The sequence below is a fragment of the Mycobacterium sp. GA-1841 genome, from assembly GCF_001954135.1.
Lineage (GTDB): Bacteria > Actinomycetota > Actinomycetes > Mycobacteriales > Mycobacteriaceae > Mycobacterium.
The window spans coordinates 57,672-114,593 of sequence record NZ_MBEQ01000070.1; the positions used below are offsets into that span (position 1 = coordinate 57,672).

Here is a 56,922-nt window from a genome sequence, read left to right on the forward strand (position 1 = left end):
TCCAGTTCCTTGGCGATGAACGCGGTGTTCACGTCGGCGCCCGAATCGAACTTCGTCCACTTGATGTTGTAATCCGGCAATGCCTCTTCGAGCCACTTGTTGTTCTTGACGATCAGATCGCCGCTCGGAAAGGATTGGTAGCCAATGCGAATGGTGGGTTTCGCAGGATCGTTGCCGGTCCCCCCGTCCTGGCCCACCGCGCAGCCGGCCAGCGCGACCATCGATATCGCGGCGGCGGCCAGCAACGACTTGAATTTCATATCCGTCCTCTCCACGGAACCGCGCGCCGCTCCACGGCACGCAAACCTCCATCGATCACCAGGCCGGAGATCCCGATGGCGAAGATCCCGACCAGCACGACCGGGGTGTTGTTGTAATTGCTTGCGTCCTTGACCAATCCGCCGATGCCGGGGATGCCGTTGAACAGTTCGGCGGCCACCACCGACGAATACGCCATGCCCACCGCCAACCGGATACCGGTGAAGGTCTCCGGCAATGCCGAGGGCACCACGACGTCGCGGATCACCTGTGCCCGGGTGGCGCCCAACGCCCGGGCCGCCTCCTGCAATCCGACCGGCGCGGCGACCACGGCCGCGGTGGTGGCGACCGCCGCCGGCGGCAGCGCCGCCAGCGCCAGCAGCGTGATCTTGGGCGCCTCGTCGATGCCCAGCCAGATCACCAGCAGAAAGAAGTAGGCCAGCGGGGGCAGAGCCCGTAGGAACGTCAGCCATGGTTCGAGCACACTGCGCAACCAGCCAACCGAACCCATCAGCAGCCCCAGCAGGACGCCGAGCGTCACACCGACGATCACACCGGCCAACACCCGGCGCAGCGTCATGTACAGGTGTTCGGACAACAGGTACCCGGCGTAACCGCGGACGCCGTCATGGGTGGTCGAGATGTCGATGAACGCGCGCCAGACCGCGGACGGGTACGGCACGAAAGTCTGGTTCCAGATGCCGGCCCACGCCACCAGTTGCCACACCGCGAAGAACACCACGACCGACAGCACCGGCAGGGCGAGGTGGACCAGCCGGAAATGGCCGCGGGAGGCCGGCGCGATCCGGCGCGGCTCGGCTTCGGACTCGCCGGCGGTGATATCGACGAACACAGACACTGTGGACGGCTTTCTGTTGCTGAAGCAGGGGTGTGGCGCAGGGCTTCAGCGACGACAGCAACCCGGCAGTGTTCCGTTCATCCGGATATTGGTACCGGCCGGCGTCGCCACGATGAAGGGCTCAAATCGTGGTGAGTTTTATCCGCAGGTCAGGAGGTCAGACGTGGCAGCGCACGGATGGCGTAGCGCGCACTGAGCAGGACCAGCGTGGTGGTGACGACGAACAGCGGCCAACCCATCACCAGGCGCGCCACAGCGAGCAGACCGTCCTGGCCCGTGTCGTAGAGGTAGTTCTGCACCAGGAACCGCGACCAGGACACCGCCGCCAGGACCGCGGTGACGACATTGAAGACCAGCCGCACGCCGGGGACCTGACGCCAGGTGCTGTCATGGCCGGTGGCCCAGGCCCAGATCACCCCGACGAGGGGGCGCCGGACGAGGATCGAGCCGGTCATGACCACGGCCGAGGCCAGGGACATCCAGATACCTGGCAGATAGAAGTCCTTGGCCTGGCCGGTGACCAGGGCCAGCAGCGCGCAGGCCGCCACCCCGACGAATCCCCACAGCGCGGGCCGGACGGATTCACGACGCAGCAGCTGCCAGCCGAACACGACGGCCGCTGTCGCCAGCGCGGCGATGATCGCGGGCACCCGGCCCGAGAGCGCGGAGACCGTGGCGTACACGGTCACCGGCAGCGCCGAGTAGACCATGCCGCTGACACCGCCGACGCGCGCCATCAGTCCGTCGAGTGGGGAATCCGCCATGGGGGTGTGGGCCTCGCGTTCAAGATCGGGCAGGTCCCCATCGAGAGTACCGAGCACGCGCGTGGCTACCGCTGCAACGATCCGGCGGTGCTTGACTGATGGACGTGAGACAGGTGCAGGGACGAATCTGGCGATCTGGAGAGCCGGTCGACGGCTTCACGTTCTCGGCCATCTCCGATTGTCTGGCCGACGAGGACACCCTCGTCTGGGCCGACATCTACAACCCCGATCACGCAGCGCTTCGTGAACTCGCCGAGGAACTCGGGCTCAATACGTGGGCCGTCGAAGATGCCGTCGCCCCCAAGGAACGCACGAAAGCGTCTGTGTACCACACACATACGTTCTTCACGGTGTACGCGGTCGACGTCCGGGAGCCCGATGGGAACGCCGAGCCGTTCACGTCGCTGTTGGTCAAGCACCGCATCTCGGCGTTCGTGCTGCCGCGCGGTCTGATCACCGTCCGGTTGCCCAGCGTCAACGGCGCGGCCACCGAGTTCGACGTCAGCGAGGTCTCGCGCCGCTTCGACGACCTCGGCGGCCAGCGCTACGGGGTCGGCGCCCTGGTACACGGCCTGCTCGACGTCGTCGTCGACGGGCACTTCGAGGCCGTCGAGGCACTCGACGACGCCATCGAATCCCTTGAGGACGAGCTGTTCGACGAACGCGGCCCCCGCCGCGGTCTGCAGCGGCGCACCTTCACGCTCCGCAAGGATCTGGTCGAACTGCGCCGAGTCGTGCTGCCCATGCGTGAGGTGGTCAGCACCATTCAGCACCGGCGGCTGGATTCACCCACCGCGGCCGAACTCGATCCGCTGTATGCGGACCTGTACGACCACGTCCTGCGCGCCTCGGAGTGGACCGAATCTCTGCGGGACATGGTCACCACGGTGTTCGAGACCAACTTGTCGCTACAGGACGCCCGGCTCAACACGGTGATGAAGAAACTCACCGGGTGGGCCGCGATCATCGCGGTGCCCACCGCCATCACCGGCTTCTACGGACAGAACGTGACGTACCCAGGCATCGACACCGTGGCCGGGTTCGTCGTCAGCAGCGCCTTGATCGTGCTCCTTGTCGTATTGCTGTACGTGATGTTCAAACGCCGTGACTGGTTGTAACGATTCAGTAGGAACTTCGCGGGAGGCGTCGCGCACCCACCCTCGAGGGGGGAGCGCAACAGCGGTTACGCAGATGGGAGACTCTTCTCCAGTCCAACCAACAGATCGGACCGGAGTCGATGATCATCGGGATACCGCGCGAGTCCCTGCCTGGGGAAACGCGCGTCGCTGCCACACCGCAAACCGTCGGGCAGATTGTCAAGCTCGGCTACACAGTAGTCGTGGAGTCGGGCGCAGGTGCCGCCTCGAGTTTTGCCGACGCGGCCTACGTAGACGCGGGTGCGCAGATCGGCCAGGCGTGGGATGCCGATGTCGTGCTGAAGGTCAACGCACCAGACGATGCCGAGATCGGCAAGCTGCGCGACGGTGCAACGCTGGTCAGCCTCATCTCCCCCGCACTCAAGCCCGAGCTCGTCGAGAAGCTCTCGAGCCGGCCGATCACGGTGCTGGCCATGGACGCGGTGCCGCGGATCTCGCGCGCCCAGTCGCTGGACGTGCTGTCCTCGATGGCCAACATCGCCGGCTACCGCGCGGTGATCGAGGCTGCCCATGAGTTCGGCCGGTTCTTCACCGGTCAGGTGACCGCGGCAGGCAAGGTGCCCCCGGCCAAGGTGCTCGTCGTGGGGGCCGGTGTGGCCGGTCTGGCCGCCATCGGTGCCGCCGGCAGCCTGGGCGCGATCGTGCGGGCCACCGACCCCCGCCCCGAGGTCGCCGATCAGGTCGCCTCGCTCGGCGGGGAGTACCTCTCGGTGGCCGATGAGGCGGCAGAGGTGTCGGCCACGGGCTACGCCAAGGAGATGGGCGACGATTACAAGGCTCGCGAGGCCGCGTTGTACGCCGAGCAGTGCAAGGACGTCGACATCATCGTCACGACCGCGCTGATCCCGGGCAAGCCCGCGCCGCGCATCATCACCGCCGAGATGGTGGCCTCGATGAAGCCGGGCAGTGTGATCGTCGACATGGCCGCGGCCAACGGCGGCAACGTCGAGGGCACCGTCAAGGACGAAGCCATCGTCACCGACAACGGCGTGACGATCATCGGCTACACCGATCTGGCCGGTCGTCTGCCCGCTCAGGCCTCACAGCTGTACGGCACCAACCTGGTGAACCTGCTCAAGCTGCTGACCCCGGAGAAGGACGGCAAGGTCGTTCTCGACTGGGACGACGTGGTGCAGCGCTCGGTGACCGTGGTGCGCGACGGGGAGATCACCTGGCCACCGCCGCCGGTGCAGGTCTCCGCAGCCCCGGCCGCCGCCCAGCCGGCCGCCGCCCCGGTGGTCAAGGAAGACAAGCCGCCGATGTCCACCGGACGCCGGCTCGGGATCACCTTCGGCGCGGCCGCGGTGATCTTCGCGCTGATCGCGGCCTCGCCGTCGGCGCTGCAGGTGCACCTGACGGTCTTCGCGTTGGCGATCGTGATCGGCTACTACGTGATCGGCAATGTGCACCACGCGCTGCACACCCCGCTGATGTCGGTGACCAACGCGATCTCGGGCATCATCGTCGTCGGCGCACTGCTGCAGATCGGCCACGGCAACCTGCCGATCACCGTCTTGGCCTGCGCGGCGATCCTGCTGGCCAGCATCAACGTATTCGGCGGCTTCGCGGTGACGCGTCGCATGCTCGCGATGTTCTCCCGCAGCTAGAACCTGCGTGCCCACAAGAACTTTGGAACGGATTCCATGCTCACCTTAGAAAACGTTGCCACGGCCGCCTACGTCGTCGCAGCACTGCTCTTCATCCTCGCTCTGGCCGGGCTGTCCAAACACGAGACCTCGCGCGCCGGAAACAGTTTCGGCATCGCCGGTATGGCGATCGCCCTGATCGCGACCATCGCGCTGGCCTTCGACCGCAAGATCGAGCCGCTGGGCCTGGCCCTGTTGATCGGCGCCATGATCGTCGGCGCCGCGATCGGCCTATGGCGCGCCAAGGTCGTCGAGATGACCGGCATGCCCGAGCTCATCGCCCTGCTCCACTCCTTCGTGGGTCTGGCCGCCGTGCTGGTCGGCTGGAACGGTTACCTGCACGTCGAAGGTGATCCCGCCGGCGCCGAAGCCGCCGCCCTGGCCCGCGACGGCATGCTCGGCATCCACTCCGCCGAGGTGTTCATCGGCGTGTTCATCGGTGCGGTCACCTTCACCGGCTCGATCGTGGCCAACCTCAAGCTCTCGGCCCGCATCAAGTCCGCCCCGCTGATGCTGCCCGGCAAGAACTTCCTCAACGTCGGCGCACTGGTGGTTTTCGTGGCCCTGACGGTGTGGTTCGTCATCGATCCGCACCTGTGGCTGCTCGTGGTGGTCACCGTGCTGGCCCTGCTGCTCGGCTGGCACCTGGTCGCCTCGATCGGCGGCGGCGACATGCCCGTCGTGGTCTCGATGCTCAACAGCTACTCGGGCTGGGCCGCAGCCGCTTCCGGCTTCCTGCTTGGCAACGACCTGCTGATCATCACCGGCGCTCTCGTCGGCTCCTCCGGTGCCTACCTGTCCTACATCATGTGCAAGGCGATGAACCGCTCGTTCATCTCCGTCATTGCCGGCGGTTTCGGCATCGAGGCCGGGCCCGCCGAGGACAAGGACTACGGCGAACATCGCGAGATCAATGCCGAAGGCGCGGCTGAGCTGCTCGCCCACGCCGACTCGGTGATCATCACGCCGGGCTACGGCATGGCCGTCGCGCAGGCGCAGTACGGCGTGGCCGATCTGACCCGCAAGCTGCGTGAGCGTGGGGTCAATGTGCGCTTTGGCATCCACCCCGTCGCCGGCCGCCTGCCCGGGCACATGAACGTGCTGCTGGCCGAGGCCAAGGTGCCCTACGACATTGTGCTGGAGATGGACGAGATCAACGACGACTTCGACGGCACCTCCGTCGTACTCGTCATCGGCGCCAACGACACCGTCAACCCGGCCGCCGCCGAAGATCCGGGCAGCCCGATCGCCGGCATGCCGGTGCTCACGGTGTGGAACGCCGACAACGTCATCGTGTTCAAACGCTCCATGGCCTCGGGCTACGCCGGTGTGCAGAACCCGCTGTTCTTCCGGGAAAACACCCAGATGCTGTTCGGCGACGCCCGTGACCGTGTCAACGACATCCTGGCGGCCCTGCCCGCCCCGGAGCGCGTCTAGTTTCACTGCCCAGCAGTCCGTAAAGACCCCCTATTTCATAGGAAATAGGGGGTCTTCGCGACTTTCACGGGGCGAGAATCCACCTATGAAAATTGTTGTTCCGGGGTGGATGCAGCACATGTACGACGCCCACCATTACGCGCCCGCGGTGATCGACGGCGAGCACCTGCGCTGCTCGGGAATGATGGGCATCCGTGCGGACATGTCCCTGCCGGACGCGCCGCGGGACCAATTCATCCTGGCGTTCGAGAACCTCCGCGGATTACTGGCCGAAGCGGCGTTGACGTTCGTCGAGATCATCGAAATCACCAGCTACCACGTCGACCTGCAACAGCACATGCAGACCTTCATCGAGGTCAAGAACGAGTTCGTGGCTGCCCCGTATCCGGCGTGGACCGCGGTCGGCGTCACCGAGCTCGCCGTGCCAGGCGCGCTGGTCGAGATTCAGATCCTCGCTCGGATGCGTTGATCGGGAGACCCGACCACATATCGTCTCGGGACGCTGTGACGAGTGTGCAGGAAAACGTCGCCATTTCGCCGGATTCTCCACCAAAGGGTGCACATTCGTCACAGTGCGGCCAACCGGACATACCGGCCGAGCCCGGCGTACCGATCTGGCCGATACCGCCGGACGTCCCAGATGCGACCCCTCGGTAAGGTCCTACCTAGAAACTAGGAGATGCAACTATGCCGGTGGACCGTCTACTTCCCTCCGACGAGGCACGCGAGCTGATCGCGCTCACCCGTGACATCGCCGACAAGGTGCTCGACCCGATCGTCGACGAGTACGAGCGCGACGAGAAGTACCCCGAGGGTGTCATGGCCCAGCTCGGCGCGGCCGGGCTGCTGAGCCTGCCGCAGCCAGAGGAGTGGGGTGGCGGCGGGCAGCCGTATGAGGTCTACCTCCAGGTGCTCGAGGAGATCGCCGCGCGGTGGGCCGCCATCGGCGTCGCGGTCAGCGTGCACAGCCTCTCCTCGCACGCGCTGCTGGTGTTCGGCACCGACGAGCAGAAGCAGCGCTGGCTGCCCGGCATGCTCTCCGGCGAGCAGATCGGCGCCTACAGCCTGTCCGAGCCGCAGGCCGGCTCCGACGCCGCCGCGCTGAACTGCAAGGCCACCCGGGACGGCGACAGCTACGTGCTCAACGGCTCGAAGGCCTGGATCACCCATGGCGGGAAGGCTGATTTCTACACCCTGTTCGCCCGCACTAGCGAGGGGAGCGGTTCCGGAGGGCAGGAGCGCAGCGACCGGGGAAAGCAAGGGAGCATTTCCTGCTTCCTGGTCCCCGGTGATCTCGACGGCCTGAGCTTCGGCAAACCCGAGGAGAAGATGGGCCTGCACGCGGTGCCGACCACCTCGGCCTTCTACGACAACGCCCGCCTCGATGCCGACCGGTTGATCGGCGCCGACGGCCAGGGGCTGTCGATTGCGTTCTCCGCGTTGGACTCCGGCCGGCTCGGCATCGCCGCGGTGGCGGTCGGCATCGCCCAGGCCGCCCTCGACGAGGCCATCCGCTACGCCCACGAGCGCACCACGTTCGGCCGCAAGATCGTCGATCATCAGGGCCTGGGATTCCTGCTGGCCGACATGGCCGCCGCGGTGGTCAGTGCGCGGGCCACCTACCTGGATGCCGCGCGCCGCCGCGATCTCGGATTGCCGTACTCCACGCAGGCCAGCGTCGCGAAACTGATCGCCACCGACGCCGCCATGAAAGTCACCACCGATGCCGTGCAGGTCTTCGGCGGCGTCGGCTACACCCGCGACTTCCGTGTCGAGCGGTACATGCGCGAAGCCAAGATCACCCAGATCTTCGAGGGCACCAATCAGATTCAGCGACTGGTCATCTCGCGGGGACTGGGCTCCTGACGAAGTCGGTCACCTCGGCCAGGAACTGCTCCGGCTGCTCGACCATCGGGCTGTGGCCCGAATTTTTGATGATCACTGGCGGCAGCCCGGCCGCGGTGTAGCGCGCGACGTTGGGCCCCGTCGGTGTCAGCACATCGTGCTCACCCCACAGCACGAGCACCGGTTTGTGCAGTGCAGCAAGCGTTTCCGCAACCGGTGGGGCTTCGGCTTTCGAATCACACACCCCGGCGTAGGTGAGCCGCTCCAGCGAGCGATGGGCAAACTCCGGCACCGGGTAGTCAGCGGCAAACCCGGTCTGCAAGGAACTTTCGGTGATGGCATCGACACTGCGGAACCGATCCAGCGCAGGCCCGATGACCGGCCAGCACACCATCTTTCCGAGCAACGGCATCGCGACCAGATCGTCGGCGCCGGGGGTGTCGGACACCACGATGCGCTCCACCAGGTCCGGGTGCTGCTGAGCCAATGCGGCGGCCACCTTTCCACCCATCGAATGCCCGACCACCACGGCCTTGCGCACACCCAAGGCGACGAGAGCGTCGTGCACCGCCGCGGCCTGCCCCTCAGCCGTGTAGTCCGCCGCGTCGTCGGGCGCCTCGGAACCGCCGTGGCCCACCAGGTCGAGCGCGATCACCCGCTGATCGTGGGCCAACTGCGGGGCCACGCGATCCCACCACTCGATCGACGCGGAATACCCGTGCAACAACACCACCGCGCGCTCCCCTGGCGGTCCGTACTCACGCACGTTGAGATCCGGTCCGGCCAAGGTCAGCACATGCCCTCCGGCGAACACCTCGGCCTGCCGGTGCGCCCTGGTCACCACCAGCTCGTTCAGCAGCAACGCCAACACCGCCAGCACCAGCACGCTCACCGCGATGCGCAGTTTCATGCTGCGCACGGTAATGCTGTGACGGCTGATTTGACCAGCGCATTTCCCCGGTGCGAGCAGCTTCAGCGAACGGCCTCATAATGGCAGTGCCATGAATGCACCTGCCCACGCCACCACCGCTCCCCGGCACCGGATGCCGCGCCGCGGCGTGCAGGCCGCCCGCCGGGCCGCCATCGGCCTGACCGCGGCGGCTGTGCTGGCCGGAACCGGTATGGGCTGGGTGACCTACCACGGCGCGCTGGACGGCATCACGACGTCCAACGCGCTGGAGGGCGGGCCGGTCTCCACCGGGGATACCGAGAACATTCTGATCATGGGGCTGGACAGCCGGCTGGACCAGCACGGCAACCCGCTGCCCGAGGACATCTATCAGGCACTGCACGCCGGCGACGAGACCGTGGGCGGCTACAACGCCAATGTGCTGATCGTGGTGCACCTGCCCGGCGACGGCAGTCCGGCCACCGCGTTCTCCATCCCCCGCGACGACTACGTCGACCTGGCGGGCTGCGACGTCGACCCCTGTAAGGGCAAGATCAAGCAGGCCTACGGTTGGGCCTATCAGCGCGAAATGGAATCACTGGAGTCCGATTCCGAAGAAGATACGTCCGCACACGAGCAGCAGGCCCGCGAAGCCGGGCGCCGAGCCCAGATCGCCACGGTCCGTAACCTGCTCGGCATCCCGATCGACCATTTCGTCGAGGTCACTCTCGGCGCCTTCTTCCAGATCGCCAAGGCGGTGGCGCCGATCACCGTCTGCCTCAACGCCGATACCGCCGACCCGTACTCCGGAGCCGACTTCCGCAAGGGCGTTCAGCAGATCGATGCCGCACAGGCCATGGCCTTCGTCCGTCAGCGCCGCGACATCAACGACGAGAACTTCACCGACCTCGACCGCACCCGGCGCCAGCAGGCGTTCATCGCGGCGCTGGTATCGGCCCTCGGTAAAAGCGGTGCGTTGTCCAGCCCGAGCAAGCTGCGCGAGCTACTCGACGTCACCAAGCAGAACGTCGCGCTGGACTCGGGATTCGACCTGGCCAGCTTCGCCAGCCGCGCCTCGGCCCTGACCGGTGCGCCGCCCACGCTCTACACCCTGCCGATCAAGGAGTTCGGCCAGAACTCACTCGGTGAGGACATCAACATCGTCGACATCCCCACCATCCGCGCCATCGTGCGTGACCTGGTCACCGAGGCCGGGCACGGGGGCACTGCCCCCACCGCGCCCGCCCATGTCCTCGAAGGCCACGGAGCGGTGCTCGACGTGATCAACGCCTCCACCTATACAGGCCTGGCGGCCCAACTCGAAACCACCTTCGGCACAGAGGGATTCACTCAGGGCCAGATCGGTGACGCCGAATCCCTGGCGGCCGTCAGCACGATCGACTACGGCACCGGCGCCGAGGCCGGCGCCCAGTCGCTGGCCGCGGAACTGGGCCTGATGGCCACTCCGTCATCCGAGATCGCCCCCGGCACCGTGCAATTGACGTTGGGGACCGACTTCCCCGGTGACGAGTACCTCACCGGATCGAGTGACTCCGCGTCGGAGTGGGATTCGAGTACGGATTCGAGCTGGGATTCGACGGCCGCGACGACGACGGAGGAGACCACCTCCAGCACACCGGTGACCACGGTGGCCGCAACGGCCACCGGCACGAAATCCGCGGCCCCCACCGACCTGAGCCAGATGAAGGTTTCCGGTGTGCCGTGTGTGAAGTAGCCGCGGCTACAGCGTGACCCGAACCTGAGTGCCGTAGCCGATCTCGGAACTGATCGCCATCGAGCCGCCCATGGCTTCGATGCGGACCTGCAGCGACGCCAGACCGATGTGCCCCTCGGCGACCGCCTGGGTCACCGTGGACGGGTCGAAGCCGGTACCGTCGTCGGCCACCGTCAGCACGACGCGTCCGCCCGCGGGGTAGAGACCGACCGAGATCGTGTGGGCGCCGGCATGTTTGTTGACGTTGGCCAGCAGTTCGCGTGCGGCGCGGTACAGCAGGGCCTGCCCGTCGGGATGACCCACCTCCTCCAGATCTGCCCGCACCGTCAGATCAGGACGATTCTCGTACTGGCGCAACAGTTCCCGAATCGCGGGGGCGAGGCCCAGCTGGGCCAGGACCTGCGGATGCAGTGCCGTCACCGTGGACCGCAGGCCGGCCGCGGTCTCCTGCAACGCCGCGTGCACCCGGTCCAGCCCGGGATCGGGAATGCGTTCGCGGATCTCGTCGAGGTCCAGGCGCGCGGCCAGCAAGGTCTGCAGCGGTCCGTCGTGCAGATGTTCGGCCAGTTCGGCATTGCGCAGGTCGTCGGCGCGGGTGGACTCCGACACCAGCTGGCGGCGGACTTCCTGCAGCGCCTGCACCCGGGCCGATCGTCGCGCCAGCACGAACGACAACGCGGCCGAGGCGACCGCGAGCCAGGCCAGGAACCCCACGTGCATGTAGACGATGTCGGGCAGGCCGACGTTGTCGTCGCGTTTGGAGTACAGGATCCACACCGCCAGGTATCCCAGCGCGGTACTGGCACCGAGCAGTGCGGTGAGCCATGGACGGTCTTGGAACGCCACGGATATCGGCAACAGGAAGAACACCGGCAGCAGGGCCGCGGTGGCGCCGCCGGAGACGGCGCACAAGGTGACGAGCACCAGCACATCGACTGCGGTGGAAGCCCATTCGGCCCACGGCGGCATGGGACCGCGGAACACCACCACCAACCAGAGCAGCGCCACCGCGGCATAGCCGCCCAGGATCACCGCGTACAGGGCCGGCAACCAGTGGTCGACCTCCCACACCGAGACCAGCACCACGATCAATCCGATCAACGGCAGCCGTAGCAGCGCCGAGACCCGCACGGGCTGGGTGGTGAAGAACTCGACGACGCGCCCGCTGCCCATGTCAGTCCAGCAGCCGCCGGCGCATCGCCTCGGCGACCGCCGCACCGCGATCCCCCACGCCCAGCTTCTCGTAGAGACGCTGCACATGGGTCTTCACCGTGGACGGGGCCAGGTACAACTCCTTGGCCATCGCCGGGATCGACCGGCCCTTGGCGATCAAATCGAGAACCTCGCGTTCACGCGGGCTGAGCACCGGCACGTCGGGCTCGTTGCGGCGACGGATCTCACCGGCCAGCCCGGCGGCCAGGTTCGGATCGAGGACGTCACGCCCTTTGGCGCACGACAGCACCGCGTTCACCAGCTCACTGCGGGTGGATTCCTTGGACAGGAAGCCGGCGGCCCCCTGCTGCAGCGCGGTGTAGACGATCGCCGACTCGTCGTGTGCGGAGACCAGCAACACCCGGGTCGGCAACTCGTCACGGTTGACCGCGGCGGCCACCTGGGCCCCGTCGAGTTGCGGCATCCGGTAGTCCAACAGCGCCACCTGCGGACGGTGGGTACGGATCAATTCCAAAGCGTCGGCACCGTTGTCGGCCTCGGCGACGACGTCGATCTCACCGCTGGAGGCCAAGGCGCGCACCACACCCTCGCGGAACATCGGGTGGTCATCACCGACCACCACGCGCACCTTGCCGGTCATGCGGCTCAGCATCGCACAGCCCGACCGGTGATCAGCGCGTTTAGAGTCAGCCGTATGCATTCCGACGAGCTGCACTGGTTCGTGGTGCTCGCTGAAACCGAGCATGTCACCGACGCCGCAGCCGAACTCGGTATCAGTCAGCCCACGTTGTCGCGTGCCCTGGCCCGGATCGAGGAGCAGGTGGGAGTGCCGCTGTTCGACCGGGTGCACCGGCGGCTGCGCCTCAACGCCTACGGCCACATCCTGTTGGAGCACGCCCGCCGCAGCATCGCCGAAATGCGTTCGGCCACCGAGCGGATCGCCGAGCTCCGTGATCCCGACACCGGGACGGTGCGACTGGCGTTCCTGCATTCACAGGCCGGCTGGTTCGTACCGGATCTCCTGCGCCGGTTTCGGACCGAGGCGCCGTTGGTGCGCTTCGACCTGTTCCAGGGTGCCGCGCACCACATCGTCGACCGCCTGGCCAACGGCGAAGCCGACCTGGCGATCACCTCACCGCGGCCGGACGGCTTCCGCTGGCGTGGGTTGTACGTGGAGCGCCTGTGCCTGGCGGTGCCGCGCGAGCACCGGTTTGCCCGCCGTGCCCGGATCCGGCTGGCCGACGCCGGCGCCGAGCCCTTCATCGCATTGGCTCCGGACTTCGGGCTGCGCCAACTCACCGACGAACTGTTGGCCGAAGCGGGCATCGCCCCGACGGTGGTGTTCGAGGCGATGGAGATCCCGACGATGGAGGGCCTGGTCGCGGCCGGGTTCGGCGTTGCCGTCGTCCCGGTGCCCCGCGCCGAGCGCGCCGAGCCGGGCGCCGCATACGTGCCGCTGACGGAAAGCTCGGCCAAACGCCAGATCGGCCTGACCTGGAATGCCGACCGACAGCTCCCGCCGGCGGCGGCCCGCCTGGCCGAGTTCCTCATGCAGAATGTGCATGAGGTTGACTAACTTCATGCATTGGACACATCTTCGTCGGGGTCTTACCGTCGACTGAGTGACCACCTCGCCCACCTCCGTCGAATGGCAGGGGCACACGCGTGGCTCGAGTGAGTATCGACGTCTGCTGGCCGCCCTGTTCTGCGCCGGAGTCGCCACCTTCGCCCAGCTGTACTCGCCGCAGGCCGTCCTGCCGCTGATCGCCCGCGATCTGGGCACCGGCGCCGCGCATGCCGCCCTGACGATCTCGGCGGCCACCGTCGGTCTCGCGCTGGGGGTGATCCCGTGGTCGGCCCTGGCCGACCGCATCGGCCGGGTCCAGGCCATGACGATATCCATCACCGCGGCAACGGTTCTCGGCCTGATCGTGCCGCTGGCCCCGACCACCGAATTGCTGTTGTCCGGCCGGCTGGCCGAAGGGCTGATGCTGGGCGGGGTGCCGGCTGTCGCGATCGCCTACCTCACCGAGGAGATCGACGCCGGGCACGCCGCCCGCGCGGCAGGCACCTACGTCGCCGGCACCACGATCGGCGGGTTGGCCGGACGCCTGGTGACCGGGCCGATCGCCGAATTCGTCGGGTGGCGCGTGGGCGTGCTGGTGGTGGCCGTGCTGTGTGCCCTGTCGGCGTTCGCGTTCGTCAAGCTGGCTCCACCGGCCCGCGGCTTCACCCCGGCGCCCAACCGTCACCTGGGCCGCCGGTTGGCCGAGAACCTGCGCTCACCACGTCAACTGGTGCTCTACAGCCAGGGATTCCTCCTCATGGGCGGATTCGTGGCGATGTACAACTTCCTCGGGTTCCGGCTGCTGGACGCTCCGTTTCACCTGCCGCAGACGGTGGTGAGCCTGGTGTTCCTGGCCTACCTGTCCGGCACCTGGGCCTCGGCCCGGGCCGGCGCCGAAGCCGGCCGATTCGGCCGCAAGACCGTACTGCTCGGCTCGATCGCCACGATGGTCGCGGGTGTCGCAATCACGCTGGCCGGCAACCTGTTCGCGGTGCTGGCCGGGTTGGTGATCGCCACGGCCGGGTTCTTCGGCGCACACGCCATCGCGTCGGGCTGGGTCGGTGTGGCCGCCGGCGCCGGCAAGGCGCAGGCCTCCTCGCTCTACAACCTCTTCTACTACGCGGGATCCAGCGTCGTCGGCTGGGTGGGCGGCCTGGCGTTCGACGCCGCCGGCTGGCCGGCTGTCGCAGCGACCGTGATAGGGCTGGCGGTGGTGGCCGGGGTGTTGGCCAGCACGCTCGATTGCCACCGCGGCGAGCCGCGCAACTACCAGAGCTCGATGTCGCGGCCGTACTCCGATTCCGGACGCGGGCCGAAGTAGCGTCGCTGCGACTGGTCGATGCGGACGTCGTTGATGCTGGCCTCACGGCGCGACATCAGCCCCTCCGGGCTGAACTGCCACAGCTCGTTGCCGTAACTGCGGTACCACTGACCGGCAGCGTCGTGCCATTCGTACTGGAACCGCACCGCGATCCGGTTCTCCCGAAAGTCCCAAAGACTTTTGCGCAGAACATAATCCAGCTCACGCTCCCACTTGACGGTGAGGAACTCCACGATCGCCTCGCGCCCGACGATGTGCAGGTCGCGATTGCGCCAATGAGAGTCCGGCGTATAGGCCAGGCTGACCCGCTGCGGGTCGCGGCTGTTCCAGGCGTCCTCTGCGGCCTGAACCTTCTGCAGGGCGGTGTCCGTGGTGAAGGGCGGGAACGGCGGGCGGCTTCCAGCCGGGTCGGGCGAGGGGCTTTCAGCCCAGCTTCCGGTCATACCACCTTTCTACCTGTCTAACCATGTGGCTATCGTGGCTGCCATGGACTTCGCGATGTCGGCCAAGGCGGCTGATTACCACTCCCGGCTCACCGACTTCATGACCGAACAGGTCTTGCCGGCCGAGGCCTCCTACCACGCCTATCGCGAGGAAAAGGGCCCGAAGGATCACACGGTCCCGCCGGTGGTGGAGGACCTCAAGGTCAAGGCTCGGGAGCTGGGCCTGTGGAACCTGTTCCTGCCGTCGGAGTCCGGTCTGACCAACCTGGAGTACGCGCCGCTGGCCGAGCTGAGCGGGTGGAGCATGGAGATCGCTCCCGAGGCGCTCAACTGCGCCGCGCCCGACACCGGCAACATGGAGACCCTGCACCTGTTCGCCGACGAGGCGCAGCGCAAGCAGTGGCTGGAGCCGCTGTTGGCCGGGGAGATCCGCAGTGCGTTCGCGATGACGGAGCCGGCGGTGGCGTCCTCGGATGCCCGCAACATCGAGACCACGATGCTGCGTGACGGGGCCGACTATGTGATCAACGGCCGCAAGTGGTGGATCACCGGCGCGGCCGACCCGCGATGCAAGATCCTGATCGTGATGGGCCGCACCAATCCCGACGCGGCGTCGCATCAGCAGCAGTCGATGATCTTGGTGCCGGTGGATACCCCGGGGGTGGACATCCAGCGCTCCCTGCCGGTGTTCGGTTGGCAGGACCAGCACGGGCACTGCGAGATCGTGTTCGACAACGTGCGGGTGCCCGCCGAGAACCTGTTGCACGAGGAGGGCAGCGGGTTCGCGATCGCGCAGGCCCGGTTGGGCCCGGGCCGGATTCACCACTGCATGCGTGCCCTCGGTGCGGCCGAGCGGGCCTTGGCGCTGATGGTCGACCGGGTGCAGAAGCGGGTCGCGTTCGGCAAGCCTTTGGCCGAGCAGGGTGTGGTGCGGGAGTCGATCGCCAAGTCCCGCAACGAAATCGATCAGGCCCGGCTGCTGTGCGAGAAGGCCGCCTGGACCATCGACCAGCAGGGCAACAAGGCCGCGCATGTGCTGGTGTCCCAGATCAAGTCGGTGGCCCCGCAGGTCGCCTGCAACGTCATCGACCGCGCCATCCAGGTGCACGGCGCGGCGGGCGTCAGCGACGACTTCCCGTTGGCCCGGTTGTACTCGTGGCACCGCGCCATGCGGTTGTTCGACGGACCTGACGAGGTCCACATGCGCACCATCGCCCGTGCCGAGTTGGGTCGGGAGAAGTCCCCGCTGGCGACGGCGGCGAGCCGCCAATCGGACACGGCGGCGAGCCGCCAATCAGACACGGCGGCGAGCCGCCAATCAGATCCGGCGGTGACATCGCTGTGACCAGCAACGGCACCGAACTGGGAGAACTGTCGGGGGCGTGGAATTTTCGGGACGTCGCGAGCGAGACCGCGATCCGTCCGGGGCTGCTCTACCGCTCCAGTCAGCTCAGTCAGCTCTCGGACGCCGGCCGAGCGGTGTTCCGCGGGCTCGGCATCACCGACGTCGCCGATCTGCGGTCGCACCAGGAGGTGCAACGGCAGGGTTCGGGGCAGGTGCCCGACGGCGTGGCCGTTCACCTGCTGCCGTTTCACCCCGACGATCCGTCGAACCATGATGCACCGCACGAGAACACTTTTCAGCGGGTGATGGCGGAATCCGGGGACGACGAGGACGTCGCCACCGCGGCTCGGCGGTACATGACCGAGGTGTACGAGGAGTTCCCGACGCTGCCCGGCGCGCATGCCGCGGTGCGCGAGGTGATTTCCCTGCTGGCCCAAGACCGTCCGGTGATCGCGCACTGCTTCGCGGGCAAGGACCGGACCGGCTTTACCGTGGCCACGGTGCTCGAGACGGTCGGCGTCGAGCGCGACCGCATCATCGCCGACTTCCTGGCCAGCAACACCGCGATCCCGGCCCTGCGCAACCGGATCATGGACTCGGTGCGGGCTCGCGCCCAGGATGCACCGGAGATGATCACCTATGCCGAGGCCCGGCTGACCGACGAGGTACTCGGCGTGCGCGAGGAGTATCTGGCCGCGGCGTGGGACCGGCTGGTGCAGGACTTCGGCTCAGTGAGCGGCTTCGTGGAAGCGGCCGGCGTGTCCCCGGAGACCATCGCCGCACTGCGGTCGAACCTGCTGGGTTAGCGACGGGCCAGGGCCCCACCGGTCAGGCGCCTACGGGTCAGGCTCCCACGGGTCAGGCTCCTTCTAAAGCCTCGCCGACCTCGCGCGCCGTCTGGCTGTGCTCGTTCTGCATCAGCATGTGTCCCGCGCCGAGCAGCAGGGCCACCGGCCAGTCGATGATCTCGACCGCCGCCAGGATGCCCAGCGCACCGTAATAGGCCAGCTGCTCGGGGTGAGGCACCTTCACCCGGCCCACCACCGGCAACGTCACGGCGAATCCGTGCGCCTGGCGCACCGTGTGCACGGCACCACGGTGGCCCTGGGTTGATTTCTTTTCTGCCATTGCTCACCTTCCGGTCACGTCGATGTCGACTTCTCGAGATCTGGGCTTCGCAGCGTGAGAGGCGTGAGAACTTCCGGCTCCGGCGCTCCGTCCGATCCGTTGACCGACGCGGTATCCCGCGTCCTGGCGCTCCCGTTGCGGGAGCTGTACGCGGTGCTGTGGCGCTGCGGTGTGCTCGACATCGACGACTGATCCGGCGACGACTGATCCGGCGGCGACTGATCCGGCGGCGACGACGCCCGCCCGACCTGCATCAGCCGGGGCACCAGCCGCGGCGTGATCGCGGCGATCCCGGTGGCCACCCCGGCCGCGGCCAGCGCCTGCGCCCACCCGAGCGGGTCCAGCGGCGTGCAACCCAAGAGCTGGCTGACCCCCGGTGTACTGATCACCGCGCCCAACGACACCAGGGAGCCGGCCGCGGTGGCGATCACCAACGGGCTGTGAGAGTCGATCAGGGTCTGCGCGAGTTGGGTGGAGACCAGCGCCACCAGCGCCACGGTGGAGGCACGCCGCGGCGCCAGGGAGAAGCCCGCCGAGAACCAGGCACCGGTGGCCGCGCCGGCCGTCGCGGCGCCGCGGATCGCCACGGTGCGCCACAGCTCGGCCTGATCGGGTCCGTGACCGGCGCCGGTCGCGGTCCGCGTCGTCGGGCTCACCGCCAGCGCCGCCGCCGGGAGTGCGTCGGTCATCATGTTGACCAGCAGAAGCTGCCGGGCGTTGAGTGGCGAGCGTCCGGTGAGCGCGCTGCCCACGATCGAGAACACCACCTCGCCGGCATTGCCGCCCAGCAGCACTGCCACGGCGGCCTGCACCCGGCGCCAGAGCTCATGCCCCTCGTCCAGCGCATCGATCAGGGCGCCGATTCGCCCGTCGAGCAGCAGCACGTCGGCCGAACTGCGGGCCGGGTCGCTGCCGCGGGCGGCCACCCCGATGCCCACGGTGGCCGCCCGGATGGCGGCGGCGTCGTTGGCACCGTCACCGACCATGGCGCACACCTGGCCGGTGCGCTCCAGGGTCTGCACGATCTGGACCTTGTGTTCGGGTGACATCCGCGCGAACACCAGGCGTTCGCGAACGGCGCGTTCCTGGCTGCGCCGCGGCATCGCCACCCATTCCTCCCCGCTCATCACCTGGTCAGCGGTGACCGGTAGCCCCATTTCCGCGGCGATCGCCTTCGCGGTGACGGGGTGGTCCCCGGTGATCAGCCGGATACCGATGCCGTTGCGGCGCAACGACTTCAAGACATAGGCGGATTCCGGTCGGGGCGTGTCCGACAAGCCCAGGAGGCCCACGAACTGCAGTTTCTCGGCGGAAAGGTCGGCGAGGGCGTCGTCATCGTCGCGGGCGCGCGCGGCCTGCGCCGTGGTCAACGACCGCCGCGCCACCGCGAGCACCCGCAGGCCGTTGCGGGCCATCTCGTCGACGGTGCGACCGACCGCCGGGCCCACGTCCCCACAACCGGCCAGCACCACTTCGGGGGCACCCTTGACGAGCAGTTCGTCGCCGAGCATCGCGGCAGAGAATTTGCGGCCGGAGCGGAACGGAAGGTAGACCCCGACCTCGTCGGTCGCCGCCAGACCGGCGGCCTCGGCGACGGCCGCGTCGGTGGCGTGCTCGTACTGCTCCCCGTTCTTGGGCGGGGTGGCGCGGGCCGCGCAGTCGAGCACCTGCTGCTCGGTGGCCTGACCACCCGGGGCCCGCACCTGGGCGACCCGTAGGCGGTTCGCGCTGAGGGTGCCCGTCTTGTCGAAACACACCACGTCGACGCGACCGAGCGCCTCCACCGATCGCGGGCTGCGCACCAACGCACCGCAGTCGGTCAGCCGTCGGGCCGAGGCCTGCTGCGCCAGCGTCGCCACCAACGGCAATCCTTCGGGCACGGCGGCCACCGCGACCGCCACCCCGCTGGCGACCGCATTGTGCAGCGGCAACTTTCGCAGCAGGCCGAAGCCGCTGACCAGGGCGCCGCCGGCCAGGCTGTAGGGCAGGGCCCGGTTGGTGAGTTCCCGCAGTTGCGCCTGCAGGCCGACGGCCGAGCCGGCGCCCTGTCCGACGTCGCTGGCACGGCGCGCCTGCGTCGCGGCACCCACCTCGGTCACCACCGCGACGACCGTTCCGGCCACCAAGGTGGTGGTGGCGTACAGCATGCAGTGCCGTTCGGCCAGGGCGGCCCCGGGCGTGGCCGCCACCTGTTTGGGCACCGGTAGCGATTCGCCGGTCAGCGACGCCTCGTCGGCCTCGGCATCGACCTCCTCCAGGATTCGGGCGTCGGCGGGCACCACTTCTCCGGGGCGCACCTCGATGACGTCACCGGGACGCAACAGCTTGGCGGGCACACTGTCGTAACCCCCGCCGTCGCGGGTCACCCGACGGGCCGGCGGATCCTGAACCGCCAGCAGCCGGCTGAGTAACCGCTCCGCCCGAACCTGTTGGGTAGCAGCCAGAATGGCGTTGCCGGTCAGCACCGATCCGACGAGCACCGCGTCCACCGGGGAGCCGAGCATCGCACTGGCCGCCGAACCGACGGCCAGCACCGGGGTCAGCGGGTCGGACAACTCCGCCCGCAGCGCCGTGAGGAGGTCGCCCAACGGGCGGGACAGCCGCCCGTCGCGGGGTTGCAAAGCACCCGAATCATCTTCTCGCGCACCAACATCCGCGAGCCGGCGCTGCACCTGCTCGGGCGTCATCGCGTGCCAGTCCTCGAAAGCGGCCGCCTTGGGCGCCGGATCCATCAGCACGCGCCGGGCCTGCCAGTACCCCGAGACCAGGCCGGCCGCGGCGCCGGCGGTCACCGGACCGGGACCACGGCCCCGCACCCCGGGCACCATCAGCAAGGCGCCGAGCAGAGTACTGCCGGTGGCGAGTTCCACCCCACGCTCACTGGCCCGGCGCGCGGCAGGCATGGCGTGCACGAGCCGCCACGCCGCGGCCAGGTCGTCGGTGAGAATGTCGGCGTGCCAGGGAATCTCGACGCCGGTGTGCCCGTTGAGCACTCCGATCGCGAGATCGGCGGCACCGAGTGCGCGTGACGCGTTCACCGCCAGCACGGCCACGGTGCGGCCGTCGCGCTGCAGCGCATCGACCGCGTCGGCCAACGCCGCATCGACGTCCCCGTTGCTGTGGTGTAGGTCGTCGAACGAGGACCGCAGATCACCGAGATCATCGAGGGCCAACGACACCGCCTGGACACCGGCCCGGCGGATTTCGGACAGCACGCTGTGCGCGAGCGGGTGGTGGCTGTGGCGCACCAAAACCCGGGCGCGGGTCCGGCCCTTGCGCTCGGAGGCCGCGAATGCCGCGGCCACCCGGTGCCACCCGACGTCCCACGCCCCCGCGTCCAGCCGGCTCTGCGCCCACTGCCACACCGCGGCGCGGTCGGACTCGGCCACCTCGCGGAACTGCCCCACCCGCAACTCGTCGGTGACCAGCACGCGGGGATCAACCACCACGGCATCGATCCGGTCCAGAAGGCGTAACGCGTCGGGGCGTAACGGCAGGACGCCGAAACGATCCGCCGCGCCTCGTCCCAGCGTGCTGGCGAACGCCTCGCGGGAATTGCGGGCCGCCTTGGGCGCGGTGACGACGGCGGCGGTCGCGGCCGCACCGACATCCCGGGTCAGCAGACCGATGGAGGCGGCCGCGGCGGCCTGGGCCTGCGCGCAGCGGTTCGCGTGTCGCTCCACCACGCCGTCGGGCAGCGGACATGGCCGCGGTGACACCGGCTGGACGACGCGGCAGTCGGCGTGGGCGGCAAGGCGAGGTTCGTGGGTCAGCCACGCGTTGGCGCCCGAGGCGGTTTCGGCGAGCTGGGACAGATGGCGAACGAACTCGACGGCGACTGTCGCCGGGGCCTGGGTGAGCGCGTAGACGGTGGCGGCGCCGACGCTGAGCACCGCGTCGGCGGCCGGCTGGCCCAGCCGGGTTTCCACGAGCGCCCGCACCCTGGGCTGGTAGTCGACGGCGCTGACGACCGCGGCCAGGCCGGCCGGCAGCCGGGGCAGCGGCATCACGCGGCCGACCGTCGCGACACCGAGCCCGATTCCACCGACCGCTGCCGTAATACCCTTGAGCGCCAGCAGGATTCCGTCACCCGGCAGATCGGTGGGTCCTGGTGCCGGCTCGGTGTCCGGTTCACCCGCTTCGGCGCCCGCCACGGCATCGCACAGCCCGGGCAGGCCGAACGCATCTGGTGCGGCCTCGTCGAGTTCGACGATCACCCGGGACAGCGGATAGTTCAGCTGCACCGTGCGCACACCGGGCAGGTCACGGATCTCCCGCAGCACCGCGGCGCCGATGCGCCGACCGCCGTCGGTGTGCAGACCGCGCACCTCGATCCAGCAGCGGCCGTTGCCGCGCCAACTCCGGCGGGACGGCGTTCCGCCGACCATCTCGGCTGCGGCGGCCAAGGCGGTCTGTACCGGCGTCGCAGCCAGGGCAGCCGCGCCGTTGACGATCCGGCCGAGCGCAGTGATCACTTAGCGCGGGCAGCCGTACCGGTGCGTCGCGTGGACGAGCGGCGGCCCGACGACTTGGCGGTGGTGCGCGTCGAGGTCCCGGACGGCGACCGCTTGGTGGCCGCGCCGCGTTTGGGTGCCCGGGTGGCCGGACGCGATTCCGAGGATTCGTCGGGTTCCTCGGCCCCGCCCTCGCCGTTGCGCTGATTCAGTTGGTGGACAACCAGAGCCGCGCCGCCGACGGTCAGCAATACCGGCCACTCGACGAGGCCGGCCGCTCCGACCGCGGCCAGGGTGAGGGCGGCTGCGGCCGGGGATCTGCTGCCTTGGCTCATCCCGCTGCGAATACCCGAGCCGACCCCTTTGATTCCCCCGACCACTCCGTTGACTGCAGCGCCGCCGATCGCGCCTGCGGTTGCGGTGGTGGCGTCCGCGGTGCGGCTGACCGCCTGCACGGCGCCTGAGACGATGTTCACGATCGGACTCCTCACTTCACCGTCTCAACAACTACCCCCTTCACCGGTGCTCTACACCCATCTCGGGCGAGGCTGACAGGAAGTTGGCAGATCGTCGGGCGGCCGGGCGACTCCGGTCAGAGAGCGTCTCGCGGAACGGTCGAGGCCAACGTCACGCGCACCTCGTCGGCGACCTTCATCGCGCCCATCAGCATCGAAAACTGTTTGACGCCGAAGTCGGTGTGCCGCACCTGCGCCTCACCCGAGAGTCGCCAGGAATCGCCGGCCTCCTGCACCTGTACCTGCACGGCCTGCGACCCGGTGTGCCCGTTCAGGTCGAGCGTTCCCGTCAACCGTAGCGAATCGCCGTCAGCGTTGATCTCCGTCGTCGCGAAGTGCGCCTGACCGAACTTCTTGGCCCGCAAGGTCTTCAATGCGTTGGACCGGATCAGCGTCTTCTCCGCGCCCGTCAGCGGGGTCAGCCCACCGTCGCCGCGCACCACGTCCAGGGACCCGAGGTCGACGGTCATTTCCACCCCCGAAGGCCGGTCCCCGTCCCACTCCACGACCGCCTGCCAGGACCTGGGTGTGAGGGTCAGCCGGTGGCCCATGCGGGCGGCACTTCCGGTGACACCGGTGTGCAGCAGCAGTTCACCCGACTCGGGACCGAGGGTCCATTGCGTCATGAGGCGAGCACCAGACCCGTCACCCAGGTGACGGTGGCCAGCAATGCACCCGCCAGCTCGACCCCGACCGACAGCGCAACGCCCTTGAGGGCGTGGACGGTTGACGCCCAGGCCCGGCGGTTGTCATGGCGCACGGCCAGTTCGGCCAGGTACACGCCCAAAACGAATCCGATCACCAGCCCGATCACCGGGATGACGAAGAAGCCGATCAGACCGAGCACACCGCCGGCCACCAGGCTCCAGGTGCGCACTTCCGCGGCGCGCATCCGCCGTACCGGCCAGACGTACTTGATCACCTCGGCGGTCACGAAGAACACGGCCGCCACCGCCAGCGTGACCCACGCGACGGGGCCGCCCTCGACGATCGCCCACACCGCGATCGCCGCGAACACCAGAAAGCCACCGCCGGGCAGTACCGGCAGCACGATGCCGACGAGCCCGACAGCGATCACCAACGCGACGAGAACAATCCCGAGAGTGCTCACGGTTTCTGCCCACGCACCCACTGCATGGCGCCCATGCTCTTGGACCGCACCCGCTGCAAGCCGAGCCGCTCGAACTCATCGGCGAGCTCGTCCTCACCGAAGAACCGGGCACCCCCCTTCGCCAGCAGGCGGGCCGGGCCGCGGTCCGTCGCCGTCGGCACCATGACCGCGATGCGGCCCCCGGGGCGCAGCACGCGCACCATCTCCGCCAACGCCGCCTCGGCATCGGGGATCAACTGCACCACCGCGATCGAGGTGACCGCGTCGAAGACGTCGTCACGGAACGGGAGCTTCTGGGCGTCGGCGCGCAGGAAACCGACCTGTCGGCCCGCCTCCGCCTCGACCGCACGCGCCAGCATCGGTTCGGAGATGTCGACGCCGAGCGCGATCCCGTCGAGACCGGCCGCCCGCGCCAGCGCAGCGGTCACGTTGCCGGGGCCACTGCCGACGTCGAGGGCGATGCCCCCCGGCGGAATGTTCAGCCATTCGGTGGGCTCCTGCCACGCCGTCATGAGCCTGCGCCCCAGCGCCTGGGCGTTGTCGTACAGCTTCGACCCGAGCGGGGAGGCCCACACCTTCTGGATGAAGCCGGAGTTCTTCGGGGCGTCGCTGCCCGTCCCCAACAGGTCGAGATATCCCTTGCTGACGTCGGGCTGGGCCGGTGGATCGGCGAGAAGTTCCAGCGCCTTGGTCAATGCCCGACTCGATGCGGTGTCCACGCTTCCACGCTACGCATCGGGTCGGGCGGCGCGGACCGTCATCACGGTTCCAGGACCAGCTTGCCGCGCACCGCGCCGTTCGCCAGTGCCTCGAGGGCAGCCGCCCCCTCGGCCAGCGGGTACCGCACCGGTGGGGGCGGGCGCAGTCCGGCGGCGACGAGCGTGTTCAACTCGGCACCCACCTGGGCCTGGGCTTCGGGGTGACGGCGCACGAACTCGCCCCAGCCCACTCCGACCACGCTGACGTTGCGCAGCAGCAGCCGGTTCACCTTCACCGTCGGGATCCCGCCGCCGGCGGCGAAACCGATGACCAGCAGCCGGCCTTCGGGAGCCAGCACCCGGATGGCGTCGTCGAAGGCCGGGCCTCCGATCGGATCGACCACCAGATCGACGCCTTGCCCGCCGGTGGCTTCCAGCACGGCCTCACGCCAGCCATCGGTCAGCGGCAACACCACATCGGCACCGAGCGACGAGACGAACTCCTCGGCGCCGGACCGGTGCACCATGGCGATCACCTTGGCGCCCATGGCCTTGGCCAATTGGATCGACGCGGCACCTATGCCGCCGGCCGAGCCGAGCACCAGCACGGTCTCGCCCGCCACCAGCCCGCCGCGGCGGGCCAGCGCGAACTGCATCGTGTAGTAATTGCCCAGCAGTGAGGCCGCCTCGCCGTCGTCGAGCCCGTCGGCGGTGGGGATCACGTTGGCCGGTACGGCCGCCACCTGCTCGGCGTACCCGCCGATCATCGAGAACGCCGAAACCCGTTGCCCCGGCGTGAAACCGGAGCCTTCGGGCGCCGAACGCACCGTTCCGGCCACCTCCATGCCGGGCGTGAACGGCGGTTCCAGCCGCAGCTGGTACTCGCCGCGCAGCAACAGCAGATCGGGGAAGCAGACGCCGGCGGCGCCGACGTCGATGATGACCGCATCCCCTGGAGTCGGCTCCTCGACGTCGACGTACGCCAACCCGGACGTGCCGGTAAGTGCCTGCGCGACAAGCGCTTTCACTTGTTCTATCCCAGCTTGAACGATGCCTGCTGGGCCGCGGACAGATCGGTGATCTCGCCCCACTTGGCAGCGATGTCGTCCACCGACGGCACGCTGGAGAAGGTCATGCCCTCGTTCTGGAACAGCGCGGTGCGCTGAACCTTGCCGCCACCGACGATGAAGATCGAATCGGTATCGGGCAGTTCCTCGGTCATCAGGTAGGCCACCACCGGGGCCACGTACTCCGGGGTGAGCTTCTCGAACACCTCGGGCGGCAGGATGTCCTGCGTCATGCGGGTGGCCGCGATCGGGGCGACGGCGTTGGTCTTGATGTTGTACTTGGCGCCTTCCTGGGCCAGCGTGTTGATCAGGCCGACCAGGCCGAGCTTGGCGGCACCGTAGTTGGCCTGGCCGAAGTTACCGAACAGGCCGCTCGTGGAGGTGGCGACGACGACGCGCCCGAAGCTCTGCTCACGGAAGTGCGGCCAGGCGGCGCGGATGACGTTGTAGCCGCCGTAGAGGTGCACCTTGAGGACGGCGTCCCAGTTCTCGAACGTCATCTTGTGGAAAGTGCCGTCACGCAGGATGCCGGCGTTGCTGACCACGCCGTCGACCTTGCCGAACTCGTCGATGGCGGTCTTGATGATGTTCTCGGCGCCCTCGGGCTCGGCCACGCTGTCGTAGTTGGCCACGGCCCGTCCGCCGGCGGCCTTGATCTCGTTGACCACCTCGTCGGCCATGTTGTGGCCGGCGCCGGTGCCGTCGCGGGCACCACCGAGATCGTTGACGACGACGCTGGCACCCTCGCGGGCGAGCGTCAGGGCGTATTCACGACCGAGACCGCCACCGGCTCCGGTGACGACGACGACGCGGTCCTGCACTCCTGGCATGGGGATTCCTCCTCGGTACGGGCCGGAAATACGGCTCAGCTCCCCTCTTGTATACGGCGGCTGCCTCGTGGTCGGCGCACCGGGTCGGCGAGTGACCACTATCACGGCTCCAGCGGGTTTATTTTGGAATCATTCCAGATTTGCTTAAGTTGAATGAGTCAAGAAAGCGAGATCTGGAAGAGGGAACGAACATGAAGAAGCTCGGATTCACCGCAGCCATCGCCGCCGGACTGACCACCGCCGTCCTGGGTCTGGCCGCCCCGGCCTCCGCCGGCGTCGACCACCACATCTGGGTACACCAGCTGCACCAGAAGGCTCAGGTGCCGCAGGTCGACAACACCGTGAAGCACACCAGCATCAACCTCTCCAGCATGAACGTCGGCCGCTGAAGCACGGCGAACAAGCAAGGGGCGCCCCATGATCGGGGCGCCCCTTTTTGTTGTCAGCGGAAAGCTCAGAGCCGTTCGGCGGTGACGAACGTCGAGAACGCTCCCTTGTCGTCATGCTCAAGCTCGACGTAGCGACCGAGCCGACGCATCTCGTCGAGGGAGTGCACACCGTCGGCCCGCCAACCGTGGGCACCGAGCCACTCGGCGACATCGGCCCGGTCGGGATCTTCGTAGATCAGGTCCTGGACGTTCAGCGCCTGCTCCATGTTGAACTGAGCCGCGAAACGCTCGAAGCGCTCCCGCATCTCCTCGCGGCGCTCGCTGGCCGTCACCCCGGCCGTCTCGGCGGCGATCCGGCTGCCCGGTGCCGACAACTCGGTGACGAGCTCGAACAGCCGATCCTGGGCATCGGCCGGCAGGTACATCAACAGCCCCTCGGCCAGCCACGCTGTCGGTGCGGTGTCGTCAAAGCCAGCCTCCCGCAACGCCTTCGGCCAATCCTGGCGCAGGTCGATGGCGACCTCACGGCGCTGCGCGGACGGCTGCGCCCCATGCGCGGCCAACGTCTCGGCCTTGTACTCGAGCACCTTGGGCTGGTCGATCTCGAACACCGTGGTGCCCGCCGGCCAGTCCAGCCGATAGGCACGCGAGTCCAACCCGGAGGCCAGGATGACGATCTGGCGGATGCCGGCCTCGGCGGCCTTGGTGAAGTACTCGTCGAAGAAGTGGGTGCGCACGGCCTGGTAGCTGCCCATGTGCTCGAAGATCTTGGCGGCTTCGGCGTCCACCTCTTCAATCTTGTTGGCGACATCCTGATCCAGCAGGGTTTCCCACACCCCGGTGCCGGCACCGGCGACGAGGATCGCCGCATACGGGTCGCGGATCAACGGGTTCTCCCGCTCGGTCTCGCCGGCGCGGGCGGCGGCCACCATGACGGCCGTCGAGCCCACGCTGGTGGCGATGTCCCAGGTGTCGTCGTGGCTGCGCAGTGAGCTCATCGGGTTTCTCCGCCCAATCGGGCGCGCAAGAGCACGCTGTCCAAACCGAGTTCGGCCAGTTCCGCCACATCAGCCGGGCGGCCCAACCGGGCCATCTCCTCGGCGGCGGCCACCGCATCGACGTCCCAGCCGTGCGCGGCCAGCCACTCGGCGGCGTCGGCCCGCTCGTCATCGGTGTACATCAGGGCGTCGACGTCGAGATCCAGGCCCAGGGAAGTGCGCATGTGCTCGCCGCGGGCGCGACGCTGCGCACGCTTCTCGGGGGTGTAGCGGTCCGGATCCATCACGAAGGCCTCGACCGCGATCCGGCTCCCCGGTGCGCTGTGGGCGCTGACGACGTCGAACAGCCGGTCCTGGGCCTCGGCCGGCAGATACGGCAGCAGGCCCTCGGCCAGCCAGGCGGTGGGTTGCGTCGGGTCGAACCCCGCGTCACGCAGCGCGGCGGGCCAGTCGTCGCGCAGGTCGACCGGCACCGGCACATGCTGCGCACGGGGCACCGCGGTGTGGGCCTGCAGCGTCGCGGTCTTGTAGTCGAGCACCTTGGGCTGGTCGATCTCGTACACCGTGGTGCCGGCCGGCCACTCCAACCGGAAGGCGCGGGAATCCAGGCCGGCGGCCAGGATGACGACCTGGCGGATGCCTTCGTGGGTGACCTCGGTGAAGTAGTCGTCGAAGTAGTGGGTGCGCACCGCCTGGTAGTTGCGGGCCATCTCGTGGATCCGGTGGGATTCCGGATCCTCACCGATCCAGTGAGGCTCGCTGCAGGCCAACTGGGCCCAGGCCGGGCCGGCGGCGGCCACCAGCAGGAAGGCGAACTCGTCGCGGATCAGCGGATCGTCTTGTGCGGTCTCGGCGGCGCGGGAGGCAGCCACGCCCAACGCGGTGGCCCCGACACTCTCGGTGATGTCCCAACTGTCGCCCGCGACCCGAACCGGCCGCACGTCGCTCAGATCAGTCATTTGCCAAGCCATGCTACCGAAGAAGTTAGCCAAGCTATACGGCTATGTGGGCGACCTCACGGAAATCGCGGATCAATCACGTAATTGCCACAGCTTGTTCGCCAACAGCAGCTCGAACTTGTCGACGATGGCCGCCACATCTTCGCCGTGACCCACATAACCGGCGTAGAAACCCATCCCCCACATCACCGCGACCAGCATCTCCACGATGGCCGGGATGTCGGTGTCGGTGCTCAACTCACCGCGTTCCACCGCATCGTCGACAGCCCATCGCACGAACTCTCGGGAGCTTCGCAGCGCATCGTGCTCCTCGGACACCAACTCCGGGTGGCGCTGGGCCTCGAGTACCGAGGTGACCAGGAACGCCGCCGCCGAGCGGTCGGTGGATTTGACGTCCATCGCCGCGGCGAAGAACGTCGATATCCGCGACAGCAGGGTGCTGGCCTCCCGGGCCTTGGCAATGCCCGCGTCAATCACCTTCGCATTGGTCTGCTCGACCACATCGCGGTACAGAACCCGCTTGCTGCTGAAGTAGTGGTTGATCGCGGGGCGCGTGAGATCCGCGCGGATCGCGATCGCCTGGAATGTGGCCGCGTCATAACCCAGTTCGCTGAAAACTTCGCGAGCCGCGTGCACGATGCGTTCCCGGGTTTCAGCCGCCTTTGCTGCGGGCGGACGCCCCGGTCCCCGACTCGCGATGTGGGCCACGTTCGAATTGTGCCACACGTCACCTGAGACGTCGGACGCTGTCATCTGGCCGTCACTGACAACCGGCTGACCAGCAAAGGCCCGACGCATCCCAAAATTGACGGCGACTAGCGTTGACTTTCATGGCGGGGGTTGCTTCAAGGGAGTCGTACTTCGAAATCGGGCTGGATGTGTTGTCCGATCTGGGCTACGGCGGGCTCAAGCTCGCCGAGGTGTGCAACCGGCTCGGAGTGACCACCGGCTCCTTCTATCACTACTTTCCGAACTGGGCGTCCTACACCCGCGAACTGATCGCGCACTGGCGGGAGGCCCGCACCCTGCGGGTGGTCGAAGCCGTCCGCGCCGACAAAGACCCCCACCACCGCATCGAAACCCTGATCGTCGAGACCCTCGATCTGCCCCACGGCGCCGAGGCCGCGATCCGGGTGTGGAGCTCACTGGATCCTGACGTCTACGCCGTCCAGGCCGTGGTGGACCAGCTGCGTTTCGACATCCTCTTCGAATCCGCCCTCGAGCTGATCGGCGACGAGCGCAATGCGCGGTACTTCGCGGCCTGGGGTGTGTTCCTCATCGTGGGCTTCGAGCAGAGCACTTTGCCGCGCGACACCGACACCCTGCGGTGGATCACCACCCAGATGCGCGACGCGCTCGAAGCGGGCCGGTTCGCTCCCGGCGCCGGATCCGACGAACCCGTCTAACATCGGCGATCATGCTGACCCCGGCCGAAATCTGGCGCCGGGCAGCTGACCGCCTTCGGGATAAAGATCCTGACTACGACGCGCTGCGTCGTGCCCTGCGCGCGGCCATCGTGCTGCCCATCGCCGCCGCGATCGGCTTCGCCGTCGGCGGGGATTCCCAGACACCGTTGTTCGCGATCTTCGGCGCGGTCTCCGTCCTGATCACCGCGGATTTCCCGGGTAACCGGCCGGCCCGCGCCCTGGCCTACGGCGGTCTGGCGTTCAACGGCGCCGTGTTGATCGTGCTCGGCACCGTGCTGGCCCCGCATCCCTGGCTGAGCGTGGCCGCGATGTTCGTCGTCGGCGTGGTGGTGTCGTTCTCCGGCGTGCTCAGCGAGATCGTCGCCGCTGGCCAGCGAGCCACCCTGCTGTTGTTCGTGCTGCCGCTGTGTACACCTGTGGGTCCCATCCCGGAGCGGTTGCTGGGCTGGCTCATCGCCCTGGTGATCTGTGTGCCGGCCGCGCTGTTCCTGTTCCGGCCCCGCCACCACGACGAGCTGCGTCGCCACGCGGCCCAGGTGTGCCAGTTGTTGGCCGACCGACTCGAAGGCCAAGCCTCCGATCGCGACGTCACGCGCGCGATGAATGCGCTCTATGAAAGCTTCCTGGGCGCCGACTACCGGCCCGTCGCGCTCACCGCCGGCAGCCGCGCCCTGGTCCGCGTCGTCGACGATCTGGGCTGGATCTGCGACCAGGTCACCGACAACACCGGCGAACGGCTCGGCGCGATGCGTGATCCGGCGGTGCGGGTCCTGCGGGACAGCGCTGCGCTGCTGCGCATCACCGACCGCGCCGAGCGGGCCGCCCGCAGCGCCGATCTGCGCGCCGCCCTGGCCGAGCAGCGCACCGTGGCTCAGGGCAACTACCGCGACGACATCACCCAGATCCTGGGCACCGCCGACGACGCCGCCGTGGTCGAGGTCGGACGGAACCTGTTGGTGCGTCGCACCATTTCGGCCACCATCGCCGTCACCGGGCGGGTGATCGGCAATGCCGCGCTGGCCGATGCGCGCCCGGTGTGGGCCCGGGTGTTGGGCCGGCGCCTGCCCACCACCGGCGCCGCGGACTGGGTGATGCCCGAGACCGTCGCCGTCGCCGCGATCACCCGTGGGCTGGTGGCCGCCCGCGCGGTGGTGCTGCGTAACAGCCTGCGCACCGGGCTGGGGTTGGCTCTCGCGGTGGCCGTCACGCACGTCTTCCCGGTGCAGCACGGATTCTGGGTGGTGTTGGGCGCGATGTCGGTGCTGCGCAGCAGCGCACTGGACACCGGGACGCGGGTGCTGCGGGCGGTGGCCGGGACGGCCATCGGGTTCGTCCTCGGCGCGGTGGTCATCGAGTTGCTCGGTGTGGAGCCGGTGGTGATGTGGATTCTGTTGCCGCTGGTCGCATTCGGCTCGGCCTACGTGCCCAAGGTGGGATCGTTCGTCGCCGGGCAGGCGGCGTTCACGATGATGGTGCTGATCAACTTCAACCTGATCGCCCCGACCGGCTGGCGGGTGGGGTTGATCCGGGTCGAGGACGTGGTCCTCGGCGCGCTCGTGGGGATCGTGGTGTCGCTGCTGTTGTGGCCGCGCGGCGCCACGGCATCGGTGTCCAAGGCTGTCGACCGGGCCCGCGACATGGGAGCCCAGTTTTTGCAGGCGGCGGTGGTTCGCGTCACCCGGGGCGCCTCAGAGGAAGCCACCAACCGCGTCATCACGTTGAGCCACCGCAATCTCGCCGCCTCACGCACCCTCGATGATGCAGTGCGCCAATATCTTTCGGAGAACGGTGGGCCCAGTGACCAACGCGCCCCGGTGGTGCGGGCGGCCAACCGGGCCAATCGGGTCCGTGCCGCCGCCGAGCTGATCGCCGACGTGGTGCCCCCGCCACTGGGCGTCTACCCGGGCACCCGTGCGGTGATCGAGGAGCACGCCGCGGCGATCTGCGCCCGGCTCACCCGAGCCGACACCACCTCGACGCTGGTGCCGATCGGGGAGAGTTTCGTGGTGTCACTACGCGCCGAGGCCACCGGAACCGACCTGGCGGTCTCGGCGGCCCTGCCGCTGGTGACGGCGGCGGCGCATCTCGGCGAGCTGGAGCTGCTCTACCCGCAGCCCGCCGAGTCGGTGGGTTAGTCCGGTCAGCTCAGAGGGCGGTGCGGCATCAGGGCATTCGGCGGGATCTGACCGAACTTGCCGGCCTGATAGTCCTCCAGCGCCTGGATGAGCTCGGACTTCGAGTTCATCACGAACGGGCCATAGTGGAACACCGGTTCGCGAATCGGCTTGCCGCCCAAGAGCAACACCTCCATGGCGGGCCGGTTCGAGTCTTGAGTTCCCTCGGCCGACACGGTGATCCGGTCACCGGGACCCAGCACGGCAAGCTGCCCCTGATGGATCGGATGCCCGACCGGGCCGACGCTGCCACGCCCGCTCAGTACGTACACCAGAGCGTTGAACTCGCGGTTCCACGGCAGGTTGAGCTGCGCGCCCGGTTCGATCGTGGCGTGCGCCATGGTGATCGGGGTGTGCGTCGCACCTGGACCCTGTGCACCGTCGACTTCGCCGGCGATGATCCGGACCAGGGCCCCACCGTCCGGTGAGGACAGCAGCTTGGCATCGGGACCCTCGATGGCCTGGTAGCGCGGCGTGGCGAACTTGTCCTTCTTGGGCAGGTTCACCCACAGCTGGATGCCGTGGAACGTGCCGCCGCTTTCGACCAGTTCGGCCGGCGGGGTCTCGATATGCAGGATGCCCGAGCCGGCGGTCATCCACTGTGTGGCGCCGTCGGTGATCAGTCCGCCGCCGCCATGTGAGTCCTGGTGGGCGAAGCGGCCGTCGATCATGTAGGTGACCGTTTCGAATCCGCGGTGCGGATGCCAATCGGTACCCCGCGGTTCGCCCGGCTGATATTCGACCTCACCCATCTGGTCCATGTGGACGAACGGGTCCAGGTCGGCAGCGCTGACGCCACCGAAGGCCCGGACGACGGGGAAGCCCTCACCTTCGAACCCGCGCGGGCCGGTGGTGATCGAGCGGACCGGACGTTCGGTGTCCGACGCTTGAGCTGCGCCGATGCGGGGCAAGGTCAAGGTGTCTGCGGTGATGGCTGGCATCTCCTACCTCCTATGTGTGGGGTGATGTCAGCTATAACCGGACCGTGGTCCGATTATTCCCGTTGTAGCGCCCTGCGGGCAGCGGCGCGGGCCTCATCCGCGCCGGCGCTGGTCAGCGCGGCGTCCGCCGCGGCGCGACACTGCTGTTGCGACAGTTGCGCCAGCCTGGCCCCCACCGCAGGGATCGCGGCCGGCGCCATCGACAACGACGTCACCCCCAGGCCCACGAGCACCGCGGCCATCAGCGGATCGGCTGCCGCCTCGCCACACACCCCGACCGGCTTGGCCACCTCGGCTCCGGCGTGTGCGGCCAACGCCACCAAGGACAGCACCGCGGGCTGCCATGGGTCGGTGAGGGCAGCCAGGTCAGCCGACATCCGATCGGCGGCCATGGCGTACTGCGTCAGATCGTTGGTGCCGATCGACACGAAGTCGACGTGCTCGAGGATCTTGTCGGCCAGTAGCGCTGCGGCGGGCACCTCGATCATCACGCCCGGGCTGAGTCCGTACGAGCGGGTCTGCGCGGCAAAGTGTTCGGCCTCCGCCGCGGTGGCGATCATGGGTGCCATCACCCACGGTCGGGCTCTCGTGGTCTCGGCCGCCGCGGCGATCGCCTGGAGCTGACGGTCCAGCAGGCCGGGATTGCTGCCGGTCATGCGGATGCCACGTACGCCCAGGGCCGGGTTGGGTTCGTCTTTGTGGTGTGCGAATTTGAGCGGCTTGTCCGAGCCCGCATCGAGAGTCCGTATCACGACGGTGCGTCCGGCGAACGCGTCGAGCACCGCGGCGTAGATCGTCGCCTGCTCGTCGACGGTCGGCTCGGTGTCCCGGTTGAGGAAGCACAGCTCGGTGCGGAACAGGCCGACGCCTTCGGCGTGCGTTGGTGTGCTCGGCGGTCCTTGCACGTTGGCCAACAACGAGATGCGATGCCCGTCGGCCGTGGCCCCGGGTCCTGTCCACGCGACGGGGTCTGCGTTTGTTTCCACCCGCCCCGGATCGGGGTTGACGGTGACGGTGCCGGCGGTGCCGTCGAGCAGGACCAGCGCGCCCTCGGGCACCGCGTCGAGCCCGTCGACCGCCACGACACAGGGGATGCCGAGCTCGCGGGCGATGATCGCGGTGTGGCCCGTCGGCCCACCCGCGGAGGTGGCCACCCCGATCACCAGGGTCGCGTCGAGCGTGGCGGCGTCAGCCGGGGCCAGTTCCTCGGCCAGCAGGATGGACGGTGTATCCGGCTGGGGCACAACGGGTTCTGACTCCCCACAGAGTTCGGCGACGACGCGGTCGCGGATATCGTTCAGATCGGTGACCCGTTCGGCCATCAGTCCGCCGAGTTTGGTGAACATTTCCGTGAACTCCGCGGTGGCGTCGGTGGCCGCGCGGACGGCCGGCGCCCCGGCGGTGATCCGCTTGTCGACGGCGGCGAGCCAGGCCCGGTCCTGGGCCAACGTGGCCTGCGCGGACAGTATTTGCGCGGCCACATCGGCGGCTTGCGCCGCCCGCTCCCGGAACCGGGCGGCCACGATGCCTGCGGCGACGGCGAAGCGGGCAGCTTCGGCCGGCCGGGCCTCCTCCGCGATATTTGTCGGTGCCTCATAAGTTGGAACCCGTCGCGGCCGGATCGCCGGTGCATACCGCACCCCGGCGACCACCGGGACGCCCCGCAGAACTGTCGGCGGAGCGGCCGGAGTTGTCGAAGGCATGTGACACAGGTTACAAATGCGTTTGCTGTGCCCGCCGCGGCCGGCACAGTTTGTCGAGGAGGGGTATGCCCAGCAAGACCGTCACCGTCGGATCGGCCATTGGATTGCATGCCCGTCCGGCTGCGCTGATTGCTGAGGCGGTGGTCAATGCCGGTGTGCCGGTGACCTTGTCGGTGGACGGCGGGGAACCGGTCGACGCCGGCTCCACCCTGATGATCATGACGCTGGGTGCGGGCAACGGTGCGCAAGTGACAGTGGAATCCGAAGATGCCGATGCGCTGGCCACCATCTCCGATCTGGTGAGCCGCGACCTCGATACCTAGCGCTACCGGCGAGAAAGCGTCATCGACCTGTGTTAGACACCCTTATGATTGCCTGCGTGCAAATCGCGGGTCGGCTTGACGTGAGACGATTCATTTCAGAGCGGACCGGGCGTTGTTTGCTGAAAGTGCACCAGCACACTGCAGACATGTCCGATGTCATTGGGGGAGTGTGAGGCGTGCAGCGCTTAGCCGTGATGCTGCTGGCAGTTCTGCTGGCGTTTTTCAGTGCACCGCCCGCGTGGGCGATCGACCCGCCGGCGATCGATGCCGGGGCTGTTCCACCTGATGAGACCGGCCCCGACCAGCCGATGGAGCAGCGCAAGATCTGCGCTGCTCCTACGGTCATGCCGAACTCGAACTTCGCCGACAAGCCGTGGGCCGCTGACTACCTGAAGCTCGGTGAGGCGCAGAAGTTCGCAACCGGAGCCGGGGTAACTGTCGCCGTCATCGACACCGGGGTCAACGGTTCCCCGCGTGTCCCGGCCGAACCCGGTGGCGACTTCGTCGACGCCGGCGGCAACGGAATGTCGGACTGTGACGCCCACGGGACGCTCACCGCGTCGATCATCGCCGGACGTCCGGCTCCCACCGACGGATTCGTCGGTGTCGCCCCCGATGCACGGCTGATTTCGCTGCGCCAGACGTCGGTGGCGTTCCAGCCCAAGGGTTCCCGTCAGGACCCCAATGACCCGAACACCACCCAGACAGCAGGCTCGATCCGCAGCCTCGCACGGTCGGTGGTGCACGCGGCCAATCTCGGCGCGCAGGTGATCAACATCAGTGAGGCTGCCTGCTACAAGGTGACCCGCCGGATCGACGAATCCAGCCTCGGCGCGGCGATCAACTACGCCGTCAACGTCAAGGGCGCGGTGATCATCGTGGCCGCCGGCAACACCGGCCAGGACTGCACCCAGAATCCGCCGCCGGACCCGTCGGTCCCGGCCGACGCCCGCGGCTGGAAGGGCGTGCAGACGATCGTCAGCCCGGCCTGGTACGACCCGCTCGTGCTCACCGTCGGCAGCATCGGCCAGAACGGACAGCCGAGCAACTTCTCGATGTCCGGGCCCTGGGTGGGTGCGGCGGCCCCCGGTGAAAACCTCGTCGCCCTCGGTTATGAAGGCCAGCCGGTCAACGCCACCCCCGGTGAGGACGGCCCGGTGCCGCTCAACGGCACGTCGTTCTCCGCGGCGTTCGTCTCCGGGTTGGCGGCCCTGGTCAGGCAGCGCTTCCCGGATCTGACCCCGGCCCAGGTGATCAACCGGATCACCGCCACCTCGCGCCATCCCGGCGGCGGCGTCGACAACTACGTCGGTGCCGGTGTGGTTGATCCGGTGGCCGCCCTGACTTGGGAGGTGCCCGACGGGCCGAAGAAGGCTCCGTTCCGGGTCAAGGAAGTGCCCCCGCCCGTGTACATCCCGCCGCCAGACCGTGGCCCGATCACCGGTGTGGTGGTGGCCGGCGCCGCGCTGGTGTTGATCCTCGGGATCGCCGCCATGACCCGACGCGCGTTGCGGCGACGCCGATGAACTTCCTCCGGCAGTTCGGTTTCCGCTTCACCACAGGTCACGCCATCTGGGCGGCGACGCTGATCCCGGCGTGCATCGCGCTATGCCTGCACGCCAAGCTGCTGTGGCTCGGCATCACGCTGTCCGTGCTGATCGCGATCTTCTCGGTGCTGACCATCCGCGGTCGTCGGCTCACCGGCTGGGTCAAGGCGATCTTCTCGTGGCGGCGACGGCACCGCAGTACGCCCGACGTGGCCTCGGAGCCTGCAGTCGGGGCCACGGTGATGCCCGGTGATCACGTCGCCGTGCGGTGGCAGGGCGACTACCTGGTAGCCGTGATCGAGCTCGTGCCAAGGGCTTTCACGCCGACGGTGATCGTCAACGGAAACGCCGTGTCGGATGACACCGTCAGCACCAAGCTCGTCGAGAACCTGATCGAGGCGCACTGTCCCGATCTGGAGGCCGACGTCGTCTCTGCCGGCTATCGCGTGGGCAAGACCGCGCCGGCCAGCCTGGTTGCGCTCTACGAGCAGGTGGTCGGCCCGTATCCGGCACCGGCGAACCGGCGCACCTGGATCGTGCTGCGCGCCAACCCGGAGAAGACCCAACGTTCGGCCCACCGCCGCGACAGCGGGGTGTCCGGGCTGGCCCGCTATCTCGTGGCCTCGACCACCCGGATCGCAGACCAGTTGGCCAGCAACGGAATCGACGCGCGCTGCGCACGCAGTTTCGACGATTACGACAAGGCCACCGAGATCAGCTTCGAGAAGGAAACCTGGTCGGTGATCAAGGGCCGCAGCACGTTCACCGCGGCCTACATCGCGCCCGGCGGCCCGGATGCGTGGTGGTCGGCACGCGCCGATCACACCACCACCCGCGTGCGCCTGTGCCCGGGGATGGCCCCGACCAGCACCGTGCTGCTCACCACCCTGTCCAATCCGACGACACCACGCGGCTTTTCGTGCCTCTACGGCGGCCAACGCGCGGCGCTGCAGGGCATCAGCCCGGTGACCGACAAGCATTACGACCTGCCGATCGGCTCGGCCGGCGTGCTCGTCGGCGAAACCTCCGACCGCTACCCGGTGTACATGCCGTTCGACAACGTCGACGTCAGCATCAACCTCGGCGACGCCCGACTGTTCACCCAGTTCGTCATCCGTTCGGCGGCGTCGGGCGCAGTGGTGACGCTCGGGCCGCAGATGCGCGAATTCGCCACCATGATCAACGGCCGCGTCGGACGCGTGCCCCGCGTCGCCTGGCCCAACGCCACGACCTACCTCGGACCGCATCAGGGTGTGGGCCGAGTGATCATGCGGCCCAACTTCATTGACACACCACGGCACCGCCAGCTGCCGATCACGTTGATCAATCCACGTGAAGAGAGCCGCTACCAGATGGCGCTGGAGCAATGACATCAAGCTTCCTGGGAGAGGGGTCCCAGAAGGGTCGGGAGGAATAGCTATGGCAGAAGAGTTGGCGGTCAAGGCCGCCTGGGACGGTCAGGGTTCGATATGACCGAGGAGATGCACCCGCAGGTGGCCGCGGTCCTCCGCCAGGCGCAACAATTGCAGTCCCTGATGGACGACCAACTGCACAAGATGAACACCGAAACGTTCACTGCGACAGACGAAGCCCAGAGCGTCGAGGTCACGCTCAATGGCCACCACCATCTGATCGACGTGTACATCAAAGATGGCTTGTTGCGGTTGGGCGCCCAGACCGTCGAACAACGTCTCAACGAGGCGATTCAAAAGGCCACGGCCGCAGCTACGACCTCGATCGAAGCCGACCGCGAACGGCTGGATGCGATGGTCGCGGAGCTGACCGCAGATGGGCCCCAGTTGGGCTGAGGCCGCACCACGTCATTGGGGGAGCTTGTCTCGCCCGGTCGCGTATAAGCCAGACCACACCTACGCGTCAGTCGCGCACACGAGGGGCGAGATGGAAAACTTCAGCAGACGATTTGGCATCACGCTCAACATAGTCCTTGCGGTGGTATGTGGTATCTGGACATTCGTCGCGATCAGACATTTGGCGTTCATAACAGCCGTGATCGCGGCAGGGTTAGGCATCACCTGGTTGTTTATCGCCAGCCAGTTAGCGGCATCAAAAAATGCTGCGATCGAAGCCGAGTTTGACGAAGCAGGAACATTGTTACGGCCAGATAGTCGCATAGAGGCGGCCCAGCGAAGATCGAACGGCGCCCTGGCACTGTCGGGTTTGTCGATGGTGATCGCATGGCTATCTGGCTTGCTCTACCTGCCACTGCCCGACGGAGTTGAACAAGTCTTCCCGATTGCCTTCGGCGCCACCGGCCTCGTTGCGGGATGGTTCTGGTTCGTTTTCAAAAGGCAAGGCGGCACCAGCTATCTGCTGCTAACGCCTGAGACGTTCAAATTTCCTAATCTCGGTTCCTTGAACTCAGGAAAGTGGGACGACATCGCCTCGGTGACTGACAGGCTGCCCGCCGAGGAACGCTTTTGGACCCCCATGGTCATCACCATGCGGGACGGTTCAATACTGACGATGGACTCGCCGGGCAGCTATACCCCGAAAGGTACGGCCCTTATCGAATTAATGCGATTCTATTGGCGCCACCCTGAGCAACGACACGAGCTCACCGACGGAGGCGCACTGGACCGGCTCCGAACGATGGAGCCACAGCGCAGCCCTCGCGCCAAGCCGTGACCGAATCAGGGCTTGGTCTCCGTTGCTCGAATTTGATGCGTTCCAGGGCACAGCCTCGGTGTTAGGGTCATCGGAGCAAACCCGTCGAACCGAGCTGGGCACGCAGTCCACGGCATCTTCCGCGAACGGAACACATCATGGGTAGTTTCAACGTTCTGAATGCGCTGTACATGGACAGCAACTATCTCTACGGCACGGCCGACCATGCGAACGGACTCAGTTCCAGCGTTCCCTGGGGAATGGCGGGTATCGCGAGCGACTTCACCGGAATCATGCAGACGGTCGCGTCTTTCGGTCCCGCTAAATTCGCAGCTGCCGCGGCAACGCCAATTATCAACGGTGGTCTGATCGCGCTGACTGTTGCAAGCAACACGCTCGGGTTCGGCCGGCCCGAGGATGGAGAACGATTCGGTCGAGGTGCCACAGCCTTCGACGATGCGCACTCTTCACTGCTCAATGCCGCGTCACCATCCGGCTGGGAGGGCGATGCGTCGGATGCGTACGGTGCCCGCACCGCCGAGCAACAGAACCGTGCGCAGAATATGGCAATCCAGGACCGCGCGATTCAAACCGTGCTTTTCAACGAGGCCGACCAGGTATCTAAAGCGCGCGATTTCGTTTCGAAACGACAGACAGCGCTCGCCCTGTGCGTTCCAGCAGCGATCGCAATTAAGTTCATGGGGCCTACCGGGCCAGCCGCGTCCTTAGCGTTTGAAGTCGCATCCGTGTTGGCAACCGTCCCGTACGCCATGGACCGTGTGGAGAACACGGTCTACGAAGCTAAAGCGAACGCCAGCCAAATCGAAAATATTGCACGCCACTACGACGATGTGTCATCAACCGCCGAAATACCCGGCGGCTTTGGCCCTCCGCCGCCGAGATAATCCCTCCCTCATGTCCGAAAATGTAAGGCTGCGTGATGACCCAACCTGAACTGAAGGTATCCGACCAGATCCGCTCCAAAGCCACTCCCCAAACCGAGGCGGCCTCACATATCGATGCGGCTAAATCAGCCCCCGACGGCGCTTCGGCCCATGTCTTCCAAAGCCACGGTCTCGTCTGCATGGCGACGGCGTCGGCACTGCGATCGGCTGAAGCTTCACGGCGCGAAGCTGCCGAAAAGATGCACCTGATCTCGACCGACCTTGCCGCCAAACTCGGAACCGCCGCCACAGACTACGAGACGACCGATAGCCATGAGAGCGGCAATCTCAACGGCCAGATGCACTCCCGATGAATGGATTTGGCTCGTGCCGATTTTCGATGCACGGACGCTGACCGCCGAATCGCCCGCTGCCGCACGACCAGCAGTGTGATCGTCCAGAGAACATCTCCGCAGTCGGGCGACGAAGCGGGCTGGATTGGTCGTGGATCCCGCCCCGCAGACGTCAATCAGCGCATCTTTAATTGAAGTCGCCTGGCTCGAATCAGGCTGAGGTAAGCACACTCGGGGTTTCGACGGGGGCCACCATTGACCTGTAGGGGTTCAGGACATCTTTGACCGTTGTCATCGGGACTTGGTTCACGAGCGGCCCACGCCTGCGACGGTGTCGCGGCGGTCAATCCAGACGTTCCTGAATCATTCCGACGTTGCGGCACGTGTCACGGTCGAGGTCCATCTACGCGCTGTCACCGGAGTCAATGACGGCGCACCCGTCAGCGAGGTAGCCGAACGCTACGGCGTCACCCGGCAGACGGTCACGGCGTGGCGCAAACGCTATGAGACCCGAGGTCTGGACGCCCTGGCCGATCGGTCCCGTCGCCCGCATTCCAACCCCGGCCGTATCGCTCCTGATGTCGAAGCGTTGATCTGCGAGATGCGCCGCCATCGCCGCGCTGGGGCGCCCGTCGAACCGCCTACGAACTGACACTCGAATCGGAGACCAGGCTCCGTCGCGATCCACGACCCACCGCGTACTGGTGCGCAACGGCTTGGTGAATAGCCGAGAGCAACAACATTAAACGAATCTACAAACGATGGGCACGAGAAGCGCCAATGCACCTGTGGCAACTCGATATCGTTGGCGGGGTGTTCCTGGTCAACGGGCGCGAACACAAGATGCTCACTGCCATCGACGATCATTCCCGCTTCGTTGTCGCCGCCGCGGTGTTGCCGGTACCGTCGGGTCCTGCGGTGTGCGATGCGTTCCTGGCCGCGATGGCCCGCTGGGGTGTGCCGTTTGAGGTGCTCACCGACAACGGGAAACAGTTCACCGGCAAGTTCACCCGGCCACTACCCGTGGAGGTTTTCTTCGAGCGGATCTGCCGCGAGAACGGCATCACCGCCCGACTGACCAAACGCCGCTCACCGACCACGACCGGCAAGGTGGAGCGGTTCCACCGAACGTTGCGACGCGAACTACTCGACGAGACAGGGGCATTCGAGTCGATCGAGACGGACCAGGCAGCGATCGACGAATGGGTACACGCCTACAACACTGTGCCCCCTCACCAATCGCTGGACATGGCCACCCCAGCGAGCCTGTTCCGCAGCCGAGCCGCCGAACCCGTTCCGCACCCTGCTACGGACACCGCCCGCCCGCCCCGACGAGCCCACCAGTTCCCTCCGAGAACAACCCGGGCGAACTGCCTCACCGGACTAGGATCTCGGTACCGCCGCAGCGTGCTTAGCCGTCCACCTTCATTCCCCCATCTGCCGGGATGGATCCCTATCGGTAACCACTAGATGTCCGATCGGTGTCCAATCACACTCGAACACATCGAACTCGATCCTTGGCGTCAATCCAGCCCTCTGGGCCGGCGGATGCGGAAGGGCACCAGATTGCCCACGCTGCAAAGCGGCTGTACTCAAGGCGAATGGCGTGGCGCACAGGGGGGTTCGATGAGGCTCGCCCCTCCGCATGCAGCTTCTCTTCTACATGAGGTGCGGCCTACTGCTTGCTGTCCTTCACGTCCTTACGCGCACGGCGACCGATGACGGCCTCGGTGTACGCGCGATCTTCCTTGTACAAGTCCTCATCCTCGGAAAGGTTGGGGTTGCGACGCTTTTCCTTGCCCTGGCCTTGACCGTGGCCGCCGCCCATACCACCCATACCGCCGCCCATACCACCCATACCGGCACCACCCGGGGCGCCAGTGGGTCCGGCGCCGCCGCCGCGGGCGCTAGCCGGAGATGCCGCGACAGTTTCTGCGCCGACGGCGGGGCCGAGTGGCCCAGCGGGCATACCGCCACCGCCGCCACCCATACCTCCGCCACCACCACCGGCACTGGCCGGCTTGAGGCTGGGTTCCTCTAGACCACCCGGCATCTCGGGCATGCCTTCGGTTCCCTTCGGAAGGCCACCCGACGGAGCGCCACCCGACGGAGCGCCACCCGATGGCGCGCCACCGCCGGAGGGTGCGCCGCCACTCGGTGAACCTCCCGAACCCTCACCCGCCGACGGATCAGCGCTGGCGGGTGACATTGAGGGCATCTCAGGCATCGGCGGCATCTCGGGCACAGCGCCTCCTCCCGGCGGAGGGGCACCGCCGGGCGGGGGGCCGCCACCCGGTGGTGGGGTGACGCCGGGTGGATTACCGCCAGGGCTTGTCGACGGCAACCCGCGAATTGACGGCGGCTTACCCGGCCTTATCTCCTGGAGACCGGCGCCATTCGCGTACTCACTCATCGCCTGCTCCGAACGCGTCTGGAAATACGCGTACAGACCCCCTTTTCCAACGGCTCCAATCGGCGTCATTACTGCCAATGTAGGGACGCTGTCGTATGTCGCCACGTCGTCCATCGTGGGGTGATCCGCGACCAGTTTCTCGTGCGCGGCGATTAACTTGTCCACCTGTTGGACCAATCTCCCGCACTCGTCGCCCATGTCGCCCCACCAGCTACCCAGGAGGCGCATAGCCTGCGTATATGCCTCGGCTGCAGTACCCTTCCCGTCCGGCGCAACGAAATCTTTTGCATGCGTCGGAAGCCATGTCTTATAGCTCTCCCAGTCATCCCGAAAACGCTTTAGCTCCGACGCGGCCGTATCTCCCGAATGGATGGCTTTCGCCACCGTTCGCCAATCGTTGAAGAAATCCCATTCCCCTGCGGGCGGGTACGGTATATCCGCAATGGCCGGAGCGGCGAGCATATCTACTGCGCTTGGAACCACGGTCTCGACCTCGTGCGATGGCCGAGCACGGTCGCGGTCGCTGTGCATCTGCTTGTCGAATGCTTCCTTCGACTGGCTGACAACCTTGTCGAAGGCATCGGCCGCGGCACGGAGGGCCGACCCCATCCGTTTCGACTCGATATCCCCGGCGTCGAGCATCCCCTTCAATGTGTCGGACGACGCTTGAAGTTGACTTATCGCAGCTTGGGTGATGGCCAGCTCATTTGGTGCCCCCGGCGCGGATACTCCAGTTGACGCTGACGCCGGAAACTCTTCAACTTTCGCGGCCGCCTGCTTCATTCCGTCGGATGTCCACCCCAACTCCTCTGCCACAGCTAGTCATCCTCCCTATGCCGATGACGCCGACCGACCGTCCCACGCGCCCCTCACGAAAAACGAAATGTCGGCCGAACAAGCCATACCGCTTTCTCGCGACAATCATAAGGGCCCGTCAGGGGCATGCAATGCGGCACTTTCTGTCCGCTCGACCTCAGCCGACCGTGCTTCGCATGGCTTTGCTAGATGCCGTCAATCCTGGCGCGAACAGTCGCAATCTACTCCGCGATCGCGTCAGCAACCAGCTGTCCGATGTGCTGCCAGTAGATGAAGTCGGCGACGGCCCGACGTTGCCCGGGTCCGTCCCCGACGGCGTGTGCCTCATAGACGGCCCACTCCTGGGCATGCGCTGCATACGCCAAGAATGCCTGTAGGTGCACCTGTCCGCGGTTGGAGGCGCCGCTGAACAACGGCTGCCACACCTTGTCCCACAGGTGCGATCGGCGGTCCTCGGGCGGATTCGAATCAACCGGCGCCGGCGGAAGAATCTTCACCAGGTCGCCATCACCGATTTGCGCCAGTCGACCGCTGATCTGCGGGGATATCACCTGCAGACGGTCACGGCCAGCCATCTTCCCTTTCGCCGGAATGTCCTCGGGCGCCAAAACTTCCTGGTGCACGCCGGAATCGGCGTTGGTGAACTGGTGCTCAAGCGCAATCACCGCTCGCAAGGTCGTGTCATTCTCCTGCGCCCAACGCTGCACTGCCAGAATCGGATACGTGGCCCAGGTGGCGCGCTCGGCAGGCGAGATCGACTCATCTGCGGAGACCATTACCACCTGATCGGGCAGATTGACTTGCGCGGGGAAGTAACCCAACCCGTAGTTGTTGGCCACCGCGATTCGCCCGTCCACGGTGACCGCCGTGATCCAGAAGAAGTTGAAATCTTCGACGTTGGCCATATCAGGAGCGTTGAGCGCCGCAGCGATCCTACGGGCCAATTCCAAGGGACCCGAGCCGGTCCGCTTCGCTGCGTTCTGTGCGGCATCGCGTTCAGCCCGCGCGGCCGACACCGGAATAGGCGCAACCTGGGCGCCGCCGGCGATGGTCGCCGGCTGCACGGGTCCGGGAGGCGGAGCAGCTGCCGTCGGCGGCGGAACCGGTGCGGCAGGAGGCGCTGTCGGCGGCGGACCCAACGGCGGCGATCCCATCGGCATTCCGCCACCCATGCCCATCCCGCCGCCTGATGCCGGAGCCTGCACCGGCGCAGCAGGTGCCTGTGCACTGCTGACGGACGTCGCAGCACCTGTGCTGGCTGGCGACATGGTGTCGCCGGCCGGCACCGTCGGAGACGGGGCCAGCGGAGGTGGCGCACTGCCACCCGCGGACGCGCTGTGAACCGGCGTGCCGGCTGAATCCGCAAGCCCCTGCGAAAATTGCTGTATCGGATCTACGGGCGCACGGCCGGCGAGCGCCTCAGCGCCTGCTGCTGCCTGCGACGGATCCAGCCCACTGCCTGCGCCCGATGCAGCGGATGCGGCACTGCTCAATGGGCCGCTTGCTGCGCTAGCGGCGCTGGACCCGCCCCCAGCTCCACCGAGGCTTGGAGCGCTCGGCGCTGTGGGGATAGATGGAGGCGCCGGACTTGTGGGCGGTTTCGTGCCGGTGCTGGTCTGGCCGATACCAGGCGAGAATAGGCCCGGCGCGTCCCCGCTGAAACCTTGAGAAACATCTGCCCCCGTGTTGAGGGTATTCAGCGGCGCATCACCTCCGCCCTCACCACCGCCCTCCCGACCGACACCTTCAGAAACATCCGCATCCGCCTTGAGGGTATTCAGCGGCGCGTCGCCTCCACCCCCACGCTCAGCCTCATTGGAGGGTCGGTCTTCTTGCTGCTCGGACCCGGGTTCCTTGTCGCGAAGATTGTCCGTTTGCGATGTCGGCCCCTGAGGCTTTGATCCCGATCCTTTACTGTCGGCATGCGTGGGTCCGGGCGCACCAGAGTTGGTATCAAGCGGCGCGGCATGACCATCATCGGGCTGCGCGTCGCCAGCTGTTTCGGCCCTCCCGCTCAGGCTACTGGCCAAGCCGTCCAAAAACTGTTTATTGGCGGCGTAGGCTAACTTGGCAATATTTTCCGCCGCTTGCGCCGCCTCGTCAGCGTCCGCATCCTTTTCTTTGGCCTTGTTCAAAAGGTCATTAATTGCTTGAACTTGCGTCTCGACGTAGTCAGCGATGGCCTTCTTTGCCATCCTTGTTGTCAAGAACGCAGTTCCACACCATTCAATCGCATCGGTGAACTGCTTCTCGATCTCCTGCATAGCGTTGCTGTGTTCCTCTGCTTTCGCAGCTGCGGCCGTGGCGCTGCCACCGACCCATACAAGAGGACCATTAAATATGCAGGCACGCACCGCATTCCAGTTTTCTCGCGCTGTAGCGGCCGCCGACTTCAGCGCACTCAGAATCCCTTCGCGCGTGGTGAATTCTGATTCATCGAAGTCCGGCCAAGCACCTGGTCCTACCATGATGTCGGCGTAGGGCCCACTGGGCTTCGCGATGGACCCGCCGCCCATTACCACGCTTAAGTCTGAAAGTTCGTCGATCAGTACGGGCCCAGGAGATGAGGGTGCGATCGCACTCATGACTGGGCCTTACATGCCCAATTGATCGCGTTGGCCAACGTCGTCGAGGTCAGCGGCATATAGCCGACATTAGGCGTGAAGGTCGGAATAGCCTGGACGTAGGCTCGCATATACTGCGCCGCAGTGACCGCTAGATCTTCCCAGACGGCATTGCCACTTTCGCGTCCTGCCCGTTCCATATTATCGGCATACTCCGTCAAAACCGGTACAACCGCGTCGATTACCGCCTTGTTCTCAGGGGTCCACTCTGTGGCACGAATCTGCGGATCAAGGTCGCCCCAAGCTTCTGTGCGACTGTCCTTATCAAAACGCTCGACCATATTGGTCCAATTAGAACAACCGCTGTCGTCAACCGCGAGGAATCCGTCCATAACGAGAGCGTCACCGCTCCCATCCTCGGAGGAACTTGACGACGGAGGCCGCGGAGCGGAAATTAGGGGCGCTGTTTGTTGCGCCCCGCGGTAATAGATAGCGTCACACACTCTGTTCAGAACAGTGAAAAATTGGTTAAACGCTGCTACGGTGGGCTTATCAGTGGCCGCGTAATTGGCAATAACACCAACGGTTTTCTGGGCGTACGCGCGTGCCTGAAGGTAGATCTGACGCATTGCCCGGTGCGGTGTCTGTTTAGCTAGGTTTTCCAGCTTCGGTATCGCGTCGGTCAACGCAGTGCTTTCGTTTTCAAATATTTCCCGCTGTTGCGGCGTCCAATCAGTAGCTGGAATCGAGTAATCCTGTTTATTCCATTCAGGCACCGCCGCATCAAGCCCGGACGAGACTTTTCCCCAAGCTTCACAGGTCGGATCTTCGGTGATGATGTTCGCCGGTCCGGTGTCATTGGCACTAGCGAATTCGGAAGCACCGTTTGCGGTGTTGGACGGGCCGTTACCCCCACTTGAATCGGGGCGGAGGATGAGAACAGTGCCGACAACGCTGAGAGCAATGACGGCGATGAGCGCCAGACCGATCAGGATCCACTTACCCTTGCCACCACCGTTATTCGACGGCGGCGGAGGGCCCCCTCCCCACGACTGCTGTGGCCAGGGCGCTCCAGGCTGCCCGTACTGCGTGCCACCCTGCGGATGTCCGGCCGGACCACCAGCGTATGGCTGCTGGGCACCAGGACCTTGTGGTGGCCCACCCCATTGCGGTCCACCACCCTCGGAGGGCTGTGGACCATACGGACCCTGGGGAGGAAGCGTCATCACCAAACCTTCACGTCAAGAGCACTTAAACGGTCACAACAACACTGAAGGATCAACCGGCGGCCGCGGCTGCTGGACGGGCGCAGCCTCTACCGTCGGGCCAGAGGGTGCAGGAGCCGCCGGCGATTCGGCTACCGGAGCTCGCTCCGCGGCACCGTCGGGTGCGGCCGCGCCCTCTCGCTGCTCATCCGAATCCTTCCGCTCGTCCCGGTCGTCGCGCTCACCCCGGTCGTCGCGATTCTCGTCATCCGGGGCGGCGGACTGCTCAGTATCTGGCTTCGGCCCAGTGGCACCGGTCCCCGAACCCTCTGCTCCGCCAGCACCGCCTTGGCCGAAACCACCGCCCATCTGACCAAGCTGCTGCACGCCCTGCATGATCGTCTGTGGAATCTGCCCCAACTGCTGAGCCATCTGCATGGGTATTTGACCCAATTGCTGCGCCATCTGCATCGGCATCTGCATCATCTGACCGAACTGACTCATTGCGTCCGTCGCCCCGCCGCCGGCACTCCCGCTTGACGTGCCGAACTGCGAATCGAACTCGGCCAAACGAGCTTTGAGATCGGTGTGCGCCTGCTGATCGGTCTGCTCATACCGATCAGCTGCCACGCCGATATTGGATGCAGTCGTTCGCGCGTCATTCCTGGTGGTTGGCAACGACTGATGCAACGGCGCTTCGATTTCGTTCGTGCGACTCGTCAGCGCCTGCGCCAATCGATCTTCACCAAGCGACGGGAACGCACTTGGTGCATCTGGGAGCGCGTCGGCAGCGTCCTTGAAGCCCAAACTACCCGCCCGCAGTTCTGCGACGTTGACCCGCATCTCGGTCATCAGACACCCCCATCAAGTAGACGCGAGGAACCCACTGCCACGCACCAACCGCCGGACGTAAGGTCCAGCGGCGCGGCGCGGCGCGGCCGCCAAAACACATCATTTCAGCGGCGACCGCCATGGGCCCCTCTACCACTAGTCCAGAAAAATGCTACCCGAGGCCGGAGCAGGTCTAGGGCACGAAATTATAGAGGTCAGTGCTCACCGCACCAGTTACCTCACTACTCCTGCAATTCGTCTGGGTTGCCTCGTATACAGCGAGTCAGTGGTGGTGTTCGGAGTGGCGCGCGATGAGTGCCAGTTCTGCTTCACCGGCCTGTTCGGGGGTCGCGTAGGGCATGTTGGTACCGACGAAGTCCCGTGCCTCACGGAAGTCCATGCCCTGTTCGACAAGCATGTTGACGACGCCGATGTGCATCACGGCTGTTGCGCGCTTGGCGGCCACGCCGGCCACGAACCGGACCTCGTCAGCCAATTGGGCCTCGGTCAGCGTGGTCACCTTCGGGTCTAGATCCACCCGAGCAACCGAGCCATTGAGATACGCCGTGACGGTGACACTGCCCGGTGGATTGATGGCCTGTACCACCGGAACCGGCTCCGCGTCCTCAGCCTCGGCTTCGCTATCGATAACACCGAAGCCGTCGTCCTCGACTTCTTCGGCTTCGTAGTTGGCATAGTCATGGACCGCGTCGAGGCCAGTGCCGTGGTCGACGTCCTCGTTGGTCCGGTAATCCGGGAGAGCGTCGAGGTCGGTTGAACTGTCATCAAAGGCGGGGGTGTCAAAGTCAATAGCGGCGAGGCCATTGTCGTCGATGTCGTCCCAGTCGTCCGGCCCGTGAGGCGTCATACGTCAGTCATACCTGTTCCGGTCTAGCCACTGAATACCCGATCATCGCGGATGCATCTGCTTTCCGAGGTCGGCTCCGGATCGAGCATCGGTGCTCTGATACTGCGTTGCTGCGACATTAAGCTTCTCCGACATGGCGTTGGACACTGACGCCATCGCGGCGCACGCCGCCTCGCGGGCCGCATTTGCCTGGGCCAGTGCAGCGATGCTGGTCACACAGATCACGCCGTGGTTCACCAGCATGGCTTCGCTGACACCGTCGGTAATAGTCGCTCCGACCCTGATGGAGCCTTCCGCAGCGCGTTGGCGGCCGGATAGTTCCAAGACGTAGGGGGCGGTGACTCCGAGTATGCCGTCAGACATCTATCGATCCCTCTCCAGTTCCTGTCGACGTGCCGCCGGACGGGCTCCACGGGGTGGACGTTGTGTTGCCACTTGGTGGCGACATGAATGCTGGTGGCGCTCCGGCCGGCTTGGCCCCCACTGCGACCTCTTGGTAGGCGTTGGCGGCTGTTCGGAACTTCTGCGCGTTGTCCATCGCCAGGTATTGCATCGTCGTAACCGCGCCGAATGCTGGAGGCATCGCTATGCCGACCGCACTAAGTTCGAACGCCATCTGGTTCGCCGGCCCGGTTGGCGGGACCTTCCCGATAACAATTGCTACCGGGATGCAGGCGGTCAGGTAGGTCGCCGCGATGTCGAGGACCATACGTGTTCTCGTGATCTGCTCTGCCTGGTTGGCGATGATGCTCTGTACGTCTGAGTCGATCTCGCCCATCGTCGTGGCACGCTCCTGCTGGCGTTCGTTCTCGCCGGCGTAGGCATTCGCCCCTCTGCCATGCCACAGATCGGTAGGTGTTGCGCTCTTCAAACTGTCGGAGATGGTGTTGAAGTGCTCGGCGCCCTTCCCGAAACGGTCGCCCGTCTCTGGGTCTTCGAAGCCGCACGTCAGTTGCATCGTGTTGATCGCGAGAAGGGCCGCGCCGATGATGGGCGTCCCAAACCCTTGAATCTTTGGCTTCAGTGACTTGTACGAACTGAACTCGGTTGGGGAAACCTTGAATAGCTTTTTAGCGCCATACTCGCCGATCATCTGCGCCCCGCCGATTACATCGGCACCAAGGCCGGCCTGGGCTACCGCCGCATCGACCGGGTCTTCCTCATCCTTGGCGTTCCAGTGTTCATAGGCCCCTTTTCCTGCGAAGGCGACCTCAATGACCTTCTGGACGTGCTCCAGCTTGCTCATTTGCCCCCATTTCCACGACTTGGCAAGCCTAACAGCGTGTTTAGGGGCGTTGGTGCATCAAATTGAGCACTTGGCACAATGTCCCTCGACGCAACCTAGCTAGACTGCGGGAATGCTCGTTCTGGGGGATGCTTTCATGTCGCTGTCGGCACGTAGCTGGCCGGACACTCCCGGAGAAGCATTGGCTCGCTTCATCGCTATATGTCTCTTAATGGCGATAATTCTGCCCTCCGCAGCTGGGCTCTTGTGGTGGTTCAATACGAACCGGCCAGCGGCGTACCGGCGGCGCCTAGAGCAGGGATCGGCGGAGTTCCGTGTCCGTTGGCCCGCTGACCAGCTGGGCTACGCACCCTACGGCGAGTTGGACAAGGAAGCGCAACGGTGTTGGATGATCCTTCTTCTGCTCGAGGAGGGCATGTTGGTCGCCCGCGATAGCGAAAAGCGTGCGAAGGACATTGCCGCCGTGCGGCATTGGATATCCATCGTAGTGGCTGCATTGAACGCAGCTGCTGCCCGTGATCGGCAGGCCGCCGTTGCGGAAGGGTTCAAGTGACATGGGTGCCGACTTCGACCTTGGCTCCTTCATTGAAGGATCCGTTCCCCTTGCAATCATCGGACTAGTAGCGGGAATCGGGGGTACTGCGTTCTTCTTCGGGCTCGATTGGTACAGCAGAAGGTCGTCGTATCGAACCCTCGCCAGGCTGTATACCCACTCATCGGCATTCTGGGCGCGGTGGCCGGGCGATCGTGTCTGGATGGCGCCGTACGGCGAGTTGGTCGCCGAAGCTGACCGATGCAATGAGCTCATCGGATACGTCGGAGAAAAACGAATGAACCTCGGCCTGAAAAGGGGGTCGGCGAAAAAGCAGGCCAAAGCCATACATGCTGAGTTTCGTCAGCAAGTAGAACGCGAAGAAGCCATGTACCAGGGGATTCTCGCCACCCTGCAGAACGCCATGAACTACGCGGTCGCACGAGGCAAGGGTCCACCGCCACCGCCCGGTAGGTCCTGAATCCTCCGGGTGACACGACAATCAGCGGAAGCGTCGACAGCGGCACAATTCGCCACCAACTTCGCCGGACACTTCAGCACCGTGGTCTGTGTGGCCGGTGGCGCAAGACCGCGACCATTTGGGAATTGACGCCCCAAGAACCGATCATAATTTCGGCGTACTTACCGTTTAGCTTCGATCTTTGAGCCCGCCCCAGCATAAGTTATAACGCCAACTAGACTGCCGCCATGCTGGCCGTAGCTGTAGCGATTGGACCGCTGTCTGGGCGTAGTTGGCCTGATACTCCGGAAGAGGCATTGGCCAACCTGATCGCCCTCATCTGCGCCGTCGCCACTGGCGCAGGATTGGTGGTTTTAGTGGGATGGTTCCTCCGGTGGTGGTGCTTCACCAACCGGCCGAGCGCCTACCGTCGACGGTTGGAAAAGCGATCGGCTGAGTTCCGCGCGCGTTGGCCACAGGAGCAACTGGGCTACGCGCCTTACAGTGAGTTGTGCGCGGAAGCGCAACGGTGCTGGGCGTTGGTTTTTGTGCTTGAGGATTCAGACAATCCGAAAGAACAACCACCCGGCGCCGACAGTAGCGATCTTCCTGCATTACATCATTGGATCGACATCGTAATAGCAGCGCTAAACTCGGCCGCTGAGCGCGAGCGACAGCCTGCAACTGGGAGGAATTCCCAGTGATATCTGCTGCTCAATTTGACCTGCGCTCCCAATTTGAAGGGCCAGTTCCCTTTTTGATCACCGTTATTCTGATCATCGGGATCACATGTGCGCTCATATTTTTTGTGGGGGCATGGTATTCCAAGAAGTCGGAATATCAAAAGCGGGCCCGTCTGTATACATTCTCGTCGGCGTTCTGGGCCCGGTGGCCGGGCGAGCGGCTGTGGGTGGCGCCATACCCCGAGCTGGCTGGTGAAGCGGCCCGGTGCGAGGACATCCTCGCAGGAATGGGCTTGACACCGCCGCACTATGAGCACGAACAGAGTGAGCCAGTTATAAAGGCCGAGGATGCACAAAGGGGCGATCAGCGCGTCGACCGCGATGGAGCCAGTTTCCTGGCTAAACGTGGCGTCGTGCTCCAAGCGATGACCCACGCGATTGCACAAGGCAGGGGTCCGCAGTCGCCACCTGGCACGCCGTGAACTGCTGGTGACACCACGATCAGCCCCGGGCAATGTCCCATGCCGTGAAGCCCACCTACTCCATAGGCTCGTCGTCGACCTTGGCACCAAACTTGACGTTGCCGTCCTCGACCGAGTTGGCCGTGACAGTCACGCCATATTTGGTGTCGCCGACAGTCAGCACGCAACGCTGAGTAGCACCGACTTTGGCCGGAAGATCGTCATCACACACGACGGAATCGGCCTTGGAGCCCGCCTGCGCCTCAAGTTTTTGCTTCACGACCTTCGCCAGCTTGTCCTTGTCGACGCCGGCGGTCTTCCCGATCTCGACGTGACCAGAACACGCTCCGAGCAGTCCGGCCGCGACAACCAGCGCCGCCGCGGCAACCACGCGAATATTCAACGTCGCCTTCATGTGTTTCCCCCCTTGATAGGCAATTGCCCACAGTCAACGGGTATCAGGGCCACAGCGACCCTGATACCCCCGACCCGAAAACATCAGTGCAAGCGCAAGTTCCGCAGCAGGTCGTACACGCCGGCGATCCACAGCAGCAGTGGAATCACCGCGGCGATGGCCGCACCGTCGGTCAGCTCCAGAATTCGTTTGGTCACCGGGGACACCCGGCGCACGCCGTCGGTGGCACCGACCGCGATCACTGCAACCAGACCGAGCACCGTGTAGATCGCCAGCACCAGCCAGGCGTTGCCCGGATTCCACAGGCAAAGCCGCACCATCACCCCGGTCGGCACGGCAATCGCAGCCGCCAGCAGCGACCACGAGCACCATCGCTCGGCGTACAGCCGGGACCGGAAGCCACAGATCACGGCCACCAGGGCCGCCACGATCATGCTGTGGATGAAGAAATGCCCTTGCACCACAACCGCAATCGCACCGACCGACAAGATCAGGGCACCAGCCGCAAGGAAACCGATCAGGAGTTGACGGGTCAACAAGCTGCGTTCCTGCAGTCGCGCCGCCGATTCCGGCACCGAGGCGATAATCGCCTTCCATGTGGGCGACGCCTCGTCCACCTCGTCGGGCGTGATCACCGGATCGAGCAGTTCATCGTTGGACACCGACTCACCTGGCGCCGGGATCGGCGGAAGCGCGATACGGGCCACGGCCACAGTGAGTTTGGCGGCGTTGGTCACCACGACCAGCCCGAAGGCGATCGCTCCGGCGGGCACCCATTCGGCGCCGCCATACCCGACGGTGATCGCGGCAGCCGTGACGGCGATCGCCAACACGGCCAGGAATGAGGCGACATCGGCCCGCCGACGTGGCCCACCACGGGTGGCCAAGGTCAACAGCAACACCACCGCACCGGCGCCGGCCAGTTGTGGTGCCCCAAGCGAATCCGCGTCATAGGGCAATGGCACGGCCAGGGCCGCGGCACCGGCCAACACGATCACCGAGGCCAGCAGCAGGCTCTCGGCCAGATCGAAGTTGTCGTAACGATTCTGCGCGGCGAAGCTGCCGCCGAGCAGGCCGAACCCGAACAGTGCGAGCGCCACCGCCCACCACCAGCCTTGGCCTGCGCCGTCCCATGACACCAGCGCCATGACGGTGATGGCAGCGGAAACCACCGGGATGGCCACGCCGACAAAGCGATTCAGCGCCCTGCGGTCGAACACCGGTGACTCGTCGAGCACCGCGATCGCGTCGATCACGTCCTCGACCAGGGGACGGTACCGCTCGGTGCGGCTGACCGACACCAGGGTCAGTAGCGATCCGTCGACCACGCCGGCGTCGTCGAGGGACTCGTCGGCCTTCAACGGCGGAGCGCCCGGACGGGCAAATGCCCACATGCCCTGTTCGGAGAAGTCGAACCCGGCGAGGGTGTCTTTCGGGGTGTCCTCGAGCAAATCGCCGAGCACACTGACGGTCTCGTCGATGTAAGTCTCGATGGGCGCCGCGGCCGGCAACACCAGGTCGGTCAGCCTCTTACCGGTGAGGATGGTGACCCGGGTGGTCGACGGCCGGCCAGGCGCCGTGCTCGAGGGGTCAGCGGCGGCAGTAGTCGCGGTCACCGCCGTTCAAGCCTGTCGAAATCGTCGGACAGGGCGGCGGCCAATTCGGTGATGCGCCGCTGGAACGTGTCGCTGAGCAGGTCGAGCTGAATCTCGGTGCCTTGGGCAATGTGCTTGTCCCACGGCAACACGATGACACGACCGGGGGGCACGTGGCGCTCGAATTGCTGCACCAGATCCTCGACATCCACATTGGGCTTACCCGGCGTCACATGGTTGATCACCACGCAGGACCGGCCGAGCAGATCCTGATATCCGTTCTGGCGCAGCCAGTCCATCGTGATGGCGGCCTGCCGGGCCCCGTCGATCGAGGCGCTGGCCACGATGACCATGCCCGAGACGGTGGAAAGCACACCGCGAGAGGACTTCTGGAACAGCCCCGCCCCGCAGTCGGCCAGCACCAGGTTGTAGTAGCGCGACACCACGGAGGTGGCGCCCTTCCAGTCCTCGTCGTTGAACTCGCGCTGGGCCCCGCTGTAGTCCTCGGACGAGAGCACCTCGAGGTTGGAGCCGTTCATGCTCGTGTAGGCCCGAATGTCGTTGTAGCGGGACAGTTCCTGATCGGCGAGCAGATCGGAGATGGTGGCGGCGGACTGACGTCCGGCCCGGTCGGCCAGGTTGCCGCCGTCCGGGTCAGCGTCGATCGCCAGGATGCGGTCGCCGCGGACCTTGGCCATCGCCGATCCGAGGGCGACGGTGACGGCGGTCTTGCCGACGCCGCCCTTCAGCCCGAACACACCGATCTGGTAGGAGTCGCGGGCGTTGCGCCGGATCCGGTTGTGCAGTTCGAGTTCGTAGATCTCGTCGGGCGACAAACCAAGGTTGATCCGGGTGGTCAGGTAGAGCCAGTGACGCCAGCCGCGCTGCGACGGCATCTTCACCCCGGTCTTCACCCCGACGTGCGAGAGCGCATCGATCGCACGGTGGTTGCCCATCGAGGCGGCCGAGGTGGGGCCGGGCGCGGCCGGGGTCGGAATCGCCTGTCCTGCCCGCCACTGACCGCTGACCTCAGGGTCGATATCGGCGAACTGCGAGGGCGCGGGACCGGGTGCGACGCGGGGCGCCGGACCGGGCATGGACCGGGCCTGCTCGTGCCGCGCACCTTGGCCGAACTGCTGCTGCGGCGCCCGCAGCATGGAGTTCTGCGGCCACTGCGGCGCGGTCGCCGGGGGCTGCGGCATCGGCGCAGGCATCTGCGGCGTGGTTTCCGCGTGCCGCGGCTGTGCGGCAGCCTGAGTCTGTGTGGGTGCGGTGGGAGCCACCGGCACATCCGTGGAACTGGTTTCCCCGACCGGAACGGGCGGTGGCGGCGCGGCTGCGGCGGCCTTCAGGATGGCATCTCTGTCCACGATGGCGGTGGCATCGTCGACCGGTTTACCCGGTTCCGACGAGTGGAAGAGCCGGTCATAGTCGGCCGACATGGGGACCCCTCAGATAGTCAAAACAGATGGTTAGATCTTTACACCCAAGCACAAGTGGTGGGCGGGTTCGGCCTATCCCCGATAGACCGTTTACCCGCCCACCAATGCATGCGTGCGTGTTGCCCGTTAACTAGGCAAACATTCCCGTGACGCCGGCTTCGGTCTGGGACATGGTCTGCCCCGCCTCGCTGATCGTCTGGGCCAGGTTCTGCAGAGCCTGGTTCAGCTCGTTGGAGGTGTTGTCCCAACGGGTCTGCACGGCCTGGTAGGCCTCCGAACCCGAGCCGCCCCACGCCGAGGCGAGCGAGGCCAGCGAGCCCTTGCCCTCGTCCAGCAGCCCGGCGGTGGTGCCGACGGCGCCCTGGATCTCAGCGGAGCCGCCCTCGATGCCGGCGAAATTCCAAACCTGTTCGCTCATGTTTTCAGTCTCCGTTCTTGAAGGTCAGTAGGTCAGATGTTCATCGACGAGGCCAGGTTGCCGGCCTGATCGTCATCGGTGCTGGTGTACTGAGTACCCGAGGTGTGGATGTTGTTCGAGATGTCGTTCAGTTCCTGGATCTGCTTGGCAGCAGCCTCGTGGAACCGTGCCAGCGCCGACTGAGCGGCGGTACCGGCCTGGCCGACCATCTGGGCAGCCAAGGAGCTACCGGTCGACTCGACCTGAGCGATGACGCTCTTGAGCTCACCCGAGATGCGCTCGAAATTAGCAGCCTCCTTGGCGAGGACGGCGGCATCTGTATTCATCTGTGCCATGTTGGATTTCCCCTTATTTTCCCTTTGTCCTCACCAGTGATGATTGGCGAGTCCTCCGGCCGGGTGGCCGGAA

At 66.3% G+C, this 56,922-nt stretch carries 56 protein-coding genes and 3 pseudogenes (1 of these 59 cut by a window edge); 26 read left to right on the plus strand and 33 right to left on the minus strand.

The features are described from left to right. The 3 genes from A5740_RS16805 to A5740_RS16815 all read right to left on the minus strand — a co-directional run. Positions 1–260: the 5' portion of an ABC transporter substrate-binding protein gene (locus A5740_RS16805; protein ID WP_076195719.1), read on the minus strand. Its footprint begins 781 nt before the window's first position; only the first 260 of its 1,041 coding nucleotides appear in the window; it begins with the start codon at positions 258–260; its stop codon lies beyond the left edge, outside the window. Continuing rightward, a complete protein-coding gene (locus tag A5740_RS16810) occupies positions 257–1,117 on the minus strand; it encodes an ABC transporter permease (RefSeq protein WP_076195721.1) in 861 nt (286 codons plus the stop codon). The genes A5740_RS16805 and A5740_RS16810 overlap by 4 nt, the downstream gene beginning before the upstream one ends. A gap of 149 nt (positions 1,118–1,266) precedes the next feature. Further along, positions 1,267–1,881, minus strand: a complete 615-nt coding sequence (locus A5740_RS16815; RefSeq protein WP_076195723.1) for a DUF3159 domain-containing protein — start codon at positions 1,879–1,881, stop codon at positions 1,267–1,269. A gap of 104 nt (positions 1,882–1,985) precedes the next feature. Between A5740_RS16815 and A5740_RS16820 the strand changes: the two genes are divergently transcribed. The 5 genes from A5740_RS16820 (at position 1,986) to A5740_RS16840 (ending at position 7,987) form a co-directional block, all read left to right on the plus strand. Next, complete coding sequence (locus A5740_RS16820; protein WP_076196005.1) at positions 1,986–2,999, plus strand: magnesium transporter CorA family protein; 1,014 nt, start codon at positions 1,986–1,988, stop codon at positions 2,997–2,999. 119 nt (positions 3,000–3,118) lie between these two features. Further along, positions 3,119–4,645: a Re/Si-specific NAD(P)(+) transhydrogenase subunit alpha gene (locus A5740_RS16825; RefSeq protein WP_076195725.1), complete on the plus strand. Its 1,527-nt coding sequence runs from the start codon at positions 3,119–3,121 to the stop codon at positions 4,643–4,645. Positions 4,646–4,681: 36 nt separating this feature from the next. Continuing rightward, the gene (gene pntB / locus A5740_RS16830) at positions 4,682–6,121 is read left to right on the plus strand and encodes a Re/Si-specific NAD(P)(+) transhydrogenase subunit beta (protein ID WP_076195727.1); all 1,440 of its coding nucleotides are present in this window, start codon (positions 4,682–4,684) and stop codon (positions 6,119–6,121) included. A gap of 85 nt (positions 6,122–6,206) precedes the next feature. After that, on the plus strand, positions 6,207–6,590 hold the full coding sequence (locus tag A5740_RS16835) for a RidA family protein (RefSeq protein ID WP_076195729.1): 384 nt from the start codon (positions 6,207–6,209) through the stop codon (positions 6,588–6,590). Positions 6,591–6,808: 218 nt separating this feature from the next. Continuing rightward, positions 6,809–7,987, plus strand: a complete 1,179-nt coding sequence (locus A5740_RS16840; protein ID WP_076195731.1) for an acyl-CoA dehydrogenase family protein — start codon at positions 6,809–6,811, stop codon at positions 7,985–7,987. Here the strand turns inward: A5740_RS16840 and A5740_RS16845 are convergent. After that, positions 7,962–8,876 (minus strand): alpha/beta fold hydrolase, encoded by a 915-nt coding sequence (locus A5740_RS16845; protein ID WP_076195733.1) that lies wholly within the window; start codon positions 8,874–8,876, stop codon positions 7,962–7,964. The genes A5740_RS16840 and A5740_RS16845 overlap by 26 nt on opposite strands. Before the next feature lie 91 nt (positions 8,877–8,967). Between A5740_RS16845 and A5740_RS16850 the strand changes: the two genes are divergently transcribed. Next, positions 8,968–10,590 (plus strand): LCP family protein, encoded by a 1,623-nt coding sequence (locus tag A5740_RS16850; RefSeq protein ID WP_076195735.1) that lies wholly within the window; start codon positions 8,968–8,970, stop codon positions 10,588–10,590. 6 nt (positions 10,591–10,596) lie between these two features. Here A5740_RS16850 and A5740_RS16855 read toward each other — a convergent pair whose 3' ends face one another. Continuing rightward, positions 10,597–11,763: a sensor histidine kinase gene (locus A5740_RS16855; RefSeq protein ID WP_076195737.1), complete on the minus strand. Its 1,167-nt coding sequence runs from the start codon at positions 11,761–11,763 to the stop codon at positions 10,597–10,599. A gap of 1 nt (position 11,764) precedes the next feature. After that, entirely contained in the window at positions 11,765–12,415 is a 651-nt protein-coding gene (locus tag A5740_RS16860) for a response regulator transcription factor (RefSeq protein ID WP_076195739.1), read from the minus strand. 42 nt (positions 12,416–12,457) lie between these two features. On the opposite strand from A5740_RS16860, the gene A5740_RS16865 reads away from it, so the two are divergent. Both A5740_RS16865 and A5740_RS16870 read left to right on the plus strand, forming a co-directional pair. After that, positions 12,458–13,339 carry a LysR family transcriptional regulator gene (locus tag A5740_RS16865; protein ID WP_076195741.1) on the plus strand — a complete coding sequence of 294 codons (882 nt, stop codon included), beginning with the start codon at positions 12,458–12,460 and terminating at the stop codon, positions 13,337–13,339. Positions 13,340–13,385: 46 nt separating this feature from the next. Further along, complete coding sequence (locus A5740_RS16870; protein ID WP_076195743.1) at positions 13,386–14,651, plus strand: MFS transporter; 1,266 nt, start codon at positions 13,386–13,388, stop codon at positions 14,649–14,651. Here A5740_RS16870 and A5740_RS16875 read toward each other — a convergent pair. Beyond that, complete coding sequence (locus A5740_RS16875; protein WP_076195745.1) at positions 14,597–15,094, minus strand: nuclear transport factor 2 family protein; 498 nt, start codon at positions 15,092–15,094, stop codon at positions 14,597–14,599. The genes A5740_RS16870 and A5740_RS16875 overlap by 55 nt on opposite strands. A gap of 55 nt (positions 15,095–15,149) precedes the next feature. Here A5740_RS16875 and A5740_RS16880 point away from each other — a divergent pair, with 55 nt between their 5' ends. Together A5740_RS16880 and A5740_RS16885 are read left to right on the plus strand one after the other, a co-directional pair. After that, positions 15,150–16,439: an acyl-CoA dehydrogenase family protein gene (locus A5740_RS16880; RefSeq protein WP_254849227.1), complete on the plus strand. Its 1,290-nt coding sequence runs from the start codon at positions 15,150–15,152 to the stop codon at positions 16,437–16,439. Next, the gene (locus A5740_RS16885; protein WP_076195747.1) at positions 16,436–17,245 is read left to right on the plus strand and encodes a tyrosine-protein phosphatase; all 810 of its coding nucleotides are present in this window, start codon (positions 16,436–16,438) and stop codon (positions 17,243–17,245) included. Before A5740_RS16880 ends, A5740_RS16885 begins: the two co-directional genes overlap by 4 nt. Positions 17,246–17,297: 52 nt before the next feature. On the opposite strand, the gene A5740_RS16890 is transcribed toward A5740_RS16885, so the two are convergent. Further along, positions 17,298–17,567, minus strand: a complete 270-nt coding sequence (locus A5740_RS16890) for a hypothetical protein (RefSeq protein WP_076195749.1) — start codon at positions 17,565–17,567, stop codon at positions 17,298–17,300. A gap of 63 nt (positions 17,568–17,630) precedes the next feature. Here A5740_RS16890 and A5740_RS29120 point away from each other — a divergent pair, with 63 nt between their 5' ends. Continuing rightward, the gene (locus A5740_RS29120) at positions 17,631–17,759 is read left to right on the plus strand and encodes an Rv1535 domain-containing protein (protein ID WP_254849228.1); all 129 of its coding nucleotides are present in this window, start codon (positions 17,631–17,633) and stop codon (positions 17,757–17,759) included. Between the two features lie 98 nt (positions 17,760–17,857). Here the strand turns inward: A5740_RS29120 and A5740_RS29400 are convergent. From A5740_RS29400 to A5740_RS16925, 7 genes and pseudogenes are all read right to left on the minus strand, one after another. After that, positions 17,858–21,955 (minus strand): annotated as a pseudogene (locus tag A5740_RS29400) (HAD-IC family P-type ATPase); the annotation flags it as partial. 83 nt (positions 21,956–22,038) lie between these two features. Further along, positions 22,039–22,497, minus strand: a complete 459-nt coding sequence (locus A5740_RS16900) for a hypothetical protein (protein WP_076195753.1) — start codon at positions 22,495–22,497, stop codon at positions 22,039–22,041. A gap of 116 nt (positions 22,498–22,613) precedes the next feature. After that, positions 22,614–23,162 carry a YceI family protein gene (locus A5740_RS16905; protein ID WP_076195755.1) on the minus strand — a complete coding sequence of 183 codons (549 nt, stop codon included), beginning with the start codon at positions 23,160–23,162 and terminating at the stop codon, positions 22,614–22,616. Next, the gene (locus A5740_RS16910) at positions 23,159–23,647 is read right to left on the minus strand and encodes a DUF456 domain-containing protein (RefSeq protein WP_076196009.1); all 489 of its coding nucleotides are present in this window, start codon (positions 23,645–23,647) and stop codon (positions 23,159–23,161) included. The genes A5740_RS16905 and A5740_RS16910 overlap by 4 nt, the downstream gene beginning before the upstream one ends. Further along, entirely contained in the window at positions 23,644–24,366 is a 723-nt protein-coding gene (locus A5740_RS16915) for a methyltransferase domain-containing protein (protein ID WP_076195757.1), read from the minus strand. The genes A5740_RS16910 and A5740_RS16915 overlap by 4 nt, the downstream gene beginning before the upstream one ends. A 41-nt stretch (positions 24,367–24,407) precedes the next feature. Continuing rightward, complete coding sequence (locus A5740_RS16920; RefSeq protein WP_076195759.1) at positions 24,408–25,373, minus strand: NADPH:quinone oxidoreductase family protein; 966 nt, start codon at positions 25,371–25,373, stop codon at positions 24,408–24,410. A gap of 5 nt (positions 25,374–25,378) precedes the next feature. Then, positions 25,379–26,242 (minus strand): SDR family oxidoreductase, encoded by an 864-nt coding sequence (locus A5740_RS16925; protein ID WP_076195761.1) that lies wholly within the window; start codon positions 26,240–26,242, stop codon positions 25,379–25,381. 191 nt (positions 26,243–26,433) lie between these two features. Here A5740_RS16925 and A5740_RS16930 point away from each other — a divergent pair, with 191 nt between their 5' ends. Then, the gene (locus tag A5740_RS16930) at positions 26,434–26,631 is read left to right on the plus strand and encodes a hypothetical protein (protein ID WP_076195763.1); all 198 of its coding nucleotides are present in this window, start codon (positions 26,434–26,436) and stop codon (positions 26,629–26,631) included. Positions 26,632–26,696: 65 nt separating this feature from the next. Here the strand turns inward: A5740_RS16930 and A5740_RS16935 are convergent, their stop codons facing one another. The 3 genes from A5740_RS16935 to A5740_RS16945 all read right to left on the minus strand — a co-directional run bounded on the left by A5740_RS16935 (position 26,697) and on the right by A5740_RS16945 (position 29,296). Continuing rightward, positions 26,697–27,629 (minus strand): class I SAM-dependent methyltransferase, encoded by a 933-nt coding sequence (locus tag A5740_RS16935; protein ID WP_076195765.1) that lies wholly within the window; start codon positions 27,627–27,629, stop codon positions 26,697–26,699. Then, the gene (locus A5740_RS16940) at positions 27,626–28,588 is read right to left on the minus strand and encodes a class I SAM-dependent methyltransferase (protein WP_076195767.1); all 963 of its coding nucleotides are present in this window, start codon (positions 28,586–28,588) and stop codon (positions 27,626–27,628) included. The genes A5740_RS16935 and A5740_RS16940 overlap by 4 nt, the downstream gene beginning before the upstream one ends. Positions 28,589–28,660: 72 nt before the next feature. Continuing rightward, positions 28,661–29,296 (minus strand): TetR/AcrR family transcriptional regulator, encoded by a 636-nt coding sequence (locus A5740_RS16945; protein WP_076196011.1) that lies wholly within the window; start codon positions 29,294–29,296, stop codon positions 28,661–28,663. Positions 29,297–29,418: 122 nt separating this feature from the next. Here A5740_RS16945 and A5740_RS16950 point away from each other — a divergent pair, with 122 nt between their 5' ends. Both A5740_RS16950 and A5740_RS16955 read left to right on the plus strand, forming a co-directional pair. Beyond that, positions 29,419–29,994, plus strand: coding sequence for a TetR/AcrR family transcriptional regulator (locus tag A5740_RS16950; protein ID WP_076195769.1), 576 nt, complete (start codon positions 29,419–29,421; stop codon positions 29,992–29,994). An 11-nt stretch (positions 29,995–30,005) separates the two neighbouring features. Beyond that, on the plus strand, positions 30,006–32,150 hold the full coding sequence (locus A5740_RS16955) for an FUSC family protein (RefSeq protein WP_076195771.1): 2,145 nt from the start codon (positions 30,006–30,008) through the stop codon (positions 32,148–32,150). Between the two features lie 5 nt (positions 32,151–32,155). Here A5740_RS16955 and A5740_RS16960 read toward each other — a convergent pair whose 3' ends face one another. Further along, positions 32,156–33,130 (minus strand): pirin family protein, encoded by a 975-nt coding sequence (locus A5740_RS16960; protein ID WP_076195774.1) that lies wholly within the window; start codon positions 33,128–33,130, stop codon positions 32,156–32,158. A 53-nt stretch (positions 33,131–33,183) separates the two neighbouring features. Then, positions 33,184–34,833, minus strand: coding sequence for a phosphoenolpyruvate--protein phosphotransferase (locus A5740_RS16965; RefSeq protein WP_076195776.1), 1,650 nt, complete (start codon positions 34,831–34,833; stop codon positions 33,184–33,186). A 65-nt stretch (positions 34,834–34,898) separates the two neighbouring features. On the opposite strand from A5740_RS16965, the gene A5740_RS16970 reads away from it, so the two are divergent. The 8 genes and pseudogenes from A5740_RS16970 to A5740_RS28425 all read left to right on the plus strand — a co-directional run. Then, positions 34,899–35,156, plus strand: coding sequence for an HPr family phosphocarrier protein (locus A5740_RS16970; RefSeq protein ID WP_076195778.1), 258 nt, complete (start codon positions 34,899–34,901; stop codon positions 35,154–35,156). 176 nt (positions 35,157–35,332) lie between these two features. After that, positions 35,333–36,682 carry a type VII secretion-associated serine protease mycosin gene (gene mycP / locus A5740_RS16975; RefSeq protein WP_076195780.1) on the plus strand — a complete coding sequence of 450 codons (1,350 nt, stop codon included), beginning with the start codon at positions 35,333–35,335 and terminating at the stop codon, positions 36,680–36,682. Then, positions 36,679–38,073 (plus strand): type VII secretion protein EccE, encoded by a 1,395-nt coding sequence (eccE, locus tag A5740_RS16980; protein WP_076195782.1) that lies wholly within the window; start codon positions 36,679–36,681, stop codon positions 38,071–38,073. The genes mycP and eccE overlap by 4 nt, the downstream gene beginning before the upstream one ends. Positions 38,074–38,172: 99 nt before the next feature. Beyond that, entirely contained in the window at positions 38,173–38,511 is a 339-nt protein-coding gene (locus A5740_RS16985) for a YbaB/EbfC family nucleoid-associated protein (RefSeq protein ID WP_076195784.1), read from the plus strand. 91 nt (positions 38,512–38,602) lie between these two features. Then, entirely contained in the window at positions 38,603–39,349 is a 747-nt protein-coding gene (locus tag A5740_RS16990) for a hypothetical protein (RefSeq protein WP_076196013.1), read from the plus strand. A 137-nt stretch (positions 39,350–39,486) separates the two neighbouring features. Then, a complete protein-coding gene (locus tag A5740_RS16995; RefSeq protein ID WP_254849220.1) occupies positions 39,487–40,233 on the plus strand; it encodes an EspA/EspE family type VII secretion system effector in 747 nt (248 codons plus the stop codon). A gap of 35 nt (positions 40,234–40,268) precedes the next feature. After that, on the plus strand, positions 40,269–40,586 hold the full coding sequence (locus A5740_RS29130) for an ESX-1 secretion-associated protein (RefSeq protein WP_254849221.1): 318 nt from the start codon (positions 40,269–40,271) through the stop codon (positions 40,584–40,586). Positions 40,587–40,923: 337 nt separating this feature from the next. Then, positions 40,924–41,933, plus strand: a pseudogene (locus A5740_RS28425) (IS481 family transposase); the annotation flags it as partial. A 307-nt stretch (positions 41,934–42,240) separates the two neighbouring features. On the opposite strand, the gene A5740_RS29135 reads toward A5740_RS28425, so the two are convergent. The 8 genes and pseudogenes from A5740_RS29135 to A5740_RS17035 form a co-directional block, all read right to left on the minus strand. Beyond that, positions 42,241–42,627: a hypothetical protein gene (locus tag A5740_RS29135; RefSeq protein ID WP_254849233.1), complete on the minus strand. Its 387-nt coding sequence runs from the start codon at positions 42,625–42,627 to the stop codon at positions 42,241–42,243. Between the two features lie 303 nt (positions 42,628–42,930). Beyond that, positions 42,931–43,761 (minus strand): annotated as a pseudogene (locus A5740_RS29405) (hypothetical protein); the annotation flags it as partial. Positions 43,762–44,015: 254 nt separating this feature from the next. Further along, positions 44,016–46,379 (minus strand): hypothetical protein, encoded by a 2,364-nt coding sequence (locus tag A5740_RS29145; protein ID WP_254849222.1) that lies wholly within the window; start codon positions 46,377–46,379, stop codon positions 44,016–44,018. Continuing rightward, complete coding sequence (locus A5740_RS28430; protein ID WP_076195788.1) at positions 46,376–47,584, minus strand: hypothetical protein; 1,209 nt, start codon at positions 47,582–47,584, stop codon at positions 46,376–46,378. Before A5740_RS28430 ends, A5740_RS29145 begins: the two co-directional genes overlap by 4 nt. 33 nt (positions 47,585–47,617) lie before the next feature. Then, positions 47,618–48,415 carry a type VII secretion target gene (locus tag A5740_RS17020; protein ID WP_076195790.1) on the minus strand — a complete coding sequence of 266 codons (798 nt, stop codon included), beginning with the start codon at positions 48,413–48,415 and terminating at the stop codon, positions 47,618–47,620. Positions 48,416–48,677: 262 nt separating this feature from the next. Further along, positions 48,678–49,262, minus strand: coding sequence for a hypothetical protein (locus tag A5740_RS28435; protein WP_139335178.1), 585 nt, complete (start codon positions 49,260–49,262; stop codon positions 48,678–48,680). 42 nt (positions 49,263–49,304) lie between these two features. Then, positions 49,305–49,625, minus strand: coding sequence for a type VII secretion target (locus tag A5740_RS17030; protein ID WP_076195792.1), 321 nt, complete (start codon positions 49,623–49,625; stop codon positions 49,305–49,307). Beyond that, positions 49,618–50,508 carry an EspA/EspE family type VII secretion system effector gene (locus A5740_RS17035; RefSeq protein WP_076195794.1) on the minus strand — a complete coding sequence of 297 codons (891 nt, stop codon included), beginning with the start codon at positions 50,506–50,508 and terminating at the stop codon, positions 49,618–49,620. Before A5740_RS17035 ends, A5740_RS17030 begins: the two co-directional genes overlap by 8 nt. A gap of 112 nt (positions 50,509–50,620) precedes the next feature. Here A5740_RS17035 and A5740_RS17040 point away from each other — a divergent pair, with 112 nt between their 5' ends. The 4 genes from A5740_RS17040 (at position 50,621) to A5740_RS17050 (ending at position 52,665) form a co-directional block, all read left to right on the plus strand. After that, positions 50,621–51,061 (plus strand): hypothetical protein, encoded by a 441-nt coding sequence (locus A5740_RS17040; RefSeq protein WP_076195796.1) that lies wholly within the window; start codon positions 50,621–50,623, stop codon positions 51,059–51,061. Between the two features lies 1 nt (position 51,062). Further along, a complete protein-coding gene (locus A5740_RS17045) occupies positions 51,063–51,521 on the plus strand; it encodes a hypothetical protein (protein ID WP_076195798.1) in 459 nt (152 codons plus the stop codon). Positions 51,522–51,748: 227 nt separating this feature from the next. Beyond that, positions 51,749–52,204, plus strand: coding sequence for a hypothetical protein (locus A5740_RS28440; protein ID WP_139335179.1), 456 nt, complete (start codon positions 51,749–51,751; stop codon positions 52,202–52,204). After that, positions 52,201–52,665 carry a hypothetical protein gene (locus A5740_RS17050; protein ID WP_139335180.1) on the plus strand — a complete coding sequence of 155 codons (465 nt, stop codon included), beginning with the start codon at positions 52,201–52,203 and terminating at the stop codon, positions 52,663–52,665. The genes A5740_RS28440 and A5740_RS17050 overlap by 4 nt, the downstream gene beginning before the upstream one ends. 55 nt (positions 52,666–52,720) lie before the next feature. Here A5740_RS17050 and A5740_RS17055 read toward each other — a convergent pair whose 3' ends face one another. The 5 genes from A5740_RS17055 to A5740_RS17075 all read right to left on the minus strand — a co-directional run bounded on the left by A5740_RS17055 (position 52,721) and on the right by A5740_RS17075 (position 56,849). After that, positions 52,721–53,059, minus strand: coding sequence for a DUF4333 domain-containing protein (locus A5740_RS17055; RefSeq protein ID WP_076195802.1), 339 nt, complete (start codon positions 53,057–53,059; stop codon positions 52,721–52,723). A gap of 83 nt (positions 53,060–53,142) precedes the next feature. Further along, positions 53,143–54,675, minus strand: coding sequence for a type VII secretion integral membrane protein EccD (gene eccD / locus A5740_RS17060; RefSeq protein WP_076195804.1), 1,533 nt, complete (start codon positions 54,673–54,675; stop codon positions 53,143–53,145). Next, positions 54,672–56,096, minus strand: coding sequence for a MinD/ParA family protein (locus A5740_RS17065; protein WP_076195806.1), 1,425 nt, complete (start codon positions 56,094–56,096; stop codon positions 54,672–54,674). The genes eccD and A5740_RS17065 overlap by 4 nt, the downstream gene beginning before the upstream one ends. 130 nt (positions 56,097–56,226) lie before the next feature. Then, entirely contained in the window at positions 56,227–56,514 is a 288-nt protein-coding gene (locus A5740_RS17070; protein ID WP_076195808.1) for a WXG100 family type VII secretion target, read from the minus strand. 32 nt (positions 56,515–56,546) lie between these two features. Then, positions 56,547–56,849, minus strand: coding sequence for a WXG100 family type VII secretion target (locus A5740_RS17075; RefSeq protein ID WP_076195810.1), 303 nt, complete (start codon positions 56,847–56,849; stop codon positions 56,547–56,549). Positions 56,850–56,922: the final 73 nt, after the last annotated feature.

Coding starts and splice junctions, on each gene's coding strand:
- A5740_RS16815 (WP_076195723.1), bottom strand. CDS start 1,881: ATGGCGGATTCCCCACTCGACGGACTGATGGCGCGCGTCGGCGGTGTC.
- A5740_RS16825 (WP_076195725.1), top strand. CDS start 3,119: ATGATCATCGGGATACCGCGCGAGTCCCTGCCTGGGGAAACGCGCGTC.
- pntB (WP_076195727.1), top strand. CDS start 4,682: ATGCTCACCTTAGAAAACGTTGCCACGGCCGCCTACGTCGTCGCAGCA.
- A5740_RS16835 (WP_076195729.1), top strand. CDS start 6,207: ATGAAAATTGTTGTTCCGGGGTGGATGCAGCACATGTACGACGCCCAC.
- A5740_RS16840 (WP_076195731.1), top strand. CDS start 6,809: ATGCCGGTGGACCGTCTACTTCCCTCCGACGAGGCACGCGAGCTGATC.
- A5740_RS16845 (WP_076195733.1), bottom strand. CDS start 8,876: ATGAAACTGCGCATCGCGGTGAGCGTGCTGGTGCTGGCGGTGTTGGCG.
- A5740_RS16850 (WP_076195735.1), top strand. CDS start 8,968: ATGAATGCACCTGCCCACGCCACCACCGCTCCCCGGCACCGGATGCCG.
- A5740_RS16855 (WP_076195737.1), bottom strand. CDS start 11,763: ATGGGCAGCGGGCGCGTCGTCGAGTTCTTCACCACCCAGCCCGTGCGG.
- A5740_RS16860 (WP_076195739.1), bottom strand. CDS start 12,415: ATGCTGAGCCGCATGACCGGCAAGGTGCGCGTGGTGGTCGGTGATGAC.
- A5740_RS16865 (WP_076195741.1), top strand. CDS start 12,458: ATGCATTCCGACGAGCTGCACTGGTTCGTGGTGCTCGCTGAAACCGAG.
- A5740_RS16875 (WP_076195745.1), bottom strand. CDS start 15,094: ATGACCGGAAGCTGGGCTGAAAGCCCCTCGCCCGACCCGGCTGGAAGC.
- A5740_RS16880 (WP_254849227.1), top strand. CDS start 15,150: ATGTCGGCCAAGGCGGCTGATTACCACTCCCGGCTCACCGACTTCATG.
- A5740_RS16890 (WP_076195749.1), bottom strand. CDS start 17,567: ATGGCAGAAAAGAAATCAACCCAGGGCCACCGTGGTGCCGTGCACACG.
- A5740_RS16905 (WP_076195755.1), bottom strand. CDS start 23,162: ATGACGCAATGGACCCTCGGTCCCGAGTCGGGTGAACTGCTGCTGCAC.
- A5740_RS16925 (WP_076195761.1), bottom strand. CDS start 26,242: ATGCCAGGAGTGCAGGACCGCGTCGTCGTCGTCACCGGAGCCGGTGGC.
- A5740_RS16930 (WP_076195763.1), top strand. CDS start 26,434: ATGAAGAAGCTCGGATTCACCGCAGCCATCGCCGCCGGACTGACCACC.
- A5740_RS16935 (WP_076195765.1), bottom strand. CDS start 27,629: ATGAGCTCACTGCGCAGCCACGACGACACCTGGGACATCGCCACCAGC.
- A5740_RS16940 (WP_076195767.1), bottom strand. CDS start 28,588: ATGACTGATCTGAGCGACGTGCGGCCGGTTCGGGTCGCGGGCGACAGT.
- A5740_RS16950 (WP_076195769.1), top strand. CDS start 29,419: ATGGCGGGGGTTGCTTCAAGGGAGTCGTACTTCGAAATCGGGCTGGAT.
- A5740_RS16955 (WP_076195771.1), top strand. CDS start 30,006: ATGCTGACCCCGGCCGAAATCTGGCGCCGGGCAGCTGACCGCCTTCGG.
- A5740_RS16960 (WP_076195774.1), bottom strand. CDS start 33,130: ATGCCAGCCATCACCGCAGACACCTTGACCTTGCCCCGCATCGGCGCA.
- A5740_RS16965 (WP_076195776.1), bottom strand. CDS start 34,833: ATGCCTTCGACAACTCCGGCCGCTCCGCCGACAGTTCTGCGGGGCGTC.
- A5740_RS16970 (WP_076195778.1), top strand. CDS start 34,899: ATGCCCAGCAAGACCGTCACCGTCGGATCGGCCATTGGATTGCATGCC.
- eccE (WP_076195782.1), top strand. CDS start 36,679: ATGAACTTCCTCCGGCAGTTCGGTTTCCGCTTCACCACAGGTCACGCC.
- A5740_RS16985 (WP_076195784.1), top strand. CDS start 38,173: ATGACCGAGGAGATGCACCCGCAGGTGGCCGCGGTCCTCCGCCAGGCG.
- A5740_RS16990 (WP_076196013.1), top strand. CDS start 38,603: ATGGAAAACTTCAGCAGACGATTTGGCATCACGCTCAACATAGTCCTT.
- A5740_RS16995 (WP_254849220.1), top strand. CDS start 39,487: ATGGGTAGTTTCAACGTTCTGAATGCGCTGTACATGGACAGCAACTAT.
- A5740_RS29130 (WP_254849221.1), top strand. CDS start 40,269: ATGACCCAACCTGAACTGAAGGTATCCGACCAGATCCGCTCCAAAGCC.
- A5740_RS29135 (WP_254849233.1), bottom strand. CDS start 42,627: ATGCCCGAGATGCCGGGTGGTCTAGAGGAACCCAGCCTCAAGCCGGCC.
- A5740_RS29145 (WP_254849222.1), bottom strand. CDS start 46,379: ATGAGTGCGATCGCACCCTCATCTCCTGGGCCCGTACTGATCGACGAA.
- A5740_RS28430 (WP_076195788.1), bottom strand. CDS start 47,584: ATGACGCTTCCTCCCCAGGGTCCGTATGGTCCACAGCCCTCCGAGGGT.
- A5740_RS17020 (WP_076195790.1), bottom strand. CDS start 48,415: ATGACCGAGATGCGGGTCAACGTCGCAGAACTGCGGGCGGGTAGTTTG.
- A5740_RS28435 (WP_139335178.1), bottom strand. CDS start 49,262: ATGACGCCTCACGGGCCGGACGACTGGGACGACATCGACGACAATGGC.
- A5740_RS17030 (WP_076195792.1), bottom strand. CDS start 49,625: ATGTCTGACGGCATACTCGGAGTCACCGCCCCCTACGTCTTGGAACTA.
- A5740_RS17035 (WP_076195794.1), bottom strand. CDS start 50,508: ATGAGCAAGCTGGAGCACGTCCAGAAGGTCATTGAGGTCGCCTTCGCA.
- A5740_RS17040 (WP_076195796.1), top strand. CDS start 50,621: ATGCTCGTTCTGGGGGATGCTTTCATGTCGCTGTCGGCACGTAGCTGG.
- A5740_RS17045 (WP_076195798.1), top strand. CDS start 51,063: ATGGGTGCCGACTTCGACCTTGGCTCCTTCATTGAAGGATCCGTTCCC.
- A5740_RS28440 (WP_139335179.1), top strand. CDS start 51,749: ATGCTGGCCGTAGCTGTAGCGATTGGACCGCTGTCTGGGCGTAGTTGG.
- A5740_RS17055 (WP_076195802.1), bottom strand. CDS start 53,059: ATGAAGGCGACGTTGAATATTCGCGTGGTTGCCGCGGCGGCGCTGGTT.
- A5740_RS17065 (WP_076195806.1), bottom strand. CDS start 56,096: ATGTCGGCCGACTATGACCGGCTCTTCCACTCGTCGGAACCGGGTAAA.
- A5740_RS17070 (WP_076195808.1), bottom strand. CDS start 56,514: ATGAGCGAACAGGTTTGGAATTTCGCCGGCATCGAGGGCGGCTCCGCT.
- A5740_RS17075 (WP_076195810.1), bottom strand. CDS start 56,849: ATGGCACAGATGAATACAGATGCCGCCGTCCTCGCCAAGGAGGCTGCT.